At 55.7% G+C, this 57,671-nt stretch carries 33 protein-coding genes and 1 tRNA gene (1 of these 34 running past the window's edge); 19 read left to right on the top strand and 15 right to left on the bottom strand.

The genetic code is table 11. The features are described from left to right. Positions 1 to 322: the 5' portion of a GntR family transcriptional regulator gene (locus VK738_10800; protein ID HTD23134.1), read on the bottom strand. The gene continues 101 nt to the left of window position 1, outside the view; 322 of the gene's 423 nt are visible here — the first part of the coding sequence; its start codon is at positions 320 to 322; the stop codon falls past the left edge of the window. Positions 323 to 351: 29 nt separating this feature from the next. Next, a complete protein-coding gene (locus VK738_10795) occupies positions 352 to 888 on the bottom strand; it encodes a hypothetical protein (GenBank protein ID HTD23133.1) in 537 nt (178 codons plus the stop codon). Between the two features lie 351 nt (positions 889 to 1,239). Between VK738_10795 and VK738_10790 the strand changes: the two genes are divergently transcribed. From VK738_10790 to VK738_10770, 5 genes are all read left to right on the top strand, one after another. Beyond that, positions 1,240 to 1,794 (top strand): DinB family protein, encoded by a 555-nt coding sequence (locus tag VK738_10790; protein ID HTD23132.1) that lies wholly within the window; start codon positions 1,240 to 1,242, stop codon positions 1,792 to 1,794. An 85-nt stretch (positions 1,795 to 1,879) separates the two neighbouring features. After that, the gene (locus VK738_10785; GenBank protein HTD23131.1) at positions 1,880 to 3,388 is read left to right on the top strand and encodes a sulfatase; all 1,509 of its coding nucleotides are present in this window, start codon (positions 1,880 to 1,882) and stop codon (positions 3,386 to 3,388) included. Between the two features lie 338 nt (positions 3,389 to 3,726). Next, positions 3,727 to 6,003, top strand: a complete 2,277-nt coding sequence (locus VK738_10780; GenBank protein HTD23130.1) for a hypothetical protein — start codon at positions 3,727 to 3,729, stop codon at positions 6,001 to 6,003. Between the two features lie 145 nt (positions 6,004 to 6,148). Further along, positions 6,149 to 7,945 (top strand): 2-oxoacid:acceptor oxidoreductase subunit alpha, encoded by a 1,797-nt coding sequence (locus VK738_10775; GenBank protein HTD23129.1) that lies wholly within the window; start codon positions 6,149 to 6,151, stop codon positions 7,943 to 7,945. Between the two features lie 11 nt (positions 7,946 to 7,956). Further along, the gene (locus VK738_10770) at positions 7,957 to 8,850 is read left to right on the top strand and encodes a 2-oxoacid:ferredoxin oxidoreductase subunit beta (GenBank protein HTD23128.1); all 894 of its coding nucleotides are present in this window, start codon (positions 7,957 to 7,959) and stop codon (positions 8,848 to 8,850) included. Positions 8,851 to 9,044: 194 nt separating this feature from the next. Here the strand turns inward: VK738_10770 and VK738_10765 are convergent, their stop codons facing one another. Both VK738_10765 and VK738_10760 read right to left on the bottom strand, forming a co-directional pair. After that, complete coding sequence (locus VK738_10765; protein ID HTD23127.1) at positions 9,045 to 9,749, bottom strand: hypothetical protein; 705 nt, start codon at positions 9,747 to 9,749, stop codon at positions 9,045 to 9,047. A gap of 872 nt (positions 9,750 to 10,621) precedes the next feature. Continuing rightward, entirely contained in the window at positions 10,622 to 12,328 is a 1,707-nt protein-coding gene (locus VK738_10760) for an energy transducer TonB (GenBank protein HTD23126.1), read from the bottom strand. A gap of 259 nt (positions 12,329 to 12,587) precedes the next feature. Here VK738_10760 and VK738_10755 point away from each other — a divergent pair, with 259 nt between their 5' ends. Next, a complete protein-coding gene (locus tag VK738_10755; protein ID HTD23125.1) occupies positions 12,588 to 12,959 on the top strand; it encodes a hypothetical protein in 372 nt (123 codons plus the stop codon). Positions 12,960 to 14,050: 1,091 nt separating this feature from the next. Next, on the top strand, positions 14,051 to 17,482 hold the full coding sequence (locus VK738_10750) for a carboxypeptidase regulatory-like domain-containing protein (GenBank protein ID HTD23124.1): 3,432 nt from the start codon (positions 14,051 to 14,053) through the stop codon (positions 17,480 to 17,482). An 80-nt stretch (positions 17,483 to 17,562) separates the two neighbouring features. Here VK738_10750 and VK738_10745 read toward each other — a convergent pair whose 3' ends face one another. Next, positions 17,563 to 18,264, bottom strand: a complete 702-nt coding sequence (locus VK738_10745; GenBank protein ID HTD23123.1) for a hypothetical protein — start codon at positions 18,262 to 18,264, stop codon at positions 17,563 to 17,565. Here VK738_10745 and VK738_10740 point away from each other — a divergent pair. Beyond that, positions 18,236 to 18,934: a YdeI/OmpD-associated family protein gene (locus VK738_10740; protein HTD23122.1), complete on the top strand. Its 699-nt coding sequence runs from the start codon at positions 18,236 to 18,238 to the stop codon at positions 18,932 to 18,934. The genes VK738_10745 and VK738_10740 overlap by 29 nt on opposite strands. A gap of 193 nt (positions 18,935 to 19,127) precedes the next feature. On the opposite strand, the gene VK738_10735 is transcribed toward VK738_10740, so the two are convergent. After that, on the bottom strand, positions 19,128 to 22,559 hold the full coding sequence (locus tag VK738_10735; GenBank protein ID HTD23121.1) for a carboxypeptidase regulatory-like domain-containing protein: 3,432 nt from the start codon (positions 22,557 to 22,559) through the stop codon (positions 19,128 to 19,130). A 397-nt stretch (positions 22,560 to 22,956) separates the two neighbouring features. Between VK738_10735 and VK738_10730 the strand changes: the two genes are divergently transcribed. Together VK738_10730 and VK738_10725 are read left to right on the top strand one after the other, a co-directional pair. After that, on the top strand, positions 22,957 to 25,056 hold the full coding sequence (locus VK738_10730; protein HTD23120.1) for a sensor histidine kinase: 2,100 nt from the start codon (positions 22,957 to 22,959) through the stop codon (positions 25,054 to 25,056). Then, entirely contained in the window at positions 25,056 to 25,685 is a 630-nt protein-coding gene (locus VK738_10725; protein HTD23119.1) for a response regulator transcription factor, read from the top strand. The genes VK738_10730 and VK738_10725 overlap by 1 nt, the downstream gene beginning before the upstream one ends. Positions 25,686 to 25,901: 216 nt before the next feature. On the opposite strand, the gene VK738_10720 is transcribed toward VK738_10725, so the two are convergent. Beyond that, positions 25,902 to 26,759: a sugar phosphate isomerase/epimerase gene (locus tag VK738_10720; protein ID HTD23118.1), complete on the bottom strand. Its 858-nt coding sequence runs from the start codon at positions 26,757 to 26,759 to the stop codon at positions 25,902 to 25,904. Positions 26,760 to 26,928: 169 nt separating this feature from the next. On the opposite strand from VK738_10720, the gene VK738_10715 reads away from it, so the two are divergent. Further along, complete coding sequence (locus VK738_10715; GenBank protein HTD23117.1) at positions 26,929 to 28,506, top strand: hypothetical protein; 1,578 nt, start codon at positions 26,929 to 26,931, stop codon at positions 28,504 to 28,506. A 990-nt stretch (positions 28,507 to 29,496) separates the two neighbouring features. Here the strand turns inward: VK738_10715 and VK738_10710 are convergent. Beyond that, complete coding sequence (locus VK738_10710) at positions 29,497 to 29,865, bottom strand: hypothetical protein (GenBank protein ID HTD23116.1); 369 nt, start codon at positions 29,863 to 29,865, stop codon at positions 29,497 to 29,499. A gap of 115 nt (positions 29,866 to 29,980) precedes the next feature. Further along, the gene (locus VK738_10705; protein HTD23115.1) at positions 29,981 to 32,428 is read right to left on the bottom strand and encodes an Ig-like domain-containing protein; all 2,448 of its coding nucleotides are present in this window, start codon (positions 32,426 to 32,428) and stop codon (positions 29,981 to 29,983) included. Between the two features lie 306 nt (positions 32,429 to 32,734). Between VK738_10705 and VK738_10700 the strand changes: the two genes are divergently transcribed. Beyond that, on the top strand, positions 32,735 to 34,285 hold the full coding sequence (locus VK738_10700; protein HTD23114.1) for a heme-binding protein: 1,551 nt from the start codon (positions 32,735 to 32,737) through the stop codon (positions 34,283 to 34,285). A gap of 182 nt (positions 34,286 to 34,467) precedes the next feature. On the opposite strand, the gene VK738_10695 is transcribed toward VK738_10700, so the two are convergent. Continuing rightward, positions 34,468 to 35,808 carry a multiheme c-type cytochrome gene (locus VK738_10695; protein ID HTD23113.1) on the bottom strand — a complete coding sequence of 447 codons (1,341 nt, stop codon included), beginning with the start codon at positions 35,806 to 35,808 and terminating at the stop codon, positions 34,468 to 34,470. 377 nt (positions 35,809 to 36,185) lie between these two features. Between VK738_10695 and VK738_10690 the strand changes: the two genes are divergently transcribed. Genes VK738_10690 through VK738_10675 form a run of 4 tightly spaced genes read left to right on the top strand, consistent with a single transcriptional unit; the run spans position 36,186 to position 42,460 of the window. Further along, positions 36,186 to 37,910, top strand: a complete 1,725-nt coding sequence (locus tag VK738_10690; protein ID HTD23112.1) for an NAD(P)H-dependent oxidoreductase subunit E — start codon at positions 36,186 to 36,188, stop codon at positions 37,908 to 37,910. Continuing rightward, entirely contained in the window at positions 37,907 to 40,099 is a 2,193-nt protein-coding gene (locus tag VK738_10685) for a cyclic nucleotide-binding domain-containing protein (GenBank protein HTD23111.1), read from the top strand. The genes VK738_10690 and VK738_10685 overlap by 4 nt, the downstream gene beginning before the upstream one ends. A 24-nt stretch (positions 40,100 to 40,123) precedes the next feature. Further along, positions 40,124 to 41,029, top strand: a complete 906-nt coding sequence (locus VK738_10680) for a hypothetical protein (GenBank protein HTD23110.1) — start codon at positions 40,124 to 40,126, stop codon at positions 41,027 to 41,029. 9 nt (positions 41,030 to 41,038) lie between these two features. Beyond that, the gene (locus VK738_10675; GenBank protein HTD23109.1) at positions 41,039 to 42,460 is read left to right on the top strand and encodes a cytochrome c3 family protein; all 1,422 of its coding nucleotides are present in this window, start codon (positions 41,039 to 41,041) and stop codon (positions 42,458 to 42,460) included. A gap of 235 nt (positions 42,461 to 42,695) precedes the next feature. Here the strand turns inward: VK738_10675 and VK738_10670 are convergent, their stop codons facing one another. From VK738_10670 to VK738_10650, 5 genes are all read right to left on the bottom strand, one after another. Then, positions 42,696 to 46,418 carry a hypothetical protein gene (locus VK738_10670; GenBank protein HTD23108.1) on the bottom strand — a complete coding sequence of 1,241 codons (3,723 nt, stop codon included), beginning with the start codon at positions 46,416 to 46,418 and terminating at the stop codon, positions 42,696 to 42,698. 137 nt (positions 46,419 to 46,555) lie between these two features. Then, complete coding sequence (locus VK738_10665; protein HTD23107.1) at positions 46,556 to 48,820, bottom strand: carboxypeptidase-like regulatory domain-containing protein; 2,265 nt, start codon at positions 48,818 to 48,820, stop codon at positions 46,556 to 46,558. A 191-nt stretch (positions 48,821 to 49,011) separates the two neighbouring features. Then, complete coding sequence (locus VK738_10660) at positions 49,012 to 49,788, bottom strand: hypothetical protein (GenBank protein ID HTD23106.1); 777 nt, start codon at positions 49,786 to 49,788, stop codon at positions 49,012 to 49,014. Between the two features lie 228 nt (positions 49,789 to 50,016). Next, positions 50,017 to 50,093, bottom strand: a tRNA-Pro gene (locus VK738_10655). A 188-nt stretch (positions 50,094 to 50,281) separates the two neighbouring features. Next, positions 50,282 to 50,689, bottom strand: coding sequence for a hypothetical protein (locus VK738_10650; GenBank protein ID HTD23105.1), 408 nt, complete (start codon positions 50,687 to 50,689; stop codon positions 50,282 to 50,284). A gap of 689 nt (positions 50,690 to 51,378) precedes the next feature. Between VK738_10650 and VK738_10645 the strand changes: the two genes are divergently transcribed. From VK738_10645 to VK738_10635, 3 genes are all read left to right on the top strand, one after another. Continuing rightward, positions 51,379 to 54,723: a TonB-dependent receptor gene (locus tag VK738_10645; GenBank protein ID HTD23104.1), complete on the top strand. Its 3,345-nt coding sequence runs from the start codon at positions 51,379 to 51,381 to the stop codon at positions 54,721 to 54,723. A gap of 1,232 nt (positions 54,724 to 55,955) precedes the next feature. Then, positions 55,956 to 56,495, top strand: a complete 540-nt coding sequence (locus tag VK738_10640; protein HTD23103.1) for a 2'-5' RNA ligase family protein — start codon at positions 55,956 to 55,958, stop codon at positions 56,493 to 56,495. Between the two features lie 154 nt (positions 56,496 to 56,649). Beyond that, a partial coding sequence (locus VK738_10635; GenBank protein ID HTD23102.1) for a nucleotide sugar dehydrogenase occupies positions 56,650 to 57,671 on the top strand: 1,022 nt, incomplete at its 3' end.

Raw genomic sequence — 57,671 nt, 5'->3', positions numbered from 1 at the left:
TCAGTCCGAGCCGCTGAATGGTTGCGTGGATCCTGGGCCATTGTTCGGCCAGAAACTTTTGGCGTTCGCCCTGCAGCAGCAGATTGGGCGCGCCCACTTTGACGAACATGCCGAGACCTCGCCTCTTCTCGACCAGTTGCTCGTCCACGAGTTCTTGATAGCCCTTCAGGACCGTGAGCGGATTGACCCTATATTCGGTCGCGACATTGCGCACCGAAGGCAGCGGGTCGCCTTCCTTGAGCACTCCGTCGAGTATCATCGCGACCACTCGGTCACGAAGCTGGCGGTAAATCGGCTGACTGTCATTCCACTCACGTTCCATCTGGTTTCCAGTTCGCGTTACCGGGATCCTTACTGTGCCCGCTTCAGGTCGAAGTGCGCGTGCAGGGGCTTGTCGCCCGGCATCATATAAGTCCAGTCTTCTGTGTGGTGGTTAGCATCGATAATCGTGAACACGGCGTGGTACATGTGCCCGTACTCATTGCCGCCAGAGAGATCGAGAAAATCGAATTCCACCTTCTTCCCATCCGGCGAGGTCTTGGCGACCATGCGCGGCCGGTTTCCAGCGTCGCAATAGTGCGTCAGGAGCAGACGATCGCCATCCAGGTAGAGCATCGTAACCGGATGGTCGTAACGCGTCGGATCGTCTGGCTTTCCTATCTCGTGCATCTCATGCACCAGCGCGTTTCCGCGGGAGGTCACGCGCACTGTGACCTGCGTCGTCGTTCCGTCTCCCATATCCTTCTGTGGCGGGTCGACGGTCACCGAGGCTTGCCAGGTGCCCGCCAGAGTTTTTAGTTTGTCGAAAGATTTTTGCGCGTCGGACTGGGCAAAAGCCACAGTCGAGAGCGAAATTAGAACAACACACAGTACGCGAAGGGATTTCATGTTCCGTTCTCCTTAAGAGTTGCATTTTCTTCTTTGCATGACGCGTGGCAATTTTCAAAGCGCACGCTCTAGAATCTAGTGTTGTAGTTAACTATAACACTATAAAACGTGTCAAGCTTTTTTTTAATATTTCATTTGCCTGGCCTTTTAGCTGACAGGGTTTTAGACAGTTATCTCGTTTTATTACAATGACTTGAAAATAACACCGAGCTGGCAAGGGGCTGCGGGTAGGGCCTCCGAGACCCTTTCACCCCCCAGGGAGGCCAGGCGAGACTTTCTCTGAGATCGCGACCAAGCTAGCAAAGGGATACCCCACTGAGTCCGAAGCGCCAGGCATGCATCTACATGGGCATGAAAAGCTTGACGGACTTCAGCCTGGACGAGGCCATCGCAGTTCTCACGCGCACTCCCGCGACCCTAAATGCGCTGTTGCGCGGGCTGCCCAACATCTGGGTGCGCGGCAACGAAGGAAAAGATACCTGGAGCCCGTTCGACATCGTGGGCCACCTGGTCTTCGGGGAGCGCACCGACTGGATGCCGCGGGTGCGGATCATACTGGAGAGCGGCGAAGCGCGGCCATTTGATCCCTTTGACCGCTTTGCGCAGTTGAAAGAGAGTCAAGACAAGTCGCTGGAGCAGCTCTTGGAAGATTTCGCCCGCCTGCGAAGGGAGAATCTAGTTGCGCTGCAGGCACTGAATTTACAGCAGGAAGACTTGACCCGGCGAGGAAGGCATCCAGCGCTGGGAGTGGTGACGCTATCGCAACTTCTGGCGACATGGGCGGTTCACGACTTCACTCATGTGCATCAACTATCCCGCGTGATGGCCCATCAGTATCGTGACGCAGTCGGTCCGTGGAGCGCCTTTCTGGGCGTGCTGCAGTGTGCTGGTCATAGCGCTCCGTAGGTGATCGAGCTCAGCCGGCGCTTCCGCCGCGAAGGGGCGCTTGCTTTTTCACAATTTGCTGTTGGTGTTAAAATTTCCCGCACCAATGGGCCGAATCACGCGCAGAAAATTCTTGGGACAGGTTGCCGGTGTGGCGGTCTCAGCATCGTTGTCGTACCCGATGTTTGCGGGTGCCTCCAAATCCGCAAAGCTCAAACCTAACGTCCTGTTCCTGATGTCCGATGACATGCGCGTGGAACTGGGTTGTTACGGCAGCATGTTTCGCGCCCAGACGCCGAACCTCGATGGGCTGGCTAAATCGGGCGTCCGCTTCGATAGGAACTACTGCCAGTTTCCGCTGTGCAATCCGTCGCGTTCCTCATTGCTCACAGGCCGTCCGCCGACCAAGACGGGCGTGCTGGGCAACCGCACCGCTTTCCGTGACATTCATCCGAATTGGATCAGCCTTCCGCAATTGTTCAGGCAAAGCGGATACGTCTCTGTGCGCAGCGGCAAAATCTTTCATGGCGGCATTGATGATCCTGAAGCGTGGGACGAAGCCGATGGCCAGCCGGGAGAAGGCGAAGCCAGCGGCGGCGGTGCCGGTGGCAAAGACAAGGTGCTTCCGTCAACCCAGTCTCCGCCCAAGCCGGCCGATGCGGCGCCAACGCTTCCGCAGGATTTGAGCCGCGCCGCGTATTCAGACCGCATTGTCGTTTTGGATGGCAGCGGCGAAGGCAACGGCGATTATCACACCGCCGACCACACCATCGAGTATCTGCGCAAATACAAAGACCAGCCATTTTTCATTGCCTGCGGATTTGTTAAACCCCACAGCCCGCCGGCCGCGCCGCAGAAGTTTTTTGATTTGTATGACGTAAACAAAATCGAGTTGACGCCCGATTTTGCCTCGTGGCCCACCGTGCCGCCCGGATTCCCCAGCGCGGCCATTCGCAAGCGCAACGCCGACCTGTTCATCGGACGCACCGCCAGCCCCGCCGAAGCCCGCGAAGTCATCCGCGCCTACATTGCTTCGATTTCGTGGGTGGATTGGAACGTCGCTCGCGTCCTCGCCGAGCTCGACCGGTTAGGGTTGCGCCAGAACACCATCATCGTCTTCGTGGCCGACCACGGTTATCAGCTTGGCGAAAAGGGAAAATGGTCAAAGGCCGGCTCGCTGTTCGAGATGGGAACGCGCGTACCTATGATCATGGCCGTTCCCGGCGCCAAGGGCAATGGCCAATCCTGCCTGCGCATCGTGGAGTCGCTCGACATTTATCCAACATTAGTGGAGTTGTGCGGCCTGCCGTTGCCTTCCGGCGTTGAGGGCAAAAGCCTGGTTCCCTTGTTGCACAATCCGCAGGCAAAGTGGGATCGTCCCGCGTACAGCGTTTGGAGCGAAGACGGCTCGAGCTTGCATGGTGTCGCCGTGCGCACCGAAAAATGGCGCTACGCCGAGTTCGGGCCCGGGGGGAAGAACGGTGCGATGTTGTTTGACCCGAAAACCGATCTGCTGGAGATGAAAAATCAGGCTGATGATCTGCAACACGCCAAAGTGTGCGCCGAATTATCGTCACTGACCAGAAGTTACGCTGCTAATCTCGGAAAAGCATAGAACAAGTTGGCTCGATTGACATCCTTATTTCCTAATCCAACTTTTGTCATCCCGACCGAAGCCGCGCTTCGCGGCGAAGTGGAGAGACCTAGGTTTTTTACGGCTGCTCAATCCTGCTGCGGCTCAATTCCAATCCTCAAACCCAAGTGTTACTGAGGATGTCAACAGCCAATAAAGATTGGGCTTTAACCCAGGAATTTTCAAAATCCACCACCTCGGGCTCGTTACTAATGTAACGTTTGTTGGATAGCGTCACCCATGCTAGTCTTTCCCAAGCGACTCTCAGTTTTCCCAATGGGTTCCGGGTGAGCTGTGCTCCGGAGATGTGGTTCTTCCCTATGGCGCCATTTCCATTCTTACAGCGCGGCAATCTGGCCGATCACGCGCGGCAGTTGACGTTATCAACTTATCAGCCCTCGCTCACGCTGAAAGGGTTGATGACCGGTGTGGATAACGTCCGCTCCGACGTTTTTCTCAGCACCAAATTCTCCGAAACCGCCCGCATGCACATGGATCGTCTGGTGATGACCTACGGCAGTGTGGAGGATTTTGCCGAGGAGCCCATCGTCGTGCCGCAACGGCCGCCCTCAATTTTACTGGGGCCAAACAAAACGCCTCCGCCCTCGGCCTCCGATTCGGGCAGGTTCCGTTCATTGAAGGGTCAAGATCCGGCTGAATTCAAGCGCATGCTCGTGGATATCCACGTTGCCGGTCTGAACCGGGCCAAGGCCGACAACAACATTGATGTGGATCTTCTCGTCCGCATCGCCATTATCAAATTTCTTCGCAGCGAGTTGCCGGTCCGCTTCAACACCGTGCTGGAGCGCTGCCGCGCCAAGCTGAAGAGTTTTGAAGGCCCGCGTCCCATCAATCCCAGCAAGGCCCTGGAGCTGCGTGAACGTTTTGCCCGCTTCCAGGTCAATAAAAAAACCATATTGCGGCGCGCCGGACAGGATATCTTCCAGACCCTGCGCGAGATCGAAAAACAAACCCTGGGCAAGATGCGGCGCTCGTTATTTGGCGATGACGATACGCCCCAATACGACCTTTTCATGAACCGCCTGCTGTTCACCGAAGATGGGCACGACGATTACCTGAACGCCGAGCACTACGTGATGCTGGGTAACTATGAGCGTGATCCTGACCGCTTCCAGACCCTGCTCTCTTTCGCCTATGAGTTCCTCAAGACTTCAGGCGTGTCGCCGGAATACGAAGAAGACGCCGTGCTCGATGGCTACCTGAGTTCCCCGGAGAACGCACAAGAGCTGGTGGCAGGCGGCTCTCCCGATGAAACCTCGGTTCGCGGAAAAGCGCAGCGCGCCATCTTGAATGCCTGGGTCGAATTGCTGGAGCGCCACAACGTGATGGAGCACGTGATTGCCTCCTATGAGGTTGTTCCTTTGCTGGGCGAGTACTCGCCGCCAATCAATGCGCAGCAGCTCAAGAATGCGCTGATCTCCCGCGCCGAGCGCAAGCGCGTGGAGTCGCTGTTGCAGGAGCACGGGCGCATCTCCCCCGATAACCTCAATGTGGGCGTCAAGCGCATTTCAAATTGCAAGGGCACGGACCGCGCCAAGCTGGCTGGCCGCTTCCTGGGCGACTTCATCCGCTATCACCGCGACCTGCGCCGGCTCGAGGCGGTGAACTCTGCCATGGATGGCATCAACGTCATCAGCAACGAAAAACTGCGCCAGCTTTCCGCCATCAACAACACCTTGTATGACGTCCTTCTTCCCGAAGAGCAGAAGCCGCTGGAAGAAAAAATTGTGCACCATGTCATCATCAAGGCCGATATTCGCGATTCCACCACGCTGACGCGCACCCTGTTCGAGCGCGGCCTGAACCCGGCATCGTATTTCAGCCTGAATTTCTACGAGCCGGTCAACAAGCTTCTGCCCAAGTACAGCGCCTCCAAGGTTTTTATCGAGGGTGATGCCATTATCATGGCCCTTTTTGAGCGTGAAGGAGAGCCCGGCTTCGGCGTGGGACGCGCCTGCGCGCTGGCGCGCGAGATTATTGATATCGTCCGCGCCTACAACGAGCAATCCTTGAAGGCAGGGCTTCCCATTTTGGAACTTGGCATCGGAATCTCCTATCAGGATGCGGCACCCATGTACCTGATGGATGGCAGCTCGCAGATCATGATCTCCAAGGCGCTCAACGAAAGCGACCGCCTCTCTTCCTGTAGCCGCAGCGCCCGCAAGCACCTGGATGGCGCCAGCAGCCTGTTCAATGTCTATTCCTTCCAGACGATTGAAGATCCCTCCGGCGACTCCGCCAGCGAAGAATTTCAGGTCAGCTACAACATCGGTGGCATCAACATCAACCAGGGCGCCTTCGAGAAGCTCCGTCAGGAAATTTCATTGCAGGTGATGGAGCGCAGAATACAAACCGTCTGGAACGTGGAAAACGTCCGCCTCTACTGCGGCGTGGTTCCGGTAGGGCAGGGCGCCTTCCGCCGCATTATTGTGCGCGAGGGCAAGATCGCCCGCATTGATCCCCGCGACTTTTCTTTCAAGGGATGGACCGACCATCATTATTACGAAGCCTGCGCCAACCAGGCCATCTACGACCTCATTGAAGCCACCTCAACCCAGAGCGCCTCGGCCGACTAGATATAAAGCCTGCAGAACAACCCGCACCTTATAGCCTGTAGCTGCGTTTCGGGTGTATGCTTGGGAGCGCACAGGATGGATCAAAAATCCTGTGGGGCCCTTTTTCTTCGGATCAGACTCAGAACTTCCACTTGGAGCTATCCTAATGAGGGAGACCTTCTCCATTGCTATTGGCGGCGCGGCTGGCCAGGGTGTAGCCACTCCTGGCGACATTTTCGCCAAAATCTTCAGCCGCCGCGGACTGCACCTGAACGCCTACAACGCCTATCAATCGATTATTCGTGGCGGTCACACTTTTCTGACCATTCGTACCGGTCGTGAAAAAGTTACCAATATGGGAGACCGCATTGACTTGCTGATCCCTCTGAACCAGGACACCATGGACCGCCACCTGAGTCTGCTCACCGCTGGCGCGGCTTGCATTTACAATGCCGACGCCATCAAGCCCGGCGTCGCCGCTTCTGGCGTGCAACTCTGCCCGCTTCCAGTTTCGAAACTGGCGGACATCACTCGCAACAAGGTCGCGCAGAATACGCTCGCGCTCGGTGCGGCGCTCAGCATGATGGGCATCGGCTTCCAGTCGCTGGAGAGCGTCCTCGCCGAACAGTTCAAGAAGAAAGGTGAGGCCGTGGTCGCGGAAAACGTCGGAGTGGCGCGCGCCGGCTATGATTACGGCTCTGCTAACTTCAAGCCCTTTGCCCGCCCGCTGCCCATGACGGAACACAAGTACGCCGTGCTCGCCGGTAACACGGCCATGGCCATGGGTGGGGCGGCCGCCGGTGTGAAATTTTATTGCGCGTACCCCATGAGTCCCTCAACCGGGGTCTTGCATTGGATGGCGTCGCACGGGCGCAAGGCCGGCATCATGGTTCGCCAGGTGGAAGATGAGATCGGCGTGGTCAACATGGCCATCGGCGCCGCGCACGCGGGCGTTCGCGCCATGTGTGCGACTTCCGGTGGCGGATTCGCCCTGATGAGCGAAGGCTTGGGCATGTCCGCAATGATGGAGACGCCAGTAGTTGTAATCAACTGCCAGCGCGCCGGCCCTTCTACCGGAGTTCCCACCAAGACCGAGCAAGGTGACCTCTGGCAGATGCTGGGCGCCGCCTTCGGAGATTATCCCCGCGTCATCGCCGCCCCGCTCGACATCGGCGATTGCTTCACGTTGATCCCTGAAATATTCAACATTGCTGACAAGTTCCAGTGTCCCGGCCTGGTGCTCTGCGATCTGTTGCTGTCGGAGGGCAGGCTCAGCGTTGACCCCAAGGAGCTGAATTTCAATCCCAGGATCGATCGCGGCGAGTTGATCACTTCCGCCAATGGGAACGGAAGCAGCAACGGCGGTGCAGACACCATCTACAAGCGCTACAAGATTACCGAGAGCGGAGTTTCTCCGCGCGCTATTCCCGGTGTGCCCGGACACACCCACACGGCTGCCACCGACGAGCATGACGAAGACGGAGTGCTGATCAGCGACGAGTTCACCAATCCCATCAAGCGCCGCGCCATGATGGAAAAGCGCATGCGCAAGATGGAGGGCATCACGGCCGCAGCTCCACCGCCCACATTGCAGGGCCCGAGCAAGGCCGATGTCACGCTCATTGGCTGGGGCTCAACCCAGGGCGTGATCGAAGAGGCATGTGAGCTGCTGCGCGAGCAGGGCATCTCTGCCAATCACCTGCAGATACGGTGGCTGGTGCCGCTGCACGGCGAGGCGATTCTCGATCTTCTCGAGGGCGCGAAGCACACCATCATCGTCGAGAACAACTACAGCGGACAGTTTGCGCGCTACCTGCGCAGTGAAACCAGCTTCGTACCCGATGGGAACATCCGCAAGTATGATGGCGAACCCTTCATGCCGCACCATATCGTTGAGGCGGTGAAAGAGCAGTTGAGCGGGAAGACAAATCTTTCTGTTCCGATGCACGAAATCATGGTTTAAGGAGAAAGAAAATGGCAACCATAGCGCCCCCCAAGCCACTCACCATGGCCGATCTGAAAGGCAAGGTTGATCCCGACTGGTGTCCGGGATGCGGCGACTTCGGCGTGCTCGCCGCCGTACAGAAGGCCCTGGTCGAGTTGCAGATCCCCCCTCATGAAGTCGTCACCATCAGCGGCATCGGCTGCTCTTCCAACTTTCCCGGTTACATCAGCACCTATGGCATGCATACCCTGCACGGGCGCTCCCTCGCCGTGGCCACCGGGGTAAAGCTCGCCAATCACGCGCTCACCGTGCTGGTCACCGGCGGCGACGGCGACGGATTCGGCATCGGCGGCAACCACTTCGTCCACACCATGCGCCGTAACGTCGACCTGCTTTATATCGTCATGGATAATCAGATCTACGGCCTCACCACCGGCCAAACCTCACCCACCAGCCGCCTGGGCATGAAGACCAAAAGCGCGCCCTTCGGCAACGTCGAAGCGCCCATTAATCCCATTTCCATGGCCCTGGCTGCCGGCGCAACTTTCATAGCTCGCGGCTTCAGCGGCGAGCAGAAACATTTGACCGACCTCATCAAGCAGGGCATCGAGCACAAAGGCTTTTCGTTCCTCGATGTCTTCAGCCCATGCGTGACCTACAACCTCGACAATACGTACCAGTGGTTCCGTCCCCGCGTAAAGAAGCTGGAAGACGATGCTGCCTACGATGCTAACGACTGGATGGCTGCCATGGGCAAATCTTTGCTTTGGGGTGACGAAATCCCCATTGGAAAATTCTTCGAGCGCAACGATGTTCCCACCCTGCACGCCTCGGAGCCGGTGGTCAACGAAGGCCCGCTGGTGCACAGGGACATGCACGTCCCACCCGACGCCGCCAAGGCATTTATTGAGGAGCTGATGTAGCGGCGCCGGAAGCCCCAGGGCCAAACGCCGCTGCCCACCGACGACGGTGGCGAAAGATATCAGATGGAATGCCGTCTTTGTAAAGCCAGGGAAACATATTGGCCAGCCGGTTTACACACGAGGACAATTGTCCCCTAAGGCAGGCGAGTGGCCCATCCGGCGACAAAAGGAAAGGAAAGCACTCCGCGCTTTTTTTATTTCCTGCCTACCCGCCCTTGCAGTCTGTTCTCATAAACCAGGGGCGGCCCACCCCTCCCGTCGCGCAGGAGAAAAGCGTTGTCGGCGAAAGCCGAGGGCAACCCGGTGCCCGTGATCCAGTAGTGGGTGCCTTCCGCGTTCACGGTGTAGGAGAGCAAGGCCGGCCGGTCCTCACGCAGCACCGGTCCAGTGGCGTTACCCGTCGTCACAATCTCATAGTTCAGCCGCTGGCTTCTGTGCTGGAATGGACTGGCAAACTCGAAGCTAGCAGATTGCAGCGCCAGGTTCATCTCAGTCTGGTTGCGCGGGTATGCGCCTTCCTTGCCCGCCCATGACTCCACGGCGGCACGCAGATCTCGCATTCGCTGCGCCGTAACCTCGTCTGCCTCGCTCGCAATATCCGTGGTTGCCCACATGGTAAAAAGCAACCACTGGGGGAGAACAATTGCACCGGCGATCATGATTCCCACGGCCAACACGAGAGGCACCCAGGTGGAGCGCCGTCCCAGCCGGAAAGCCGCCACGCCCGCAAGAAGCAGGGCTGGCACGCCAATCATCAGCGGGATGGAAATAGCGGCCAAATAGTCGTAACGCACCGACCAGGCGCTGGTGTATACGCGCATCGGGATCAGGCCGATGATAATTTCAGGAAGCGATAGCAGAACGATGAGACAGACGAAAATGACTTGCACCACCTTCATGCGCGCCTCCAAATATGTTTGGCATTGCCAGCACAATACCACGCACGTATGACGGTATACCTCATTCTTTACTTATTTATATATGAGGTTGACCACAAGGACGCGAAGGAAATGAATCACAAAGGGCAGTTTCGAGACCGCTTAATTGGTACCAACCTGATATCAAAATATTGATTTCTTGGAGATTGCAGGCCATCATGGAGAAGCAGTTGCCAGCTACCAGTTGCCGGTTGCCAGTGAAAACAACCGCAAAAGAATGGAGACGGCGTTCAAGAATGCCGGGGCTTTTATAGTCCACTTGCTCTTTGAAAATTTGCTTCGGATGGCGTACGGACCTCAGGGGCTAAAGCCAGAAGCCTAAAGATTTTCGGCACAATAGGGATTCCTCCGCTCCGCGTTCGGAATGACAAGAACCGACTTCTTTCCTATGTGCTATCCCCACTTCAGGCAGACTAGCAGCAAGTCCCCCGCCCCAGACCGATTTTCGCTAATAATGACGCGGGTCAGACGCGATTTTGGCCCTCAAAAACACCTGCTAGCAAGTGGGGTGTGGCCCCGGCCATCTTCCCGAGAATCTGCGTTGATCCGCGTTAATCAGCGGGCGAAAGGTTTTTGCGGTTGCTTTTGCTGAGGACTGAGGACTGACAACTGAGGACTGCTACTAGCAGCAAGTCCCCGGCCCCGAACCGATTATCGCCAGTAATGACGCGGGTCAGACGCGGTTTTGGTGCTCAAAAACACTTGCCAGCAAGTGGGGGTGGGAGATCCTCACAAATCTTCCGAAAAATCAGAGTTGATCCGCGTTCATCTGCGGCGGAAAAGGTTTGCGGTTGCTCTTGCTGAGAACTGAGAACCGAGAACCGAGAACTGCTTCAGAATGGGAGTTTTCGCAGCTTGAATGGAATGTGGACCACCGCTTCCAGGTCCACGGCTGCGCCGTTTTTCTGCGCTGGACGGAAGCGCCAGCGGGCGAGAGCGACGCGGGCATTTTCATCGAGCCGTGAATCTACTCCTCGGAGCACCCGTACGCTGCCCACAGTGCCATCGCTGTGAATCACGGCGTAGAGGGTCACAGTTCCTTCCACGCGGTCGTGGATCAAATCCGGCGGATACGCCGGGTCAACCTTTTCCAGCGCAACCGGAGCGGTGAGTTCGCCCTTTTCGGGCCGGTCTTTGAGTTCGGCGAAGCGTATGACCCAGCTTCCCGTGACCGAAGCCAGGTTTGGCATGTTGAGAGTGAGGGAATAGTATCGCTTGCCGCTGAATACAGAGTCTTCAATGGCGTTGTCCGGCAGGTTCCTCGGCGGATAAGCCGGCGGAGCCAGCGTAGCCACCTCTTGCGGCTGCGAGCCGTTGGTATTGGGAGAATTTCCGTTTCCGTTGGGGTTGGACGTCGGCTGTCCCGCCACCGCCGCTCCCGGATTGACCGGGCCGGGGCCGACATAAATTCCCGGGGCCCCTATCCCGGAGCCGCTTCCCGGTCCGCCCTTATCTCCCGAGCCTGAGCCTCCGTTTCCTGTGCCTCCGCCTTTGATATCGGGTGTGCCCGGCGCATCGGGTTTGCCTTCCGGTGTTGCCGCAAACTCGCCGTGCCGGTTGCCGCCGGGCAATGTGATTGGGCCATGCACGTCCGCAGGATGCAGCCCCAAGGCAATTAATTTACCGGCGGCTTCGCTGCCCGAGCCTCCTCCGGAGATAACCGGCGGGGGCGGAGGTGGATTAGTGTCTGGGCCTTGCTTGATCGCCGAAGCAGCCTGGGTATTGACCGAAGCAACCTGCTCGGGCACCGGCAGCTTGGGTTGCTCAACCTCCACGTTCAGCTTGGCCATGTTCAGGTCGCCAAGTTTGCGCTGTATCGTATCTGGAGACGGCGGTGGCTGAACCACGGAAGGCTGCGGCATATCGGGCAACTTGAGTTTGTTAATCTCCTGCGCGTGGGCTTCGGCGGCGGGCTGTACAACCTGGACCGGCAGCGTCGGCAAGATAAGCTTGGTCATCGAACGCGAAACTGTGGGCGCCGCCTGCACCGGGGTCTCAGTCCAAACCACGATATTGGGAAGCTGAGCGTGCTCCGGATCAATCTTGATCAGGTTCGGATCAATCACGCTTTGCTCAAAGTTATCGGGATTTTGCGGGACCGAGATAATCGGTTGCTTGGAGAAGGCCGGCGATCCTTTGCGCGGAACCTTGGCCGGAGCGCTGGCCGTCTGGACCGGCGGCAAGTATTCCGAGACCTCGTAATAGGTCAGCGTCTTTTGGTCTGTGGGCGTTTGGATCCGAGTTGGCTTCACCAGAAACAGGAGAGTAGGGAATATATAGAGAAGAGCAACCAGCCCGAAGTGGTAGATGAAGGAAGCCACAAAGGGCCTTTTAGGCATGTCGCGCTGCACAAAAACGTCGTGCCAGAACAGGGCCGGGCGCGAGGTCAAAACCAGCGGCGGCGGAATCGGCCGGAACAGGTCTACTAAGTTCAGGAGAAAGGCCTTTGGCCAGGAATCCCATTTGATCAGCAGTGCTGGCGGAGCAATTACCTCAGGGGTCGTGGCTGGCAAAGGAGCGGGCTTGGCAGTATCCACCATGCAATCCGTGCGCTCACGGGAACGGGTTGGCTCATTATAGCGTGGTACGTAGACGACCGCCCCACAGCGACGTAAATTATTTAACGCTTGCAAGATTACATATAGGGTTCTATTGCCTGTAAATCATGTTTAAATATGGGCTTAGGCATTAAGGATGAAGAAACTTCTCAGCCTTGCGTTCCTTTTGTGTCTTTTGCCGGCAGCGCTCCCGGCCCAAACGGCAGGGCGAGGACCCTCCAACCGGGATGACATATCTGGAATGTACTCTTTTTTGCACGACGGTGAGTCTGTTCAGCTCAACCTCGACCACGGCAAGCTTAGCGGATGGGTCACCAGCTTCGGGTTTCTGGATAGCGACCGGGATACACTGTTAGACCGCTTTTTCGATAAAGCATCACTGCAGGGCGACCATATCTACTTTCTTTCCAAGCGAATTCATGGTTGCTGGTTGGAATTCACCGGACGCATCAGCCGAGGCGAGGGCCGCGTTCGCGGGCAGGAAGGTTACTACACGCTCGTGGGTACGCTGACGCAATACACCACCGACGCGGAGACCAAGGTCTCAGCCAAGCAGCGCGAAGTTACATTGAAGTCTGCATTTGATCCCACCGTCGCTGAAAACGAAAAATAAGCAGGACTCTTGAGAGCGAAAGGCCAATAGCTTCTTGAAAGCAAAAAAGGCGGCCTTCATTAAAGGCCGCCAGTAGCATTTAGGCTAGCAGGCTACTTAGAACTCAAACTTGATCTTACCGGTCATCTGTTCCAGCCCGCCCGACACGCCGTGCCGTCCTTCTTACTTAAGGAATTGCCGACTGGATGAACCGTGCTAAGAAACTTTCTCCCCTACAACCCAGAAGCGACCCTCGGAAGCAAGATAATCTTTTGCTTCCGAGAATCCATAATTTTTATACGCCCTGCTCTTTTTATTGATCGTTTTGATAGTTGTTGAGCAGGATCTTATGTCATGAGGTAGTGCACGATTAGGGCCAAAAATGTCAAAACGGGAATTTTCAATCACTTCAACAAGTTAGAGCTCCTGGCAGGCAAAACTAAGGCAGATAACTTATGGGAAATGGAAGAAATCATTTACGAAAAATTTATTTTTCTGGATTAATGTAAAGGAGATTAGCGTAAATAGAGACGCTCTTCTCTCGATGAGGCGAAATTCAGATTTTTGCGGGCCACAATCCCACGATATGAAATCGCAGGATGAAGACGTCCAAAGGCAACCTAATGGGAGCCCTTGCATCTTCTGAATCTTTATTCAGTATTTAGTTCCAAACTTTTGTAGGTCACCAAATTTTTTGTTCGAGGAATGGAACCAAAATGCGACTTTACTCGTCTAATCAGGAGCGACTCATTGTGCCCCTCCAAGTACAACTGAGTGCCAGGCCCAGGCCGGACGCGTCTTGGGCCTGATTTACTTTCAGCCAGGGTCCGCCAGGCGCCTATTCCCAAAAACCTCATTCCCAAAACCTCGTCTTAAAATTGTCGAGTTTCCACTTTTCCCCACCGTGCAGTTTTCCAAAACTTCATTTTTAGAAACTTGTGCTTGACAGCGGCAGAGCGAGTGATATTATCCGGGCGTTTTGCAAAGCGAAAAATCCTGTGAGAGATTGTCCCGCATTGCAAGACCAGACCCTTTGGGGAAGCACCTTAATTCATTCGCTCCGCATCCGCGCGGGGAATTCTGGGTCGCATTGATTTTCAGAAAGGTAAAAAATGTCACGAACAAATTCTTTTCTTAAGCTGGCGTGCGCGATGTTGTGCGTGCTTGGATTCATTCTTTGCGTTCCCCACGCCTTCCCGCAAGCGGTGGCTGTGGCCGAGGTCACGGGTCAAGTTGCTGACACCAGCGGCGCCGCGCTTCCGGGAGCGACGGTCAAGATGATCGAGACCAGCAAAGGCGTCTCTCATGACACCACGAGCGATGCTGCTGGAAGGTATACGCTTACCCATCTTCCCGTCGGTCCTTATCGGCTCGAGGTCTCCAAGACCGGCTTCAAGACCTATGCCCAGTCAGGAATCGTCCTGCAGGTGGATGATCACATTCCACTCAATGCCACGTTGCAGGTAGGCGCTGTTTCGGAAACGATTGAGGTCAACGCCGGTGGCACTCTGCTGCAGACCGAGTCGAACTCCATCGCCAGCGTGGTGGATTCTCAGCGCATCAGCAATATTCCTCTGAACGGACGGCAGGCAACGCAGCTTGTCCTGCTGACCGGGGGTTCGGCACAGGTTGCCGCCCCGGGAGATTTGAGCAGCAGCAAGAACTTCTATAGCTCGGTAGCCATCTCCATCGCCGGCGGCCAGGGCAACGGGACCAACTACCTGCTTGACGGTGGCGATAACAACGATACTTTTTCGAACGCGAACCTGCCCTTTCCCTTCCCGGAAGCATTGCAGGAGTTCAACGTCGAAACCAACACCCTGCCTGCCCGCGATGTGCTGCATCCTGGGGGCATCGTCAACATCGTCACCAAGTCAGGCACCAATAGCTGGCACGGCGATGCCTTTGAGTTCTACCGCACCGGCGGTTTTAACGCGCGTAACACCTTCGCCAAGACGCACGATTCGCTGCATCGCAACCAGTTTGGCGGCACGATTGGCGGCAAGATCATTCGCGACAAGCTGTTCTTCTTCGCGGGCTACCAGGGCACTCGGTTGAGCCAGGTCTCCAATGGGAATACCGCCTTTATACCCACGCCGGCCATTTTGAATGGAGACTTCAGCGCTTTCGATAATGCGCCGTGCCGCTCGAGCGGATTCTTCCAACTCAAGGACCCGAATGGCGGAATATTCGCAGGCAACCAGATCCCGACCGGCAGGTTCAGTGCTACCACACTCAAGCTGCTGGGCTACTTGCCGACCACCAGCGATCCCTGCGGCAAAATCAGCTATGGCGTGCCGCAGACCGCCAGCGATAACCAGATCATCGGGCGCGTGGACTGGGTACAGAACCAGAAGCACTCGCTCTTTGGACGCTATTTCATCGTGAACTACAAGGCCCCGCCCCCGTTCAACCTCGCGAACCTTATCGTCACCCAGAACCCAGGCTACGACATGCGTGCGCAGAGCATGACCATCGGCGACAACTATTCCATCACGCCGACCACCGTCAACTCGTTTCACTTTACCTTTACCCGGCGCGCCGAGTTCCGCGGCGTCTCCACGAGTGACATCGGTCCGGGGACGCTGGGAATCCAAATCGCTCCCACCATTCCAAACTATCTTCAGGTCCAGGTGAACGGTGGCTTCAATATCGGCTGCGGCACCTGCACGCCGGCGCATCTGAGCGTCAATAGCTTTCAGACCGCCGACGACTTTGACCTCATACGCGGCAAGCACCAGATATCGTTTGGCGTTGACGTGATTCGCACCCAGAACAACACCAACATCGGCTATCTGGAAAATGGCAGCTTCCTCTTCGGTGGGGCGCCCAGTATCGGTACCGGCGACGCGATGGCCGACTTCATGCTTGGCGTGCTAAGCAACGGTTCGCCTACCGCCTTCGGTGGCGGCAACGCCTTCGCCCAGAGCCGGCCGCAGCAGGTCGCCTTCCGCGAAACCATTCCCGGCTTCTACGCCCAGGATGTCTACCATGCCACTCCGACTCTGACCATCAACGCCGGCATCCGCTGGGAGCCTATGTTGTTTCCCACAGACCTCTTCCATCGCGGGAGCGTCTTTGACCTCAACAGCTTTATGAAGGATATACATAGCCGCGTGTTCCCTAATGCGCCAGCCGGAATGTTTTTCTTCGGCGACCCTGGCGTGAACAAGGCTTTCACCCACGACAAGTTCACCAACTTCGCCCCCCGTCTCGGCCTGGCCTGGAACCCGCACAACGGACGCCAGACCTTCCGTGTGGGCGCGGGTATCTTCTATGACTCCACCATGGTGTGGTGGTCCCAACGTCAGACCTCCAATCCTCCGGTGGTCAATGAGATTGATCTGTTGAATGTTGCAACGGGCGCCAATTTCACCAATCCCTGGGTTGGAAATCCGGGCGGAAATCCCTTCCCCGGAGTTTTCCCGCCTAATTCCACCGTATCTTTCCCTCCGAACGCGCTCTGGTTTATTCTGCCCAACCATTTCCAGCCTATGTATGTGGCCCAGTGGAATGCCAGCTACCAGGTCCAGTTCGGCGGCGACTGGCTGGCTACGATTTCCTATTTAGGGAACAAATCAACTCACGTGCCCCTAAGCACCAATGTCAACTACGCTCTCAATGACCCTGCCACGTGTGCCAGCGTTGGCGTCTGCACGACAAAGAACACAACCCAAAGACGTGTGCTGGCTCAGTTGGCGAATGCTATAACCCCGACTCTGCCGGCGGGAGCGCCGCCACTAAACGCAGGAACAATCGCCGGCCTGATTATCGGTGACGACGGCGCCAACGCCAACTACAATGCTTTGCTTACTTCAATTCAGCACCGCTTTGGCCACCACTTCACCTTGCTGGCCAATTACACCTACAGCCATTGCCTCAGCGAAGGCGACTTCCTCGGTGACATGACTGGCGGACGCTACCAGAACCCCACCAACCGCGCCGCGGAATACGGGCCTTGCAACTTCGATATCCGCCACAACTTCAACTCATCCATGGTTGCGAACAGCCCAGTGAAGAGAGAAGGTTGGGTGGGCTGGCTGCTGAGCGACTGGCAGTTTGCTCCTTCCATCCGCATCACCAGTGGTATACCGCTGAACATTCTTGATGGTTCCGATGTCTCCTTGAACGGCGAAGGGCTTGACCGCCCCAACGTTGTTCCCGCTGTGAGCCGCTATGTCAATCATTATGGCGTCTCGGGAACGGCGCTTTTTTATCAGGTCTTGAACAAAGCAGCGTTTGTCACAGCTGCTCCCGGAACTTACGGCAATCTCTCGCGCAACGCCGTACGCGCTCCGGGAGCGGTAAGTGTAGATGCCGCAGTGAGCCGCTTCTTCCCAATCAGGGAACGGCTCCAGATGGAGACACGCTTCGAGGCCTTCAATGCCATCAACCACGCCAACCTCGACCCCACCAAGCTGGTGGTCAATGTGAACAATGCTAACTTCGGGCGCATCAACGGCGTCTCAACCCCGACCTTCCCAGGTAACCCGTCACCCTATGATCCACGCATTCTGCAGCTTGCTTTGAAGCTGCACTTCTGAGTTTAGGTAGCGCAAGTGTGCACGACCCTCGGGCGTGTTTGAGGATTCCCAAAGTCCTCAAGCACGCTTTTTTATTTCTACTATGAAACCCAGACCAGAGAGGTGCCAACAATGTGCCACTCGCCTGTTTCCTTGGACAAATACAGGTACTCCCCTTCTCCACAAAAGCCGCAATTGGTTAGCTGGACAGAAACAATTGCATGCTTGCCACTAGGGTCGAACCCGACGCGCGAAAAGGTAATCACGCCAGAAATATCCTGCAGAATCGGGTTAAGCTCATTGACCCTCGAACGTCCAGCCTGAACGTCAGCGGAAATCGTCTTGAGATCTTTTGGACTGATCAATGGGTGCGGAAGACGAAAGGTCATTGGAATGTGAAACTGAAAGAGATTTTTGACCGAATAGCTGACGGCAACGTTCAGGGGCAGGCCCAATTTCCGGCTATGAAAGGCCGGGATGCCGAACTGATCTATGGGCCGTGTCGTATCGACGATCACATGCTGTGAGACGTAGTCATTAAAGTTGTCTCGAATCACCGCTTCGTACACGGCATTTTCTTCCTGGCTCCAGTGCAGGACCCAAAAGACCACTCCACCGGCAATGACGAGCCCAGCCAGAACAATCGACCATCGGAAACGCTTGCGCAGGACCATCTGAAAGGAATAGACAACAAGCCAGGAGAGAAAGTTCCCGTGAAAGTTCACGATACTGCATAATATTGTGGTCATTTTTTGGTGAGCAATTGCGAAACGAATGCCCAAGCCTATCGCCAAGTCGTTCAAAGCTACGCTCGAGCGTCTCCAGGGAGATAGCGCGTCATTAAAATGGGTCATCGCCCGCATTCCATTCGATGTGCGCAAGCTCTGGGGGACCGGCGGGAGGTTCAAAGTCAAAGGCGATATCAACGGCTTCGCCTTTCGTACCTCGCTCTTTCCCGTCCGCGGAGGCAGCCACTTCCTGCTGGTGAACAAGCAGATGCAGAAGGGCGCCAAGGTTGCATTAGGCGCAGTTGCCCGGTTCCGCCTCGAGCCTGACACTGAAGAGCGTATCGTTACCGTTCCCGCGGAGCTGAAGCGCCTGCTTTCGGAAGACCGCACCTTCCGCCGCTGGTTCGACCAACTGAATTACTCCATACGCAAATACCTCGCCGACGGGATCGCCAGCGTGAAGAGTCCGGAAGCCCGCGTGCGCCGCGCCGAGCAGGTCGCCGAGAACCTGCTGTCCGCGATGGAAGCCGAACACGAACTGCCTCCGGTCCTGCAGGTGGCGTTCGCGCACAACCCTCATGCCTTCAAAGGATGGAAGCGCATGTCTCCCACGCACCGCCGCCAGCACCTGCTCGGCATTTTCTATTACCGCAGCCCGGAAGCGCGTGCCCGCCGCATCGCAAAAACAATGCAGGACGCCGTCAAGTACGCCGAAAAACCCCCGCGGAAAGAGGGCACGGCATAAAAAAACGCCCGCAAAGCATCGGCAAGTAGTGGGGGTACTTAACCGTGGCAATTACGCCCTGGCTTTGTATGATCCTTTCAAACCTGAGACCTGTTGCAAGACTTCGCCCTAGGGGGTGGCTCAGCTTCTTCTTGCAACAGGTCTCATCGTTCGGCCATTACTACACTTGTACAGTTCTTATCTACGGTTTTGACTAGAAGTTAACGCGCACCGAGAGTTGTAAAATTCTCGGATCGCGAGCGCCGTTCACAGTACCGAACCCGTTCTGATTCACCAGGTTTCCGTTGGAATCGTATGCGAGGTTCTGAACCACCCCGGCCTGGCTGAACGATAAATTGCTGTTGATACCGCTAAACTGCGTGTGATTCAAGACATTGAATGCGTCGACGCGCAGGCGCAGAGTTACGCCCCTTTCGAACGAGAAGCTCTTTTGCACAGACGCGTCCCAGGTACTCATCCAGGGGTTGGACAGATAATTCAATCTTGACTCGAAGCCTCTGCTGCCCCCGGTCACCGGCGGCGCGAAGGCGAGGGCATTGAGGCGGTTGAATGGGTTGTCGGAGCCGGTTAAAGGATTTCCTATAACGGAAACCCGCGCGGGTTCGGTGTAGGATCCAGTGAGGTTTTGGTTGCTTTCCCCTGTGATGCTGAAGGATGGCGTGAACGGACTGCCCGATTCCATATGGACAAAGCCCGACATTTGCCACCCATGGGTGAGGGCCCGCAAGATGAAATTCTCCACGGGCGCTCCAGGTACCTCATAAACGTAGTTCAGTGTGAAATTGTGCCTGCGGTCCTGACCAACCGGGCCATAGTTGGCAAAGCGGTCGAGGCCATCGATGCGGAAGAAGCCGCCGTCATTCGAGGCGGTTCCCAGATTCTTACTCCAGGTGTAGTTCCCGCCCAAAAAGAGCCCGCGCGTTGTGCGGCGATTCACAGATACCTGCAGCGCGTTATAGTTCGATGTAGCGTTGTCCGCGTGCAGAATGATGTCGCCAAACCCGGGATACGGTCTCAACAGATTTACGTTCTTCGCAGCGCATCCCGGGATGGAGCAGGCGGCGTGCGCGGGGTCTTGATTCTGTGGAAGAAATGTTGCGCCGTACGGGATGGCGTTCAGGTTGAGTTGGTTGGCCTGGTGATTCGAGATTGATCCGACGTATGCTGCATCGAGGACCATTTGGAACGGCAGGCTGGCCTGCAACCCGGTCGTGAACTGATAGGTCGTAGGAATTTTTCCTGCAGGAGCGATTGCCTGCAAGCCTGCCGGAGAGACGATCACCTTGGTGCTGGACGAGAGACTAGTCACAAAGTCGTTGGTGAGCGTGGGCACGCTGTTGGCCGGCGGGTTTTGAATCTCGAAAAATGCGGTGTTGTTGCCCTGCGTCCGGTCATAGTAGACTCCGCCCGCCATGTGGAAGACCACCTTCTGTTTTCCGGCGATATCCCAGGCAAAGCCCAAACGTGGCCCCCATTGCGCTCCACGGTTGCTCGTCAAGTATTTAGAGGTGCCATGTCCGGCCTGGATGATGCCATTGAGGAGATTGCCCGTACCGGGAACAATTCTTCCGTTCGCCAGCAGTTGCGGTTCGCTGGCTGGGTTGAAAAGGCTGGGCACAAAAGTTGAACCCAGTAGCGATGAATCGTACTGTGGCTGGTACCAAGCTACCCGCAAACCATAGTCCAACGTCATCTGCCGGTTGATCTTCCAAGTGTCTTGAATATACCCTTCCATATTCCAATAGCGGTATGCGGGCAGAACATAAGCGGAGGCTTGGTCGAAGCTATTGAAGACCCCCACGGCCGCATTGGAGAAGCCAAATCCGGTATCCAGGGAATTGTTGCCATTGTCGCCAAAGTTGTAGTTCCCGTTGTTATCGGCGAAGGCACTTTGATTCTTTCGGCTGCGATGAATGTACACACCCGTTTTGAGAGTATGGCGATCCAAGACCTTGCTGAGATTGTCAGTCAAGTCAATGGTTGTGTTGTAGTTACGGAATGGACCACAAGCAGCGCAGGAAGAACCACCGATGCTCGGGCTGTTCGCGATGCGGGAACCTCCAAAGGTTGCATTCGGAATTAAATCAAGCTGAACGGCACTCGGAAACAGAACGGGCAGTTGAATACCTGAAGCCGTGCGCGTATATGCATTCGTCGAAGGCGCGATCAGGAAGCTGTTGCTGGTCCAGCCAAACGTCACCTCGTTGACCAACGTAGGGCTGAAGATATAGGTATTTCCGAATGCGTAACCGTAGCCCGGATTGGCGACAGAGATCGGCGTGATGGGAACGTTGGGGCCCAACACAAACGACCCGTACTGGGAAGTAAAGGTGTTGGAGTTGACGATGCGGTGCATCCAAAAGCGCGACTTCGGCGAGAAATTGTAGTCAAGCCGCAGCAAGTCTTCTCTTCTGGGATAGCTGTCCGATATCTGGGATTGAAAGTTGAAGCCTTTCTGCCCCGTTACATTCGGCGACGGATACAGGTTCAGCAGTGCAATTCCCGGAGCATACAATCGATTCTGCGGAATCCGCCCCAGGACGCCCCCACTTTGAAAGCATCCGGCGGTACTGCCCGACTTGCAGGGCTGCGATGAGAGCGGGTCCTTGATGAAGTGAAACGCTCTTCCATTACTATCCACGCTCTGGGAAAAGTCGCCCTGACGCTCCAGGGCCGTCGGCACCGTAACGCGGCGCACTCCCTGCGGCCGTAGCTGCTCCTGGAACTCCTCGCTCCAGAAGAAGAATAGTTTGTCCTTTTTCTCCAGGATCTTGGAATGGGGAATATAGACTGGGCCACCGATGGTATAGTCCGCATCATTGAAGCGAAACAGCGGCCTCGGAAGACCACGAAGGTTGTTCAACCAGTTATTGGCGTTTAGACCTTCATGGCGATGGTACCAGGCTCCGCTGCCGTGGAAGTCTGACGTACCGCTCTTGGTGACAACCGAAATCTGCCCGCCGGATGAGCGGCCATACTCGGCCTGGTAGGCACTGGTCAGTATCTTGAATTCCTTAACCGAATCAAGACTCAATGTGACGTTTTGCGTGCCGTTCGATCCGGTATCAACGTCGCCGATACCATTGATGGTCAACTGGTTCTGGTTGGCGCGGGAGCCATTTACAGAGATACTGCCAAGTCCGGTAGTTCCGGCAGTCTTTAGGTCGACGGTGCTCACGACTCCAGGAACCAGCTTTACCAGGTCAAGATAGCTTCGGCTGTTGACCGCAATGTTTTGCATCTGTTCAGAGACCAGACTGTCGGAGCGCTCGGCGCTTTGCAGTTGCAGGGGGGCCGCCGTGGCCGTGACCTCCACAACTTGCGATACCTCTCCAAGGGGCAGCGTCATCTCACCGAGCGAGAGGTTGTCATTTCCGTGGACCGCTATCCCCTTTCTCTCGATCGTCTTGAATCCCTTGAGTGCGATCGTGAGATTGTAGGTACCGGGAGGAAGCTGAGGAAAAACGAAGAATCCTAAATCATTGGTCTTGGCCGCGAATTGAAGCTTTTGTTCCTCTTCTTTGGCGGTGACCGATGCACCCGATATGGTGGCGTGTTGAGCGTCGACTATGCTTCCGGCTAAGGAGCCGGCGGTCGTCTGAGCATGTGCGACCGAAGCCGACACGAATAATACAGCGAGGACTAGCGTTAGTTGCAAAAGGTTTGTAAGTTTTCTCTCCATGATTTTGAGCCGGTTGCCCATCTTTAGGCCTGAAGGAAACCGGTTTCTCTCCTTTGGAATTTAACGTGCTTTCGGATCTTGGAATTTAACGTGCCTTCGGATCTCGAGAATCCGCGCACGAACGAATCAGTAGTGAAGTTCGAGGAGGGATTTTAGAAATATGACGGGTTGAAATCTACTGTCCTGAAGATGGTCTCGATAACAATACGATCGTATGCCTATGTGCCAACTGCAGTTTGTTGCAAATCTGATGACCAATTTGGGCAGAAGTGGGATAGTGCATTTTTGGGAATCTACGCAACCGGCTCCGTTGTATGATTGGGACGGAAACCGACATTCAATGAGGCACCTAAATCTGGGCGTGACGCCTTTGCACAAGCAAGGACTGACGCCGGTCATCTTGCGTGGCCTGCTGCTGATATTTTTGCACTGGGTGGGAGCATTCTCTGCATTGGCGCAGTCAATGCCACTTCCTTTACTCACCCGTGTGGAACAAGTGAGAAAGCTCACGCCGGCGGAGGCGCAGCGCGGGTATCCCGTGCGCATTCGTGGAGTCATCACGGATGATGTTCCTGCTCCGGATTTCTTTGTACAAGATGGCACTGCAGGCATCTATGTCGAAGGCAGTCGTGCAACGGTTTTTCCTCACCATTTTGGCGACCGGGTGGAAATTGAGGGTATCACTGGACCGGGTCGATTTGCCCCGGTTGTTCTCGAGCGCAAGCTGCGGGTTCTTGGCCCGGGCAGATTGCCACAGGCCCGGCTTTATTCCTGGAGCGAATTGGCCAATGGACAGCGCGACAGTCAATGGGTGCAAGTGCGTGGGACCGTGTTATCGGCATCGATTGACCGTAAATCGTGGCGAGAAACAACGCTGGCTATGACTGTTGCTTCCGGTGGCGGGAGCTTTAAGCTTCGAGTCCCGATCACACGCGAACTCGACGCTTCGGCTTGGATCGATCGACAGGTCGTCATTGAAGGAGTGTGTGGAACTCTGTTTAACTTCCATCGGCAATTCGTAGGAGTGCTGCTCTATGTGCCACGGCTGAGCTTGGTTCAAGAAGCGGAACGAGCTAAGGAAGTGTCGTTCGAGGAGCTCCTGCGCTACTCTCCTGACCAGGATGTTTTCCGGCGAGTGCGAGTGCGGGGCGTTCTTGTGTATCAGCAACCGGGCAACTCGCTTCTTCTTGAAACCAACGGACAGGGATTGCGGGTTCTGAGCCAGCAAGCGGGTCTTCTTGAACCTGGAGATTTGGTAGAAGCATCCGGCTTTCCCGCAGTGGGAGAATCCACGCCCATACTGGAGGATGCTCTGTTCCGCAAGGTTGGCCGCTCACTTCCTTCGCCGGCAATTGCGATGGAACTCAGAGGACCGCTGGAGCGGTTCGACGGCCGCCTGGTCAGTATTGACGCAAAGGTCCTGCAGCGCGAGGGGCCGCCTGACGGTTCGAGCTTTCTTTTACAAACCGGCACAAGGGTATTCACGGTAAGCGCACAAACAGATACCGCACTGGAGCGTATGCTCGCCATTTCCCCGAGCAGCGAAGTGCGTGTGACCGGCGTCTGCCTGGTGCAAAGCGGGGGCCTATGGGGAGCTCCGCAATCGTTTCGTTTGTTGATCAGCGCACCCTCCGATATTACAGTCTTGCGCGCGCCATCCTGGTGGAGTTTGAACCACGCCTTGTGGCTTCTGCGGGTTTGCATCGTTGTGCTTCTTGTTGTCATTGTTCTTCTGGTGGTTGTGAGTGACCGTCTGCGCGCACAGATGGCCATTGCTCGGGAGAAGATACGCATGGTGGTCATTCACGAAGAGCGCGACCGGATTGCGCGAGAGCTGCACGACACTCTGGAACAGGAACTTGCAGGCATTACGATGCAATTGGACCTGGCGGTCGACTGTTTTCAGCAGACACCGCAAACCGCTCGGCAAGCGGTCGAGACGGCCCGCAATATGAGCCGTCGCAGCATGATCGAAACCCATCGCTCCGTATGGGATTTGCGCTGCCGCATGCTTGAGGAGGGAGATTTGGTGTCGGCCCTTACCCAAACCATGAAGTCGATGGCCAATGGCGACCACACCAGGATTGACGTGAAAGTAGAAGGCGAGCCCCAGCGGTTGGCGACCACAGCTGAGTTGAATCTGCTGCGCATCGGGCAAGAGGCTGTGACCAACGCGGTGAAACATGCACGGCCGGGCTGCGTCACCGTGCTCTTGCAGTTTTGTCCGCAACTGGTGCGTCTATCCGTGGCCGACGACGGGTGCGGGTTTGAGTCCAACAATTCTTTTCGCAACGGTTCAGGCCATTTTGGTTTGCTCGGCATGCGAGAGCGAGCACAGGCGTTGGGCTCACATCTGGAGATCGATAGTAAACCGGGACGCGGTACCCGTGTTGTCTTGGAAGTGCCGCGCAGTACTGCAAACACGGCAGGTATGGGATAGTGGCTGAGTCAGAGCTGATTCGCGTTCTTGTGGTTGACGATCATTTCGTGGTCCGCATGGGGTTGCGTGCTTCGCTGAATGTGGAACCGGACATCAAGGTTGTGGCCGAAGCCGGCACCAGCGAGGAAGCGCTCCAGGCATATCGTCAACATCGTCCGACGCTCGTACTGATGGATGTTCGCTTGCCGGGCGTGGGCGGTATTGAAACCACCGCTGCCATACTGAACGAATTTCCGGGCGCACGCATCCTCATGTTGTCGACTCACTCCGGAGAAGAAGAGATTTACCGGTCTTTTCGGTCCGGCGCAGCTGGATACATCCTGAAGAGCGCAATGCGAGAACACCTGCTCTCCGCCATTCGAATGGTCGCCAACGGCGAGAGATATGTGGATCCTACCGCGGCATCTGTTCTAGCGGCCAGATTGTCTCATCGATCACTAACGGCCAGGGAATTGGAAGTTCTTCGGATGGTGGCAAGAGGTTTGAGCAACAAAGAAATTGCCGCAGCGCTGAAGATAGCCGAGATCACCGTGAAGCAGCATGTGAGCCACGTGCTGGAAAAACTGGACGTAAAGGACCGTACGGAAGCGGCCACCGAAGCCCTGAAGCGCGGAATTATTTCAGGTTAAGGAAATCAAAACAACGCACTACGGTTCATGAAAGTCACGCTCCCCCTTTTGTCCTGTACGACGTCGTTCGACCCAATGGCAGGATCCCCTGTGGTCCGCAAAGACTCTCTCGTTTGTCCAAACCGAGGGTCTCGTAACATTAAGTAACATGAGGTAACCGCGAATTCTCGTTTCAGTTCTATTGTGGACTTGGTTTTTGCGGCCCCCCGGCAACTTTTAAAGAAGCGATTGCAGGTTCTGATAGCTGATGCGGGCGCTGTCGAGCGGTGGGCGGTCGCCAGAGTCCTGTTCAACGAACAGGTGCCGCACGTGATGTTTCTCCGCCGCAATTAGGATTGCACGCCAGCCGATCGTTCCACTTCCGACTTCGGTGAAATGCTCGGCCGACTGATCGAGAGATTGCGAGAAAGGAAATCCTGCCTTACGGTCCTTGAGATGAAGCATGGCAATCCGGCCGCCGTGTTTCGTAAGCATTTGTAATGGATCTTCACCGGCCTGTGTAATCCAATAGCAGTCCATCTCCAGGGCGACCAGCTTTGGATCTGTGTGTTCGAGCAGCGTATCAAATCCAGTGATGTCGCCAAACCGATGGAATTCATAGTTGTGATTGTGGAAACCGAAATTCATTCCTCTACGATGCACTTGTTCCCCCCATCGGTTGAACTGGTCAGCCGCTCGCTTGAAACCATCAAGCGTGTTCCAAAGATCTTTCGGTAACATGGGACAAATCACATATTGAAGGCCAAGCGCCTGCGCGTAGTCGAGCTTGTCGGCGAGTCCTTCATAGTCGAAGTGGCCACTTGGCGCCCGCAAATCATAGTCCTCGAGCATACGCCGCAGTTCTGCAGCCGGATGCTCATAGATGTTCCAATAAAGCTCAACTTCTTTATAGCCGATCTGGTGAAGAGCTGCCAGAACCCCGGGAAGATCGTACTCTACCTGTTCCCGGACCGAATAAAGCTGAATGCCAAGAGGGCGACGCACCGATGAGAGGGCAAGTTTGCTCCCGGCGAGAGCACCCAGGCTTGCAAAAGACAATCGGACAAACTGACGACGATTGAACATGGCTTCCATAACCAGATCTCATCTTGATGGGATTGTGAAAAGCTAGCAATTATACCCCCGTCAGATGTCAAGCGACTGCATCCAAGGGAAGCCCATCTGTTTTATCTGCAATTGTAGAATCATCTCGACAACCGTCCGCTCACTCTTGCTGATAAACTCTACCGGGTTGGTTAAACCTATGAGAGTCTCGTCATTGCTCCCGCGCTTCGTTCTAGCAATTGTATCGGTCGGTGCTTTTTCAGGGACAGCCTCGCCTGTCCCGCCGCCGCAGCCTGCTGTTGGCCTATTCGAGAGCCACGCAGATGTTGGAGAAACGCCACGGAAAGGCTCCGTCTCCTACGATGCCGCTACGGGTGAGTATCGCGTAACCGGCGGCGGCCAAAATATCTGGGGGACGATCGATGCGTTTCATTTCGCATGGAAACGCATCAACCAGGATTTCAGCATGACCGCGGATGTCCGCTTTGTTGGCCCAGGCGCCGTGGGGCATCGCAAAGCCACGCTGATGGTGCGCCAGAGCTTAGACGCGAACTCGGCTTATGCCGATGTGGCCTTGCACGGAGACGGCCTTACCGCGCTCCAATTCCGTCCCGTGACCGGAGCCGAAACCTCTGAAGTGCGAGCATCTGACAATGCTCCGGTTCGCCTGCGCATCGAGCGGCGTGGAGCACAACTCATGATGTATGTGGGCCAAACGGAACAGAGCCTGGTACGTTCGGGAACTACAACCGTCGATTTTCAGGGCCCGGTCTATGTCGGCCTGGGTGTTTGCTCGCACGATGCGAATGTGCTGGAGACCGCGATATTTTCAAACGTCAGCATCCAGGAGCTCCCGGCAACAGACCCGAATCGGAATCCGAGCACAGTCCGCAGCAAGATCTCAATCTATGATCTTGAGAGCAAGAGCGTTCACGTTGTTTACGCGGAGGATAAACTCTGGGAAGCGCCCAACTGGTCTCCCGACGGAAAGTATCTTGTGGCGAACTCGGGGGGCAGGCTGTACCGCTTCGTTCTGGATGCGCGAGGCGAAGCGCAGCCTCAGGCGCTCGCCCTGGATCCCGCCTATAAATGCAACAACGACCATGGTCTTTCGCCGGACGGGAAACGGCTGGCGTTTTCCGCCGAACACGCCCCTCAAAAAGGATCACAGGTCTACGTAGCCGCCGCAGACGGCACCAAGCCGCAACTGCTGACGGCGCATATTCCGAGTTATTTTCACGGCTGGTCGCCGGACAACCACTGGCTGGCTTTTGTCGGAGAGCGCGGCGGCCACTTTAATATCTATCGAGTCCCGGTGAATGGCGGGGAGGAGGAGCGGCTCACATCCAATCCTGCTTTTGATGATGGGCCCGATTACTCGCCCGACGGAAAGTGGATCTATATCAATTCCTATCGCTCCGGAGGCTGGGATATTTGGAGATTCCCAGCCGCGGGTGCGGGGGCCGACGACCATGACGCGGTGCGCATTACCGCCGATGCCCAGGAAGACTGGTTCCCTCATCCCTCCCCGGATGGCAAGTGGCTTCTCTTGCTATCATTCCCGCCGGGCACTAAAGGGCACGACTTCAAGACTGCAGTCCAGTTGCGCATGATGCCACTGCCGGCGGCCAAGGCGGATTCCACTCCGTCGGCGGAGGGGGATCGCGCCATTCAGGTCTTGACGAGATTCTTCGGAGGCCAAGGTACGATCAATGTTAATTCCTGGTCGCCTGATTCGAAGAAGTTTGCGTTCGTAAGTTACGAGTTGTTGCCTTAGAACTGCTTCAGCGCAAACCTGGAAAGTGGGGTACTTGCTAGGTAGTGGGCAGAGCTCTAAAAACAACGCTGATCACCGCATATCCAGCGGCTGGCGTTGATGTCAGGGTGGGGACTAGCTGAGGCAGTTCTCAGCTCTCGATTCTCAGGTGAAAAGCAATCACTTGGCTTGCGCGGATGGCCCTCAAGTAGCGGGAGACGGGGGTACTTGCTAGGTAGTGGGTAGGACCCTAAAACAACGCTAATCGCCCGCATATCTAGCGGCTAACGTTGATGTCAGGGCGGGGGACTTGCTGAGGCAGTTCTCAGTTCTCAGAAAAACTCAACGCGGATGGACGCGGATTGCTCGGACCGGTTTAGGGGGTACCCCCCTTACCAGGTTGGGTCGTGAAGAAGAAGCTCTTATCCCTTAGCTTTAGCCAAAACCAAAGCTCACCAGAGGCGTTCAAGCCATAAAGTTTTCAAAGAACGTTAGGGCTTTTTTTCTAACAAGCCCGCATCCTTGGATGCAGATACACGCCCGGCGCACCGGGGCAGGCTTCCAGGGACGATGATAGTCCAAGCTTGCTCAGAAATTAAGGCTTTGATACCACAATGGGGCCATGATCTTCAGTGGGCGGGAAATGGTAACAAGCTAGGATCGGCCACCCTCGAGAGCAGTGATGATCAAAAGGCTTTTAGCTCTGATTGGATAAGAGCGAAAACCAATCAGTTTGCGGAGGGCATCAGCCGAGTAACATTCATTACGTAACGGCACTCTTTTCCAGAGTTTAGTCTGTTCAACCGAGACACTTCCTGCTCAGCAGCGAGCTTTGAAGAAAACACCTTAACCACAGCGATGCTGTTCTCCGGGCTGTCCGCGTTTACAGGAAGATCAATTCTCACAATTGCATACAGATGTCGGAATTTGGAATGCGGCGTTTCGCTTATGCCCATTGTCAGTGGCCGTGCCTCAGTGAACCAATATTTTCGCCCAATAATTCAGTTGTTTCTAATGCAAGTTCCTATCCCGCACTCTTCGTTGATAGGTTTCGTCCATGAATTGATTCCATAACTCCAAGGTTTGAGGACCAAAGTACTTTTTGATTTCTCCAACGTGGTCGCACGACAAGAAGGTTTCGAGGCACTCGTGAACCAAGTCGCGCATGTAGGAGTCTCCACCTTCGAGAGATCTTTCAAGAAAATCCATGCCCTTCTTCAATTCTTCCCAATCAGATAAGAACGCCTGATCACACATATACCTTGCCAGATCGTTGATGATCAGATAACCGAGATTGTCAGGTATCCATTCGGGATCAATCACAAATCCGGTGATAGCGGACTGCAACTCCATAATCAGGGTGTCTTTGTTTATACCCATACTCATGCTGTTGGAAGTTCGATCTTAAATCTGTTTCCAATCTATCTTTGCAGTCCAGAGCTTTCCTCTTCCGCCCCGTCAGCGTTGTGAACCTTCGGGAAAAAAGCATAAGCGCTCAGAACTGCTTCAATCCAAACCCGAGCAGAAGCTCTGAAGCGCTAACTTCTACGATCCTCACGCGATTTCCTGACGCCAGGTAGAAATGGAATCTTGAAGTGGTTCCTCGGGCAGTAATATCGGCTGTACCTCGTCCATTGGATTCGATGGAATAGGAGCCGCTTAAGGGAGCATCGGCGGTGAGCGTGCCGTTGTTGTTTACGTCCTCAGTACCAGTAAGGTTGCCGCTTCCATCGGCCGACATCTGGGCAGAAACTGCCAGGCCAAAACCCGCGGTAGCAGTCGCGCCGTCTAATTCGAAGCCAAAATTTCCATTTAAAGAAGAGGTCGAAAAGCCGCTGTTCTGGCTACTTTCTATGTTCCCGGATACAACGGCATTGGAGTCAGTATCCATGAAAAACGTTACTGTCGGCGAGACTACATAAAACACGAAGTGAGTTGCGCCAAACGTGCTGTTCAAAGTGGCTGTGCCCCGGCCATTGGAAGCGATACTGTAGTTCCCACTAAATGCAAGATTCTCCGCGACCCCACCTGCGTTATTCTCGTCTTCCACTCCCAGACTAATGTTCCCGGCGCCATCTGCGTTAAAGCGGCCGACTGCGGCGAACACTCCTGACGTTGTGACTCCGCCTTCGGAGAAGACGTAGGCACCGCCTAAAGAGCCATTGGAGAATGTGCTGGCGCTGCGCCGGTCGGCAAAGCCCAGAAATGCCGGGGTGAAGTCCAGACCAATGAACAAGACCTCATTGCTGTTGACAATGTAGAAAGCGTAATGAGTAGTCTTGCCGTTATTAATGGTTGTGGCGGTGCCGCGGCCGTTGCTGCCCAAAGTGTAGCTTCCCGTGAACGTGTCGCTGCTGAGAATTCCTCCGTCATTCACGTCTTCGGCCCCGCTGAAAATGTTCCCGGAAGCATCAGCGTTGAGTTTGCCAACAGCGGTCGTAACTTTACCGTCGCCGCCGGCGCCGGCAAACAAAAATGCAAACTCACCTTGCAGCGTGGAGTTCATAAATGCATTTACGTCTTGCAATACTATTGTTCCCGAGCCTTGCGCGGAGGCGTTGAACTCTATGAGGGTTCCCGCCCCACTCGCGGTGATGACAAACCTTAGCGTGTCACCCGTGCTGAGAGTGGCGCTGCCGCGCCCATCGAGCCCAACACTGTATGTGCCGGTAAAAGCGGCGCCGGCCTGGACGCTTTGTCCATTGAAGTCTTCGACACCACTGAGATGACCGTTACCATCTGCTAAAAAGTCGCCTGCAGCCAGGAAAATGACCTGCGAGTCTGCCCCGTTGAATTGAAACGCATAGTGTCCATTCAAACTAGCATTGGAAAAGCCAACCGTAGCGCTTGTGGTGCCGGTGGTGGGCCCGACGGTTGCGCTGATGGTTGCGCCGGCTCCCACCGTGTTGCCCGTAATCAACCCCGAGGTATTGACGGAAACGCCACCGGAATTGTTGGATGACCAGACCGCGAAGTTTGTGAGATCGCTCGTACTGCCATCCATGAAGTGGCCAATTGCCGCTAATTGCAGCGTGCCCGCAAGCGCCACTTGTGGATTAGGAGGTGAAATGGAAATTGAAGTTGGCAGAATGACCGTCAACTGGGTTGAACCCATCATTGCATTGTATTGGGCGGAAATCGTGGTTGTGCCTGGACCCTGGCTTGTAACCAAGCCGGTGGTTGCGCCTACCGTGGCCACGCCGCTACTTGTTGAGTTCCAGGTGGAGGAGCTCGTTACATTCACAGTGCTGTTATCGGAGTAGACGGCGAAAGCGGAGTACTGCTGCGTCAAGCCAAACCCCAGCGAAAAATTCTGTGGAGCAACGCTCACGCGTTGAAACACAGGTGGCGTTACCGTGAGCGTGGTTGACCCGTTTTTGCCGCTGAAGCTAGCCGTAATCAGAGTTGAGCCTTGGTTGAGCGTGCGGGCAAGACCCCCTGTCACGGTTGCTACCGAAGTCATGGTCGAGCTCCAGGTGGCGGCTGCGGTCACGTCCTGTGTGCTGCTGTCTGAAAAAGTGGCGGTTGCCGTGAACTGTTGTTTCAATCCTTTTGGCACAGAAGGAGTAGCCGGCGTAACTGCGATCGAAGAGACGGTAGGGCCGTTAGGAATGACCGTGAATGTCGTTGATGAATGAAACGGCCCGCTGGTGGCGCTGATGGTTACAGTTCCGCGGCTGATGGCTGTGATGTTTCCCGAATTGCTGATGCTGGCAATGCCGGTGTTCGAGGATACCCACGTAACCCGTTGCGTCACATCTTTTCCACCCGATTTGTTCCCGATGAATGCAAACCGCGCCGTCATCTGCTGCGGAGTTCCAACTGTGGTGGAAGAATTACCAGGGCTGATGGTGAGAAGAACCGGGCCAACCTGGGCCCAAGCACCAGATGCGACTACAAATGCGAAGAGCCCAGCCAGGAACAACCGCGTAAGTAAACGCATTTTCACTCTCGAGTGGGAGGCGGTCCCATCATTATATTTAACTTCGCCTGTTTAGGAATCCCTCTATTGTTAAGATGTGTCATTTTTGAAGAGAGGATTGAAATATTTTTCTTTTCAGGAACTTACGCGGCTTGCCTGGCGCACAAAATCCGTGTGTCAATCCTAGCTGGTATTAATGAAAAATTAATGAAAAATCAGACATAAATCTGCGGGCTGGACTTCGCTTGTGCCCGTTTCCTCGCTCCCAGGGGGCGAAGTTGATAGACTACGCAGTTACCCAAGCCACAGAGCGGGGAATCACCGGGAATGTCGAAGCGCACATCCATGTCAAAGATTGCATTCTCTACCATCATTTTTATTTTTGTTCTGACGGCCTTTATCGAAATTATCGGATGCGGCTCAGGCCACACTCCCGCTCCCACGCCACCGCCTCCGGGGCCGGTGCAGACCCTGACTGTAGGCGATGTGCAAAGCGTTGTGCAGAGCGCTGCCGTGTCGGTGAATGCTGCTTTCGTAATCGCAGTGACCGATCGCGGAGGAAATATCCTGGCGGTTTACCAGAAGTCAGGGGCCCCGGCAACGGCCACGGGGAACTTCAGCGCCAGCGTGCCGGCGACGGAGCTCGCAGTTGGGCTTGCGCGCACGGCATCTTTCTTCAGCAACGATCAGGCGCCGCTCTCTTCTCGAACTGTGCGCTATATCAGCGGGATACACTTCCCGCCGGGAATCACGAATGCAGCCAACGCCGCCCTCTATGGCATTGAGAACACCAATCGTGGATGTCCACTGAACGCGACCTTCCTTCCGGGGCAGGCGGTTGCGCCTGCACGTTCTATCGGTGGGGGCGCGCTCGGCCTGGGGATTATCACCGGCAAGGTGGATACCTTCGATTCCAACCCTAATGCGGTCAATCCCGGCGGTGTACCTCTATTCAAAAACGGACGCCTGGTTGGAGGCGTTGGCGTAGCAGGCGTCTCTCCCGATGTCGCCGAGTTCGCCGCGTTTTCTGGTGCTGTAGGTGCGGGCTTTGGTGCGAACCCTGCGGCGCCCGGCGTCGTGGTGATTGATGGCATCTCGTTGCCCTTCGTCACTCAAACCACGCGGCCTGTCGGCACGACAGTGGGTGTGTTTAGCGGAGGCTTTGTCGTCGGCCCAGTCGCGAGCCCCGGTCAGGTGCCCGAGGGAGATTTAGTGCAGGTAAAAGCCGGTGTCATCGGCGGGCTCACGCAGGCCGATGTGCAGAACATCGTGAATCAGGCGATTGCCAATGCAAATCAGACGCGTGCAGTCATCCGCCTGCCCGATGGCCAGAGAGCGAAGTTCGCCATCGCGGTAGTTGATCTGGATGGCAGCCTCCTGGCGCTGAATCGCATGTCCGATTCGACCGTCTTCAGCATTGATGTTGCCGTCGCCAAGGCGCGCAACATGGTCTATTTCAGCAGCGCCACGGTAAATCCCGGTGATCTCCCCGGCGTGCCTCCCGGGACCGCCGTGACCAACCGCACCATCAGCTTTGGCGCGCAGCCTTTCTTTCCTCCGGGAATTGACGGCACCATGCCCGGACCGTTTTTCAGTCTTTATCAATTCGATGTGGCAAACCCCTGCACCAACGGAAGCCAGCCCGCCAATCCTAATCAGAGTGGAATTGTTTTCTTTCCCGGAAGCGTCCCGCTTTACAAAAATGGTGTGCTGGTAGGAGGTCTGGGAATCAGCGGCGACGGCGTAGAGCAGGATGATTACGTATCAGATCAGGCGTCGCAGGGATTCTCCGCTCCAGCAGCCATGCGTGCCGATCAATTGATGCTGCGCGGAGTGCGTCTGCCGTATTTGAAATTCCCGCGCAATCCTACGTTGTAGGTTTTACCACAAAGGGCACAGAGAAATTGATTCATCGGGTCATTGCTTCAATGAAGAATTGTGTAATCGGGTGACTGCGTAATTTGGTAATTGTGCAATTCAGGTTATGCATTAATCTGCAATTACTCAATTACACAATTACCCGATTAGCAATTTCTTTGTGTCCTTTGTGGTTAAACTTTTTACTGGCCTATGCCTGATTCATGCAGCGCCGCGTTGACCTTGTGCATCTGTGCGCTGAAGCGCGGAGCGTTGTATGCGGAAGGGTTATCCAGCTCCTGGAACAATCCATCAATCGCCGCGCGCACCGTTGGATGCGTGCTGCCCTGTTTTTCATAACAGATAAACAAACTGTCCAGGGCCATGGCTGCCTGCTCGGCCGAACGTGTGTCTTGGTTGGAGATGCTGTCTCCCTGGGCGGAAATCTCCTGCAGCAACCGGCCGGCGCGCTCTTTATCGAATTTGGTCTCGTTGATCTTGGTTACCAGGCTGGCAGCCAGTTCGCTGGCGCGTTGCGCGCTCTCGCCAATGTCTTTGGGTGAGCTGCTCATGTTGCTGGTGACCTGATAAACGTTTTGCAGTTCTGTCTCGAGTTGCTGGCTGGCGCTCGCGTCAATGTCTTTGGCCAGGATACGCAAAATCGTGTAATGCGCGCTGTTCCACGCGGGCGACCCTACGCCCCGGTTCTCATACCCACGCTCCTGCCGCCAACTGCTTTCTGGTTTGGTCAGGCTGTGGTGGCAGCTAAAGCAGTCGTACTCTGAAAATTCCGGCCAGCTCCCGCTTTGCGTGCGCCGCGCCAGCCGCTTCAAGGCCTCGCGCAGTTGTATGGCTTGTCCTACGGCCCAAAGGCGCACACCATAATTCGGATCACCCGAAGGTTTCCAGTGCGGCGGTTCGATAGCGCTGTAGGAATCGAGCTCAAAAACCAGGTCAGGATGCCCCGCCGCAATCATCTTGTGGTCTACTTCTTTTTCCGCCGTGCCCAGGTGGCAGGTCAGGCACTTTTCGGAGCGGTGCGCCACGTCCATAATGTCATACATTCCCAGCGCGACCGATTGCTGCGTGGTCCAGCCTCTCAGCGTGTGCGGCCCCAGCCATGCCGATGCCGGTCCATGACAGCTTTCGCAGCTCACGCCTTCGCTGATATCAAAGTCGCGCCCCTTGCGCTCGGGTGAAACTGCGAGCGCATGGCAGGCCAGGCATTTGGGTGAGTTCGCAGGATTGCCGATTCCCAGCAGCTTCCCCATGCGCTGCGATATCGGGCTTTGCAGGCTGCGGAATGCCCTGAAGTGCGAGTCCTTCACCACCCAGGTGCTGTATTCGTTCTGCAGGACCCGGGTGTTCAACATCGGCTGCACGCCGCCATGACAGGCGGAGGCGCTGCAGGAGCCCGGGCCAACGTATCTCGAATTGCCGCTTTTTCCCTGCGCGGCCGCAAACACAGCGGCAAGACAGTTCAGGAGGACGACTCCAACCGCAAAGCGAAAGCGAGCCTTTTGCCAAACCTCAAAGTCAGCCATAAGAGAAATGCTGGAAGTGTACTTTGTACCCTGTGTCGCGTGCAAACGCAATCGAAGAATTGTTTGGGGAGCACTGACGTCCCGCCAGGTATTGTACGAAGAAAAAAGCAACCCAGATTTAACAATCTGTTAATGGAACTAATGTCGTGTAGACGCCAGCATCGTTGTTTGCTATAGTCCCGCCCAGCACTTCTTAACAGTCAGAACCGTTATATTGTTAGAGCCTGTTTCGTAAATACTCGCAGATTTACGGAAGGAATCTGCCTCAGTGGCTAAAGCCCAATGTTTAAAGAGGCTTGTTTACGGCAGATAAATCCGTGCCCCTGACGACAACCGTATTTACTAAATAAGCTCTAGAACCAAAAGGACAAGATTACGTGTCTGGGCAGGCCCCTTTCAAAGTACTGCCTGTTGAACATAAGACAGACGGTGTCTTTGAAGAACTCAAAGACGTTCAGCGCAAGTTCGAGTATCTGCCCGCCGAGGAGTTGAAGCGGATCGCAGATCGCCGGGGTCTGGCCTTGCGCGATCTCCACGCTATTGCCAGCTATTACCCGCACTTCTATCTTGAGCCGCCGGCAAAAGTCATCGTAAAAGTTTGTGATGATATGACCTGCCATCTGCGGGGCGCGCCCGCCCTGCTGCAAAAGCTGGAACAGAGATTACAGGGCATGGCCGAGCATGAGCTGACCATCCGTAATGTTTCCTGCGTGGGCCGTTGCGACCATGCTCCATCTTTCGTCATTAATGACCGCTACTACGACGGGTTTTCTCCTGACGAGGCCGTCTCCGCCGTCGTGCAGACCATCGGAGGCTTTCCGCCGCGGGCCTCGAGCTATCGCCGTACCGAGATGCGGCTGGCCAGCGATCCTTATGACGGCGAGAGACCTTATTCAGCTTTAAGAAAGTATGTGCAATCGCGCGATTGGCCCGGACTTCTGGCCAGCATCAAGGCGGGGGGATTGAAGGGCATGGGCGGCGCAGGCTATCCCACGAACCAGAAGTGGGAGGTGGTGCGCAATTCGCCCTCGCCGGAAAAATATGTTATCTGCAACGCCGATGAGAGTGAGCCGGGGACCATTAAAGACCGCTACATCCTCACCCAACTGCCTCACCTGGTGATCGAAGGAATGGTTTTGGCCGGGCTGTGCGTCGGCGCCAAGCGCGGATACCTGTATATCCGCCATGAGTATCAGGAGCAGGAAGAGATACTCAATGCCGAACTGCTCCGCTGCTATGAAAAAAATCTGGTCGGAAGAAAAATTCTGGGTAGCGATCTCTCTTTCGATATCACCATGTTCGTCAGCCCCGGAGGATACATTTGCGGTGAAGAGACCGCCTTACTCGAAGCCATTGAAGGCAAGCGCGCCGAACCGCGCAATAAGCCTCCGTTCATGGCCAGCATAGGTTTGTGGGGAAAACCCACGGTCATCAACAACGTTGAAACTCTGGCCTTTGCCACGGCCATTGCCGCAAAGGGCCCTGAGTGGTTCAACTCTCACGGCGCCAACGGATTTACCGGATTGAAATTCGTCGGCGTCTCGGGCGACGTGCAGAAGCCCGGCATCTACGAAGTTCCCATGGGAACCAAGTACTCCGAGCTGATTTATGAATTCGGCGGCGGCCCGCCCGATGGACGCAAGTTAATCGGCTTTGCTCCTTCCGGGCCTTCTTCCGGATATCTGCCTGCCGAAATGGCTGACCTTCCTTTGGATTGGCAAACCATGAGCAAAGTCGGCTCCATGGTGGGTTCCGGGGCAATCGTGGCCTGTGCCGAGGGCACCTGCATGCTGGATATGGCGCTTAACGCCGTGCGTTTTTATCGCAACGAATCTTGCGGAAAGTGTGTGCCGTGCCGCATCGGATCGCAAAAGCTGGTGGAAATTCTCCAGGGCTGGACTCATGGAAGCTATAAGCGCACCGACCTGCCGCTGGTGGATGAACTCTCGCACGCTCTCAAGCAAGCCTCCATTTGTGGATTGGGCCAGATCTTGCCCGTGCCCATCCAATCTGTCTTAAAACACTTTCGCCCGGAAGTGGAAGAGCATCTTTTCAACCGCTATTGTCCAGCCGGCGTTTGCTTCAAGGGAGAGAAAGCATGAGCCATCACGCCGCGCCTACGTCTACCGGTTCGATGGTTCAGCTCACGATTGATGAGCAAGCCATTACCGTTCCCGCCGGGACCACCGTCTTCGATGCCGCTCGCGTACACGGCATTGAGATTCCCGTGCTCTGCCATCAGCAGAATGAAGCGCCCGTAGGCGTATGCCGCATGTGCGTGGTGGATGTCGGTGCCCGCGCTTACACCGCTGCTTGTATCCGGCAGGTTGATCCCGGCATGGTGGTCAAAACCAATACCGAAGAGGTACGCGCGGCGCGCAAGACCTTGCTTGAGCTGATGATGGCCGATCATCCTACGCCCTGCGTCCGCCAGCGGCACACCGGCGACTGCGAATTGGAAAAAATGGCTGGCCAGTACGGCGCCACCGAGACGCGCTATCCCCGCCGCGAAGTCACGCGCGGGCAAGACGACTCTTCGCTTACCATCCTGGTGGATCATGCTGCCTGCATTCTCTGCGACCGCTGCATACGGGCCTGTGCCGATTTGCGCAAAAATTTTGTGATCGCCCGCCAGGGCAAAGGCTATGACGCCGGCATCTCCTTTGACATGGATAATCCCATGGGCGGCTCAAGCTGCGTCTCTTGCGGCGAGTGCATGGTTTCCTGCCCAACCGGCGCGCTGACCAACAAGGTCACCGTCGGCCAGAAGCTCGAGACCGGGCTCTCCTGCGAGACCGAAGATCTGATGCGCCTTCCCGTCTTTCAGGGCGTCTCCGGAACCTTCCTCGAATTGAATCGCGGCTCCGTGGTGGTGCGCGCCGTCAACAAGGGAGAGATTCTCTTCCGCGAAGGCGACTATGGTTCCACGGCGTTTTACATCCTGGAGGGGGAGATTGATATTTTCATCTCCAGCCCTCGCGCCCACGTCAACACGGAGCGAGGTCCGACCGCGCTGTTCAACATTTTGACCAGCAAGCTCGTGGGCCGGCGGGAAAAGCCACGCAAGGATGAACATTTCAACCGCACCCATATTTCGATTGATGCTCCGGTGGAACTTTCTTACGACAACCCTGTGGCCAAGCTCGGTCCCGGCGACCTGTTCGGCGAAATGACGTGTATGAGTTTTTATCCGCGTTCCGCCACCGCGCGCGCCGCCACCGATTGTGTTGTGCTCGAGATGCTGCGCAACGTGCTCGACGTGCTGCAGAAGAACAAGACCTTCCGCTCCAAGCTCGAGATCGAATACCGCCTGCGGGCGCTTGAGACCCACCTGCGCAGCGTTCCCATTTTTGCTTCGCTGACGCCCGAGTTCATTGATGATTTGCGCTCGAAGGTGGAGTTGGTGCGCTACGCCCCTGGCGATGTCATCTTCAGGCAAGGCGACCTGGCCGATGCCTTTTATCTTGTCCGCATAGGTTTTGTGAAGGTCAGCGAGAAATATCCCGGGGGTGAGCTCGTGCTCGCCTATCTTTCCAAGGGAAATTACTTCGGTGAAATCGGGCTGCTGGGCGCAGGCAAGCGCAGTGCTACATGCTCCGCCCTTGATCACGTGGAAGTGGTCCGCATCGCCGCCGTAGATTTCAAGGAAATGATGCGGCTCTTCCCCGATATTCGTGCCCAGCTCGAAGCCATCAGCGCCCAGCGCCTGCGCGAGAACCAGACGCACTTTGCCCAGGTCAGCAATGTTCCCGTGGATGAATTCCTGCGCCAGGGTCTCATGGAAGCGCAAAACCTGCTGGTGCTTGATCTCGACCGCTGCACGCGCTGCGATCAATGCGTGACAGCCTGCGCCGATGCGCATGACGGAATCACCCGCCTGATTCGCGATGGCCTGCGCCTCGACCGCTACCTGATTGCCACCTCGTGCCGCCAGTGCCGCGATCCGCTGTGCATGGTGGGCTGTCCGGTGGGCGCGATTCGCCGGCAAAATTCGCTGGAAGTGATCATTGAAGATTGGTGCATCGGTTGCGGCCTGTGCGCCAAGAATTGTCCTTACGGCAATATTAATCTGCATGAGTTCAGCGCCGAGGGCCCGGTCAGCGAAGAGATCGCTCTCCTCGCCGAAGGCCAGGAGACCGCCAAGAAGGCGAAGGCGAGGATAGTGCGCAAGGCGACCAGTTGCAACCTTTGTAATGATTATCCGGAACCAAGTTGCGTCTACGCCTGTCCGCACGACGCCGCCCACCGCGTCAACCCCGCACAATTCTTCAGCGAAATGTTCAAGAAATAGATGTCATGAAGGGGAGAACAAGACTTGCACATTGATCGCACACAACGCGTTTGGGCCATCTGGACGGTATTCCTGTTTTTGTTCGCTGCCCTGACCTATTCGTTGTATGCCTTCTTCTCCCGCGGTCCGCTCTCGGGCGGCAGCATTCCCGGTCTTGTGTTTGGCAGCGCGGGATACGGCTTGATGATTTACGCCGCCCTGCTCAGCCTGCGCAAAAAATTCCCCATCTGGCGCGTCGGACGTGCCCAGACCTGGATGCGCGGCCATCTCTGGCTCGGTCTTCTGAGTTATCCGCTGATTCTCTTCCACGCCACCTTCAGCTTCGGGTCGAGCGGCTTTACCCGCGGCATGATGTGGGTTTTTACTTTGGTCATAGTCACGGGCCTGCTGGGCGTGGCGCTGCAGCATTACATGCCGCGCATGATGACCGATCGCGTGCCCATGGAAACGATTTATAACCAGATTCCTCGCGTGCAGAAGCAGCTCTTGCAGGAGGCCGATGAGTTGTTCAGCTCTCTCACCGAAAAGAAAAATGAATACGGCCTGCAGGTGCCCGCCGTTGGCCAGACCGGCATACATACTACGACGACCACGCTGGTGCGGGTCGACGTGAAGGCCGCTATGCAGTTGCAGCAATCGTACGTGGAGACCATCAGGCCTTATCTCGCTCAACCGGGCGCTTACCGCCATGGATTGAACGATCGCCGGACCTCGAAGGCCTTGTTTATCCAGTTGCGCACGCTCACGCCGGAGTCCGTCAAGCCCGTGATTGACGACCTGGAAAATGTTTGCGAAGAAAAGCGCGACCTCGACCGCCAGTCGCGCCTGCATCGCATTCTGTATAGCTGGCTGCTGGTGCATGTTCCCTTGTCATTCTTATTGATCATTCTGGGCGCAATCCACGCCGTCATGGCCTTGCGCTACAGCTAGAGGAAAAACGTGGGAAGAATCCGAACTGCCAAAACGCTGGGCACACGCCACGACCTGAACTACTTCAAGTATTTCGGCGGCTTCAAGCTTTGGCGTCTGGTTCTCTGCATCGCCGTTGTGGCGGTCGCTCTAGTCTGGCTCGGTTTTGGCTACGCCCGGAAGAAGCAGGCCATCTATAGCAAAGGTCCTCTCTCCCACGCACATTCGTTTTTTGCCGACCGTTGCAGTTTGTGCCATGCGAGCATCGTCAATGGTGTCAAGACTGCGGGTTTCAGGAAGACCGTCAGCGACGAAGCTTGCCTCACCTGTCACCAGGCGCCGGCGCACCACGCCAACCAGCTCTTTACTCCTTCCTGCGCTTCCTGCCACGTGGAGCACCAGGGCTTGATGCGGCTGGTTCGCGTGCAGGACCGGCAGTGCGTGCAGTGCCACGCTGATCTTGGGACCAAGGATGGTCATTCGCGTTTTGTGACAGATATTCGCGGATTCAACCGTAACCACCCCGAATTTGTTCCGCTGCGCGATGGATTTAAGAATCCATCCACCATCGCCTTCAACCACGCTGCCCACATGGGCGACTCCATTATGGGACCATCCGGTCGCGTGAAGCTGGAGTGCAGCGACTGCCATCGCCTCGCGGCCGAAGCGGGTGGCCCCTGGAAGTATGCCGATCCACACCTGCAACTCGCGGCCGCTACGGCATCTGGTCCCGGCGAGGTCATGCACCCCGATGCCGGATACGAGCTGATGCCGCCCACCAGCTACGAAAAAAATTGCGCGTCGTGTCACAAGCTGCAATTCGATGAGCACTTCGCCGAATCCGTCCCGCACCAGAAGCCGGAAATCGTGCACGCTTTCCTGTTGCAGAAATTTCAGGATTACATCAGTAAAAATCCCGACGCCATCCACGATGCCTGGCTGCCCACGCGTAAGGTCCCTGAGATCACCCAGCTCCCGCCGCCAAAGAACGGCGATGAGTGGGTGTCGCAGCGCGTCGGCCAGTCCGAGCAGTTGCTCTGGCTGAGCACCTGCAAGCACTGCCATCAGCTCGATTTTTCCGCTCAACCGGCTGCGGCAAATTCGCCAGCGCTTCCCACTGTGAAACCGTCGGCCCTGACCTACCGCTGGATGCCCAATGCCATCTTCAGCCATCAGGCTCACGGCGCCGTGTCATGCGAATCCTGCCACGCGTTCGCGACGGCCAGCCAAAAGGGCTCTGACGTGCTGATGCCCAGCATCAAGACCTGCCAAAGCTGCCACAACGGCGACCCGGCAAAAGTAGGAGAAGCAGAGAACTCATGTTTCCTGTGCCACCAGTACCACGATTGGAAGCAGCGCGGAAACTTCCACAGCACATACACGATCCAGGAGATAACCGGAGAGTCGCCGCCCGAACCAACCCATACCGACGAGCCTTCAGGCGGGAAATAAGCAACGTTTTCTAATTTGCGGATGACCTTAATCAATCTGTCATCCTGAGCGGAGTCCGAGCGACGCAGGAGCGAGGGCGGAGTCGAAGGACCCCGAGGATGTGTATCGTTCATGCAGCTTCAGGGAATTTTCTCGGTTCACTCTACGTCTTGATATTTTCCCGGGGAAAAGCATCCTCCGACCCACGTCTCCGCCAAATCTTCCCAACGCTGATTTATCTTCATCAAAAACCACATCAATTTGAATTCGAAGGAACTCTCTCCGCCACCGCTGGCTTAACAGGCTCCACCGGCTGGCCCGGCGGATCATCACTCACCGTATACAGCTCTCCATTGCGTAAAAACAGCCGCTGCATCTCTTCCAGGTTGAACGGTCTTGAGCCGCGCCTTCCAAACACTGAAAGCTGGTTTCCGCTTTCGTCTACTGCCCGGTCGCGGTCAACGCCGCGTGAGACTGCCAGCGCCGGTCCGTGGGTGTGAAACACGGCAATCAACTTGGGCGCAGGCCGCGGACTAAATCCATAGAAGTTCGCCGCTGTTTGCGGCGAAAAAAGCTGCACAACTTTAAATCCCGCCCGCCCGTCTGCCACCAGCGCAAACTGGCTTGAGCTGACCATGCCGATTTTGATGTCGTTGGTGTCCTGCAACTCGCCATTCGCGTTGAAAGTTTGTTCCAGCACCGGATGCTCCGGTTTTTCGACATCAACGATTGCCATACCCTGTTTTCCAGCGGCAACGTAGGCATAGGTTCGCGATACGGAAATATTTCTCGCTTCCGTCAGAGCCAGCGTTGCCGCGGGAACGAGGTGCGGCTGGTCAAGATGGGTGACGTCCAAAACTTTCAGTCCGTCACGATCAACCACAAACCCATAACGGAACTGTATGGCGATACCACGCGCATCGTTCAACTCCGGCGCGCCGATCTTGGCAACGATCCTGGGTTGCAGCGGGTTCTCCAGGCTTACGACCACGAGGCCGGCATCGCAAAGGATGTAAGCGTAAACTCCGGCGATGGCAATGCGCCGTGCCCCGTTGAGCTGCCCCTCGGGGTTGAACGCCAGCGCGCGCTTTAAGAAGTTGTTGCGCGGCTCTCCATCGAGCAGCGTCGAGACGCCGGGAGTTCTGCTCTTTGGCGAGGCATCGCCAACGATGACCAGCCCTTCGTATTTGTCGGCAACGTACAGGAATGCATAGATAGGATGAATTGCCTGCTCTTCGTTTTCCGGGAAATGCTTGCGCGCGGGATCAAGCGCGGTAGTACTGGGCGCGGCTACCGCCATCGCGTAGCGCGTCGGTACATACAAACGCTGTCCCAGGGGAGAGACCGGCGCCGTCACCATGCGCTCAGAAAAATCTTTGTTCTCGATGTTGGCTACGTCATAGATGCGCAGCCCGCCCTTGCCCATGGCGGCATAGAGATACTCTCCGCGCAACTGTATGTCCAATACTTCCTTTCCGCTGTGCTCGTAAGCTTCTTTCAGCTCCAGTTTTTCCTGCTGATGCAGGCGGTAGTTGTCCGGATATGCAATCTTGTGCAGGTCGCTGCCAATCACTGCTTCGGGTTCCTTGCGCTCGGCAAATGCGACTGCGGCAAATCCCTTGTCTCCTGTGGCCACGTAAGCAAAGCGCCCCAGGTAGTTCAGAAAGTTGGTGCCCTGCAACAGCAACTGCGCCATCCAGGCATTGTTGTTGTTGGCGCTGGAAACATGGCAATCAGTGCAAGTCTTGGTCTCTTTGGCCCGCACCGTGTGTGGCACATAAGGACTGAATGCCGTCCCGCTGAACCCTTCGGCTGAAACTGTTTGCTGCCCGTAATACAACCAGTCGCGGTTCTGGTTTTGCGAACTCACAACCACGGCACACGCGGAGCGGATCGGCGCAACTTTATTTCCAGTCACTGTGCCGTCAATGCCCAGCATGTACATGTCGTTGCGCAGGACTTGAAAATCATATTCCGTCCAGTTGCGCGTCATGGTGCCTTCGTTCTGCAGCATAGGCATGCGCTGGTTGGCGGTCATGGGCAGGTGGCAGCCAAAGCAGGTTGTGGTCCATGAGCTGTGGCAACTGAAGCAGGTCATGCGGCTGTCGGAGTGCGCCAGGTGAAGAAGGTGATCGGGATCAGGAACGCCGCCCCATGTGGTACCGTCTTTCTGAATGGTTTTCGCCAGCCGTGACTTTTCGCTGTAATGCTCATTGCCGGGAGTGATCGTGTCCTTGACCTGCACGATCTCCCACTCGCGTCCCTGCTCGACCGATGAACGCTGGAACAGCTTTCCGTCTTTCCAGTAGAAGCGTAATTCCTTCCACGGCGTTCGCATGCCTAGCATATTCGTGCCGCCGCCATTGGGAGCGGCTGGGCCACTAGTCGCCAGCGCGGCATAGCTCTGGATGCTTCCATGACAATCCACGCATGAAATCTCGATGGCATTCCGTGTCTCTCCGTAGAGCTTGCCGTTGCCGTGTGCGTCCTGGTAGAAGTGGCAATCCACGCAGTGCATGCCTTTTTCCAGGTGGATATCCTTCAACTGCACGGCTTTCTTGAACTTCTCCGCATCATCGGGCGAGATGATCTCTCCGCTTTCATCCAGCAGGTTCCCTTTTCGGTCCTGCTTGAAGACGGCGCGAAATATCCAACCGTGGCTGTGAAAGTCGCCAAACTGCGTGTTCTTGAGCTGGCTGTTAAATTCCGGTGATCCTACTTTTTTCAGGAACTCCGCGTCTGACCACAACCCTTTCGCCGCCGAGCCCTCAGGATTGCTCATGTGCACTTCGCGATATTCTTCCTGGCTCGGGTTGTGCTGCTTGGCGGGATACATCTTTTCGCCGTCCACTTCGTTGTCCCACCATGTGTAGCCAAAATAGCTGGCCACCATGTTCGTCCCCGGATGTATATGGCACACCATGCACTGGCTCGAGGGAATGCTCTTGGTGAAGACGTGATGGATGGGATGTCCCGGTTCGTTTTTGGGAATCGTAGGATCAACCGTGGCGCTGTGGCCCTCATTGCCAAACTCCCCGTAGGTGCCCGAATGCACCGGGTCGCGGTCGTTGGCATAAATCACGTGGCAACCGGTGCAACCGCTGCCGCGATAGTCTCCCGGATGGTCGTTGGTTCCAGGGAAAGAGAGCAGCGGATCGAAGAGCCGCGTCTTCTGCAATCCCAGAAAGACCGGATCGGTGCGCAGCAGCGTCCCAAAGCCACGGTTGCTCAACTTAGCATCCGGGCGTCCAGATTCTTCTTCTGTTTCAGGATTGCCCAGCTCCGCCCGCTTCTCTCCGCCGCGTTCGAAGACGCGCAACACGTTGCCGGGCTGTGAAATCTCCCAGCGCTCCAGCGGCTGCAAGTAAGGCAGGATTCCTTTCTTGCGCGTCTCTTCATCAGTCGGCGGAGGCCATGTCTGCAGTTTCTGCGGAACCCCCTCCGGGCTATAGCTCTGCCCAAAGTGCGCGTTCTTCAGTGGGAAAGACCCGTTGTTATAAAGCGCGGCTGCCCACAGCATGGCGCCGTGCGTCATCATGCTGGTGCGCACGCGCCGTACTTCAGGTACGTGGCAACCAGCGGTGCCGCAGGTTCGATCGGCGACGCGAAGGTCTCCCGGGTTGACGAATTGAATGTACTCCGCGCTTTCCTGCAGCCACTTCGTGTACGCCCGCACCGGATTGGCCGAAGACCGCGCATCCACCGCCCAGCGCGGCGCCACATGCGCTTTTTGCCTAAGCTCTTCATACACGCTAGAGCCTGCTGCAGTCCCAGGCGGAAGCGTTACCTCGGCCTTGCCGCCGTGGCAGTCGGTGCATCCCAGATGCACTGTGTCCGTGGGATGCATGCTGGCGCTTTCAGTAGCGGTGTGGCACGAGATGCAGCCAGCGGTTTTTGCGTCCACCTCCTCTTGGGATTGCCCGGCCAATACCGGAGGCGCTGGCCGCGGAGGCGGCGGCACAGCCTCTTTAGGTTTCACGGATTCCACCGGGGCGGACGCCCTCCCGACTGAAAAAACAGAAAAAAGCAGCAAACAAAAAATGCTGGCCACTGGTATTAGAATCCACGGCCGAAAGTTTCTGTTTTTCAAATGGCTCGTCATCTTTAGTGCGCGCCTCAAAACTGAAAACGGACTGTTGTGAATGCTGAAACCAAGGTCTTGCCGGTATAAATTTCCCGCAGACCAGTAAACGGAGTAAGTGCAGCCACGCCGCCCGTAATCACCATGTTTTCCGAGAGCGGCGGCCGGTAAGTTACGCCTACGCTGTAATCCAATCCGATATTTTGGTTGATGTGCGGTTGGAACAGCAACAGCTCCAGCGGATCGGTGTGATGAAAGCGCATGTAGTTCACATTCGTCACCGCACGGATTTTCGGGGTGATATTGAAGTCGGCGCCCACATTCCCCAGCACCAGTCCCGGATTAACAAAGTTCGCCTGTCCCTCTTCTTTGCTCGAACGCAGGTTCGGCAAAAAGCTGTCGGGCGCAACCAGACCAACGCCCGTTCCAGTAAGGCGGATCCCTTCACGATTAAAGAAGCTGAAGATGCCCCCGGCAAACGTCTGCGCTTCGCTGATAGCGTCAAATCCGCGTGCCTCGCTGTCTCGCGGCTTGTCGTCACCCGAAGCAAAAAATGCCGAGGCGCGGAAGCGCACCCAGTCTTTATCTACGGAAAGCTCAAGCGCCCCCATCTGCGCATTAATGTCCGTCCGCCGCCCGGCAATCGGATTCAGGTCATCATGGCCCAGCGCCTGGTAAAAAGCGTGGCTGATATTTATTTTTTTGATGTGCCCATTGCCCGTCCATCCGATGTAGTAGGCGCGAATGTTATGCGGCCGCACGCTGCCAATCGGCGCCGGACGCACCAGGAACCCGTTGTCATCAAAATGCACGCTGGCGTCGTCTTTGTTGTAGTGATAGCTGAACTGCGTGGTGTAACCCTTCGCGAAGAAATCCTGTATATAAAAGTTCCCCAGGAACACCTGCTGATGGCGGTTCTCGAAGGTGTTCAATCCGCTGTTGGTGTTTTTTTCCAGGAAGAAGAAATAGGCGGCGTTGTATTGAAACCGGTTCGATCGCAGGTTCCCGAAGACGCGAACCCCGGGTTGCTCCTGCGAGAACAGCAATCCGCGGAAGTCGCTGGTGAACTGCTGAATGCCGGCCCGCACAGAAATAAAATCGTAATTGGGCCCGAGGTCGGCGATTTTTTTCTCAACAAACGCTTCCTGCAGCCCTACGTGTCCATCGGTGCGGTTGCTGCCCTTGCGGACATCAATGTTGACGATCCCGCGCTCTTTCGCCCATATCTGATTGATGTTGAAGGCAGGCGTGATTTTTACGCGCCAGTCGACCGGCTTGAAGCTGGTATCGCCATGAAAGAGATCGAAGGAGAGCCGCACCGTTTCTTCCAGAAAAACCTGTCCGCCTTTTCCGAAAAACTTGCTGCTGCCCGCGTTTTGCGCCGAGACCCCGCTGGGAACAAAAAGATTGCGCACATCCACTGCCGTAGTGCTCGTTCCCGTGAAATTAAAAAACGTGTTCTGCCCAAAGATGGGCTTGTCGCCCTTGAGCCGGTTCTGGTTGAACGGGTCCCACCAGTGGCTGCTCGTGTAGGGGAATTCTCCACTGCGGTCGTACCTGAGCCACGCCGGCATGCTCGGGTCCCAGCGGTCCGGATCGGGAATCATGACCTTGTAGTCAGGAATATTCTCCGGCTGAAGTTGTGCCTGCATTTCTTCTACCGGCCGGCGGAAAAGCTCGTGATAGTCGGAAGCTTCGGCCTGCTCAGCTCCCAGGTTGCTCTCAGGCATCGGGCGTTCCGTGGGAATACGTTTTTGCGGGATGCCACCAGCGCTCGCCGCCACACCCGTGGCGTGCAGCTTGACCTCAATCGTCAGCACTTCTCCCGCATTGAGCGTGACCTCGTTTTGCACCAGCGGATCGAACCCCGTCAGTTGAAAGCTGAACTGATATTTTCCCGGAGGGACCCCAGGTATGCGAAAGATTCCATCGCCCCCACTCTGGCGAACAACTTTCTTCCCGTTCGCAGGCGTCAAGATCACTTGGACCCCACCCAGCGGGCTCCCATCCGTACTCTGCACACGGCCCAGCAGCGCCGCCGGCCCCGGCCCTCCTCTGACGCGGTGCTCAGGAATGCGCCGGCCAACTCCGGCTGATGCGGACCTCTGTTTTACAGAAGTGACGGTCGAGGAAGATGAGTCAGATGAAGGCGGCGTAGACGAAGAAGCTGGTGCCTGGCCGCTCTCCGTTGGTTTAGAAGAACCTGCTTGCTGTCCGGCGGCCGCCGTCGTGAGGCTCAAGCCAAGACCGAGCGCAAAAATGAATATTCGGTTAAATCCTGCTGGCCTTGACTGTCTCATGTGTGCACGCAAGTCTAACGGAAAGCGCGACTTGGTAAAAGGTCTTTAATCTGAATCTAATGTAGCCAAATCCACAGCAGCTTAAGGGTAATTTGTTAAGGAATTTAGTCGCCCGCCTGGCGGGATGATTTTCAGAACTTTCTGCAGCAAGCCGCCTGAAGTCAAGCCCTTGCATCCGCGCACTTACCTGGCTACGAACCTAATTTTAAACCTTCACGCTGTTGACGTACCTTGCTGATAACGTCATCCAGTACTCCCTGAAAAAGCAACATCTTCTCCTCGACTACCCCTTGACTCTTGCGCAAGAGGGGGATTTCCGGGTCGGCGTGCTGGCAAGTAAGCTCAGGATTCGTCCATAAGTTGCCTGGGTTGCGAGAGAACGTAGCCATAAACCAACGGTGGTCCACCGATGAAGTGACAAGGACTGGCAGATCGGCCTTCGTAGAAGCGTTAAAGAACGTGACGCCATCGGCCTGCCTCTGCACACGATCGCTTGGAACGGGCCACGCGAATGAAGCGCGATACCGATTAGGCAGCCAGGTGTCGAGTGGCATCGTTAAACGTTCGGGCATTTCGGAGGCCAGTAAAACGAAGCCGTTGGGAGTGTGGATATAAGTTCGTTCGAGCCGGACGTCGTGGAACAGAGGTGAGACCATTCGCGGGTCAGTGACCGCCTGAACGGAATCGAAATCTACGTCCGACCGGTTAATAAACTCGTAGTGGTAAAGAACGCCATCGGGTTCCAGGGAAACTCGCGCCAGAAAATGTATACCGGACGCGAACTCCGTCTCCCACTGTAAAGCGTTCCCAATACGCGTCCAGTTAAAGCGCTGACCAGCTTTGCCCGGCCGCCACAGGTACAGGTGCTCAGCCTGATCTGTGCCGTGTCTGCGGACCGTAACATGTTCAGGCAAGAGAACAAAAACCGCTTGTTGGCCCGATGGTTCACCGGGGATACTGATCCACAAGCTCGGACCTGCATGCTCTTCAGCCACTTGCATCGTCAACCCGGACGCATTGCCGACCGACAGTGATTGCGCTTCCGCGTTTGGCGAATTCCAGTTCCCCGGCGTCGCGTGATCGCACCCAGCAATAGCAACTGCCACGGAGATACACAGCACGGGGAGAATGCGGCCGCTCAAGGTCTATATCCTGGAAGAGATTACGATAGCATGATTGGCGATTAACAAAAACATTGGTCGGGGCGACAGGATTTGAACCTGTGACCCCCTGCGCCCAAGGCAGGTGCGCTACCAGGCTGCGCTACGCCCCGACTGAATTGTTACTTTGATTTTAAACTACTTCGATTTTAAACCACTTTCTTCAACCACGCGTTGGCAGGTCGGATTGATTTTCCATGTGTTTTCCCTCCGGCATGTTTCTACCGGTGAATTCTGTCTAAGATTCAAATTGGGAATATGAGCTCAATCATCCGGATAGAGCGAAGAATAGAGAATCAGCTTAGCCGCTGAATTTTGTCAGCAACTGCGAGACGGCATCAAGAATATGGTCGCCGATCAAAGTCTGTTTATTAAGAAGGCCTGAGATTTCCACGAAGCCCTCGAAGGTCTTATGGTCCTTGGTTGCGGTCACGCGAAATTGCGAGCCTGGTGGACGCGTAATTTGTATCACAGCGCCTTTGTATTCGAATCGTGCTGTAGGCCCATTCTGCCAGACATATTGCAGATTGATCGCCGCATATACCTCCGGCCGGAAATAGAGGACCAGGGCTTTTTGAAACTGATTGATTTGTTTTTCCTGCTCTTCTTTCAGCTTGGCAGCTTTTTCCTGACGCGCTCGCTGGTTTTCGGCGGCTATACGCGCCTGTGCGCTCTTAATGATCTCATCGATGTCCGGACTATCAGGCATCAGCGTGTTCTCCCAACTGGTTTTGAGATTGTAAACCTGATATTCACCCGAATCTATCACCGGTAGCCAGAAGTAAAATATGTACTGTTATGGTTCCGGCTCCGGAGCGCCGTGCCGCCGAGGGCCCTTTTGCACGAAAATGACAAGATGTTCCTTTGGATATGGAAGGACTGCTGACGGCAGGAGTGGCCGCTATTTTCTGCTATTTTCGCCTATATGCCCGTATTTATGATTTCTCTTGACTGCACTTTGCTTTCCCATATAATGGTGCGCCGTGCCACATTGTAGTGCGCAGCGCGCAGCCCCAGGAATGGAAAAAGCACCAAAGTCCAGTGTACGAAGGTGTGCGTCTGCGTTTTGCATGAAAGAGACCGTCAAGCCAGGGAGTGATATTCTTGCCAAGTGCAATTCCGGTTACTGCAGGCGAGGCTTCGGTATGTGTTTCGCGTAAAAAGTGACAAGAATCCAGCGAACCCAGCTAGGTCTCTTAGGGTAGTAAAACGGTTTTGCAGGGACTTTCCGGCGGCCAGTTTCACTCAATAGGGCATGTAAGAATGCAAAAACACAATTAAATTCGGCGAAGACCGGATTTTCAATGTGTTGACTTAGATATGAAACAAAGTTTCGTATTGCGGTATTTAAAACATTTGCCAGTATTGGCATAACAGGGGGCAGGAGGGCTCCAGATTATGAGTAAAAAAATATTTGTATTGCTTCTCGTAGCTTTGCTTGGGCTTGCGGTACCAGGCCTTCAGGCGCAGATCACAACCGCGACCTTGACGGGCACAGTGACCGATTCAACCGGCGCCGTGGTTCCCGGCGCCCAGGTCACAGCCATTAACATTGATACCAACGCCAGTCACGTCACCCAGTCCAACGACCAGGGCGCGTACCGGCTCGAATTTCTTCCCGTCGGTAACTATAAGCTCGAAGTGACGGCTCCCAATTTCAAGAAATATGTGCGCACCGGCCTCGTGCTTGAAGTCGCCCAGATCGCGCAGGCCGATGTGGGCCTGCAGACGGGTGCAACCAGCACGACCGTGGAAGTCAACGATGCGCTTCCCCTGATCAACGTCACCAACCCTGAGATTGGCCGCACCGTGCAGCCCCAGGAGATCGCTGCCCTGCCTCTGGTCAACCGCAACCTTTACAAGCTGCTGGATTTGACCCCTGGTGTTCAGAGGAACGATAACAGCATCGTTCTCGGTTATCCTGAACAGCGCACTTTGATTAACGGTGGCGTGGATGGCGGCACCGGTTCGGTGAACTACTACCTTGATGGCGGCAATAACATGACTGGCCTGCGCAACACCGGTAACATTCTTCCCAGCCCCGATGCCGTCCAGGAATTCCGCGTACAGACCAACAGCTACAGCGCCGAATATGGCCGCTTTGCCAACGGCGTGATTAACGTGCTCACCAAGTCGGGTACCAACAAATGGCATGGCTCGCTCTTTGAATACGTGCGCAATACCATCTTTAATGCCAACGATTGGGGAAATACCACATCGCCCAAGCCTCCACTCCACCGCAATCAGTATGGTGGAACCGTGGGCGGTCCCATCATTCACGACAAGACCTTTTTCTTCTTATCGTATTCCGGACTGCGCCAGATTACCGATCCGTTCTTGAATGGTGCGATTCTGCCATCGGCAGCCGAACTGACGGGTGATTTTTCGGCTGATCCAAGAATTAATGATCCGAGTCTTGCCGGCAAACCCCAATTCCCCGGCAACAAGATTCCTGCCAATCGCTTGGATCCAACCGCGATGTTAATACTCAACAACCTTTTACCCAGGCCAAATGTCCCGGGAACAAATGGATGGCAGGGTTTTCAATCCACCTATGACGACCGTAATGAAGGCCTGATCAAGATTGATCATGCCTTGTCCCATAATCATCAATTGGCTCTCAGCCTCTTTGAAACGTACGGCAAAAGCACGCAACGTCCGGGCGGCAACCTGCCCTGGTCACTCCAGCGTTTCGACTGGCGGCAGTACAACGCTAACGCTAGCGACACCTGGACTGTGAATGACCACATGATTAACCAAGTGTGGCTGAACTACACCCGTAACTATGGCGGACGCTTAAATCTGCCTGAGACCTCCCTCACTGCTCTGGCTGGGCCATTTGCAGGTACACCGCTTACCCAGCAGGGGCCGTTTCTCATTCAGGGCACACCTTCGTTGCCCCAGATCACCGTCAACAATTTCTTCACCCTGAGCAACGCCATTGCCGGACCGCTGGCGGGCACTAATTTTTACTCCGTTCGTGATGTCTTCAGTTACAACCACGGCCGCCACTCCATTAAGTTCGGTGCTGAGCTCTCGCTCGATAAAGATATTCAGCAAACCTTGCTGAACAACTATGGCGTCTTCGGCTTCAATGGAAGTTTAACCAACAACTCCCTTGCTGACTTCGAGCTTGGTATTCCTAATACCGTATCGCAGGATTCTCCAGACAAAGGTTATACCAACAGTTGGTACACCGCCTTCTTCGTACAGGATGACATCAAGTTCAATAATCGCTTGACCGTCAACCTGGGCTTGCGTTATGACGTTCAAACTCCTCCCGTGGATACAGGCGGTAAGAACCGCGAATCCACGTTTATCCCCGGTCCACAGGTTGGTTTGCCGGGTACGATCGCGCAATCCACGGTCAATCCCAGCGCGCCCCCGGGACTTCTTTTTGCTGGTGATCCCGGTATTCCACGTGGTATTGCCGATACCCGTAAAGATCACTTCTCTCCCCGCATCGGCATAGCTTGGGATATTACAGGCGATGGCAAAACCTCGCTCCGTGCCGGCGCCGGCGTCTTCTATGGATCGACCTCCGGCAACCAGTGGAACACGACCACCAACTTCGAGCCGTTTGCTACCCGCCTCACATTCTCCAACGTAGGCAGCGCCACGGGCGGCACACTCACCAGGCCGTATCGCAATTTTCCTGGCGGCGTTGTACCATTCCCCTACAACGGTCAATTCAACTCAGGCGGCTCGATTTTTGCCATTGACCGCAACTTCGAGTGGCCCTACACCTATCAACTGAACCTCTCTTTGCAGCGCCAGGTTACGAAAGATTGGAGCGTGATGGCGGCTTATGTTGGTTCGTTGAGCCATAACCTGCCTTTTGCCACGGATCTCAATTATCCGATCATCACGCCGACTGCTTCGACAGCAACCGCGAATGTGCTCTCACGTCGTCCGTATACGTTGAATCTTCCGGCGACAGTTCCGTTTGGCCAGATTCTGCTGATGCGCTCCAACCAGACAGCGCACTATCACGCGCTCCAGATCTCAACCATCAAGAGAATGGGGCACCATTTCAGCGTGACTGGCTTCTATACCTATGGCAAGACTTGGGAGAGCGTGCAACTGCAGAACAGCACAAGCCAGGGTGGCGTGCAGAACTTCACCAACTTGCGCGAGGATGCAGGCCGTACCGACGACGATCAGCGCCATCAGTTCGTGATGTCGGGCCTGTGGGATATCAGCTACTACAGTGGTGACAGCTCGATCCTCAAGTGGATCGTCAACGGCTGGAACATTGACCCCATCGTGACCGTACGCAGCGGCCTGCCGTTTACTGTGACCGATGGAGCCGATATCAACCTCGATGGCACCAATAACGACCGTGGCGTGCTGCAGGTTAATCCTGCCACCGGTAAATACTTCAATCCGGTGCTCTCCAATACATCGGCTGCGCAGTGGTTCAATACTGCTGCTTTCTTTACTCCGGCGGGCACGAGGGTCCTTGCGGTGAACGGGAAACCTGTAGAGGGCAATATGCCGCGCGACTCCCTGACCGGCCCTGGCCTGGTTCAGGTAGATATGGCTCTTTCCCGCAACTTCAACCTGGGCGAGCGCTTCAAGTTGGAATTCCGCGCGGAAGGACTCAATGTCTTCAACCACGCCAATTTGAACAACCCCGCAGCCGGAGTCCCGGCTACGGCAGCGGCACCAGGCAACTTCGGCAAGATCACCAGTGCTGCTACTACACGCGTGCTTCAGCTCGGTCTCCGTCTGACCTTCTGAAGTTCGAACCCTAACTTCTAACCACAAGGCCCGCAGGCAACAAACCTGCGGGCCTTCTTGCGTAGCGCCGGCGTCTCGCCGGCTCTGTGTGGCAGCTTTGTGTGGCACAGCCGTCCCCGGCTGTGGGGTAAGCCCGTGGGATGAGGGCTAAACCTAGCCCATCCACGTGAATGAGTCCCTTTGCATTTTGCGACCTGAACAAGGGCTGAGCATCCCTTGTTCTGAAAGGGTTCCCAAGAAACATTTTGCCTTTAGCTGAGAAGCCAGAACTATCTTGAATTCCAATAATGGTATTAAAGTGATATCAAACTCTTGGTCCTTTAAGGGTCTTGGCCTATCATTTTCTTGTGGTGTCCCTAAAACAGGGATGCTCTAAAGTGCTGCCTAAAGCATTCAAGAATGTAGGGGCTAGTGGCCCGGGTGAGAGCAGCGCGAGGGCGGAGCAGCGTAGCCAAACGGGCAGCGTTGCGGAGCCCTTAGAAAAAAGAAGCTCTTTGAAAAATGATTGCCTGCTGTACTGGGAACCACTTGCTGCTTATGTCGGGTAACGAAGGCTCATGTCATTTTATTTCAATGACTTAGCCTTGAAATGGACTGTTCAGCAAGTACCGCACTAGTTGTCGCTTTCTTCTCTGTTCTCGGTTCGCCGCGGAGGCTTTTGAAGAGGGGTGAGCTGGAAGTGAGCGCTATCACGCGCGAACGGACAGCGAGGGCGCAGCGGTTTACCGCGGAGCCCTTAGAAAAAGGGTGAGCTGGAAGTGAGCGCTGTCGCGCGCGAACGGACAGCGAGGGCAGAGCGGTTTACCGCGGAGCCCTTAGAAAAGGGTGAGGGCGAAGCGAGCGCCGAGATAGCGCGAGCGTAGCACGAGGGCGCAGCGGTTTACCGCGGAGCCCTTAGAAAAAAGAATTGAGCTCTTTGAAAATCCATTGCCGCTGTACTTGCTGCTTATGCCAGAAAATGACGGCTCATGTCATTTTATTTCAATGACTTAGCCTTGAAATAGACTTGTTCAGCAAGTGCCCCACTCTCAGCTTCCGACGCATAAACATTCGGGGCTCTTTTGAGCGGTCCAAAAAGTTTCCTTGAGGAACATTTTTGTTACCCTCGCAAAAAACCCTGTTATCGTTTCTGAGAACTGAGAACTGAGAACTGAGAACTGAGAACTGAGAACTGAGAACTGAGAACTGAGAACTGAGAACTGAGAACTGAGAACTGAGAACTGAGAACTGACATGCAGCTCGCCCGTTATGCCGTGGTGACCTATCTCAATGGTCCGCTGGCCAGTTTTGTGGAAGGCTTGCGCAGCCGGTTTGCTCCCGAGCAGGCCCATATGCGCGCGCATCTTACGCTGCTCTCGCCGCGCGTGCTGGAATCGCCCCCGGAAAAATTGCTCTCTGCTTTGAAAAGAATTTGTTACAAAGCCGAACCTGTGCCGGTCTCGCTCGGCCAGGCGGAAACTTTTTTGCCTGCGACCAACACGGTTTATCTGGGCCTTCATCAGGGCGGCCGCCAGGTACGCGAGTTGCATCGCCGGCTGAACCAGTACGGTTTTCGCGCCGAAGATCCCTGGGCTTATGTTCCGCATGTCACATTGGCGAAGCTTGCCGAAAGCGCCGCTGCAGAAAAAGCGCTGGAAGAAGCCCGCAAGCAATGGTCAAGTTATACTGGCGAGCGTGAATTCCTGGTGAAGGAGATCACGCTGGTTCGTGAAGCCGAGCACGAACGCTGGAACGATCTTGCCAAGGTCGCTCTGCCTTCCGCTGCTTTGTAAACACGAAAGTACATGTTCCGAATCGGGCCAATCCTGGACCTCTGGAGTACATGTCCTCTTTCGGACTTGCACGCCAACGCGCCAGGGATTAAAACGTATGCAAGCTGCATCTCCCCCTTGCAAGTGAGTACTATCCCCAGAAAGAGAAGGATGTATGCAAATTGGAGTGTACGGAACCGGATACCTCGGCACCGTGGCGGCTGCGTGCCTGGCAGATTTCGGCACACCGGTCACGGTGTTTGATGAAGACAGCTCGCGGGTGGAGTCTCTGGCCGAAGGCAATACACCGTTCTACGAGCGCAACCTTAAAGATATTCTTCGCCGCAACCTGCGCGCTGCCCGTCTGACTTATTCCACAGACTTGGTCTCTTTCGCTCAAAAAGCAGAAATCATCTTTTTCGCTGCGGATTCGTATCGCTACCTGGAAGAAATCTCCGAGCAGGTCGCGCGTGAGGTGGCGGAGGGCACTGTTTTTGTCATCATGACTCCGGTGCCCGTAGGCACCGCAGCCCGCATCGAGAAACGCATTGAAGCCACGGGCAAAAAGATCGTGATCGTTTCCCAGCCCATTTTCGTGACCGATGGCTGCGCCGTGGAAGACTTCAACTGGCCCGACCGCATTGTGCTCGGGACCAATTCCAACCAGGCAGTACTTCTGCTCAAGCAGGTGTTTCGCCCGCTGGTCATGCGGGGCGTACCGGTGATCGTAACCAACCACGAGACCGCCGAGTTGGTGCGCGAGGCCTCTACCGCCTTTGTGGCTACCAAGATTTCGTTCATCAACGAGCTGGCCTCGCTGTGCGAGCACGTGAACGCCGATGCCGTTGACCTGGCGCTGGCGCTCGGTCTCGATAAGAAAATTGCTCCACGCTGTTTGCAACCCGGCGCCGGCTTCGGCGGAGCGTTTGTCGAAGCCGACATGGATTCGCTCGCCCAACTCGCCATGGGCAAGGGCATCTCGCTGCGCATCCTGACTGCGGCGCGTGAGGTGAACCGTTCGCTGACCGATCGCGTGGTGGAAAAACTTTCGCGGCTGGTTGAGCCGGTTGCCGGCAAGGAAGTGGGCATTCTCGGTCTCGCCTTCAAGCCCAACACCAACTCAGTGGCTGCGTCTTCTTCCATTGACCTTGCCCGCCGGCTGCTTGATCGCGGAGTGCATGTGCGCGCCTACGATCC

It is taken from the genome of Terriglobales bacterium (genome assembly GCA_035487355.1).
Taxonomy (GTDB): domain Bacteria; phylum Acidobacteriota; class Terriglobia; order Terriglobales; family Acidobacteriaceae; genus QIAW01.
Note: the sequence above shows the minus strand (reverse complement) of the source record. Positions and strands in the feature narration are given on the sequence as shown.

Excerpts from the sequence above, each read along its gene's own strand:
- VK738_10770 (HTD23128.1), top strand. The coding sequence starts at position 7,957 with ATGGCAACCATAGCGCCCCCCAAGCCACTCACCATGGCCGATCTGAAA.
- VK738_10650 (HTD23105.1), bottom strand. The coding sequence starts at position 50,689 with ATGCCTGATAGTCCGGACATCGATGAGATCATTAAGAGCGCACAGGCG.
- VK738_10785 (HTD23131.1), top strand. The coding sequence starts at position 1,880 with ATGGGCCGAATCACGCGCAGAAAATTCTTGGGACAGGTTGCCGGTGTG.
- VK738_10775 (HTD23129.1), top strand. The coding sequence starts at position 6,149 with ATGAGGGAGACCTTCTCCATTGCTATTGGCGGCGCGGCTGGCCAGGGT.
- VK738_10790 (HTD23132.1), top strand. The coding sequence starts at position 1,240 with ATGAAAAGCTTGACGGACTTCAGCCTGGACGAGGCCATCGCAGTTCTC.
- VK738_10640 (HTD23103.1), top strand. The coding sequence starts at position 55,956 with ATGCAGCTCGCCCGTTATGCCGTGGTGACCTATCTCAATGGTCCGCTG.
- VK738_10795 (HTD23133.1), bottom strand. The coding sequence starts at position 888 with ATGAAATCCCTTCGCGTACTGTGTGTTGTTCTAATTTCGCTCTCGACT.
- VK738_10665 (HTD23107.1), bottom strand. The coding sequence starts at position 48,820 with ATGAGACAGTCAAGGCCAGCAGGATTTAACCGAATATTCATTTTTGCG.
- VK738_10760 (HTD23126.1), bottom strand. The coding sequence starts at position 12,328 with ATGGTGGATACTGCCAAGCCCGCTCCTTTGCCAGCCACGACCCCTGAG.
- VK738_10750 (HTD23124.1), top strand. The coding sequence starts at position 14,051 with ATGTCACGAACAAATTCTTTTCTTAAGCTGGCGTGCGCGATGTTGTGC.
- VK738_10765 (HTD23127.1), bottom strand. The coding sequence starts at position 9,749 with ATGAAGGTGGTGCAAGTCATTTTCGTCTGTCTCATCGTTCTGCTATCG.
- VK738_10720 (HTD23118.1), bottom strand. The coding sequence starts at position 26,759 with ATGGAAGCCATGTTCAATCGTCGTCAGTTTGTCCGATTGTCTTTTGCA.
- VK738_10685 (HTD23111.1), top strand. The coding sequence starts at position 37,907 with ATGAGCCATCACGCCGCGCCTACGTCTACCGGTTCGATGGTTCAGCTC.
- VK738_10705 (HTD23115.1), bottom strand. The coding sequence starts at position 32,428 with ATGCGTTTACTTACGCGGTTGTTCCTGGCTGGGCTCTTCGCATTTGTA.
- VK738_10645 (HTD23104.1), top strand. The coding sequence starts at position 51,379 with ATGAGTAAAAAAATATTTGTATTGCTTCTCGTAGCTTTGCTTGGGCTT.
- VK738_10730 (HTD23120.1), top strand. The coding sequence starts at position 22,957 with ATGAGGCACCTAAATCTGGGCGTGACGCCTTTGCACAAGCAAGGACTG.
- VK738_10700 (HTD23114.1), top strand. The coding sequence starts at position 32,735 with ATGTCGAAGCGCACATCCATGTCAAAGATTGCATTCTCTACCATCATT.
- VK738_10755 (HTD23125.1), top strand. The coding sequence starts at position 12,588 with ATGTACTCTTTTTTGCACGACGGTGAGTCTGTTCAGCTCAACCTCGAC.
- VK738_10695 (HTD23113.1), bottom strand. The coding sequence starts at position 35,808 with ATGGCTGACTTTGAGGTTTGGCAAAAGGCTCGCTTTCGCTTTGCGGTT.
- VK738_10740 (HTD23122.1), top strand. The coding sequence starts at position 18,236 with ATGCCCAAGCCTATCGCCAAGTCGTTCAAAGCTACGCTCGAGCGTCTC.
- VK738_10780 (HTD23130.1), top strand. The coding sequence starts at position 3,727 with ATGGCGCCATTTCCATTCTTACAGCGCGGCAATCTGGCCGATCACGCG.
- VK738_10710 (HTD23116.1), bottom strand. The coding sequence starts at position 29,865 with ATGGGTATAAACAAAGACACCCTGATTATGGAGTTGCAGTCCGCTATC.
- VK738_10715 (HTD23117.1), top strand. The coding sequence starts at position 26,929 with ATGAGAGTCTCGTCATTGCTCCCGCGCTTCGTTCTAGCAATTGTATCG.